Genomic DNA, 57671 nt, shown 5'->3' with positions numbered 1-57671 from the left:
CATTATATTCAACTGCGATTGATTCCTCTGGGTCAACTTCCTTTATTTTAAATATTTTCGTTCCCACGATATATTTATTAGAGAATATTTTTGAAGAGAAAATTGTTGCTTCATTATCGGAAAATTCTTCAATTTCACCAATCTGCTCATCGACAGAATCTAAAGTTTGATTATCGAAAGTATACATATCCCCATTCCATACAACAAAAAGTGAAGACCAGTCACCACTAGAGTTTTGTTTAGAAGTTGAACTACAACCCACTACGGTAACCAAAAGTGAAAATGCGAAAATTACAGAGAGTACATTTTTCATGAAAACGACTCCTTCCGTATAGTAGTCATCTATATATTAACATAAATATTTACAAAATTTAAATAAAATATCGTAATGTTTTCCTAAATGCTCTGTTGTTTCATTCAAACCATATTAATATTAGATAGCAGGAGTTCTTATGAGAAAAGTACTCACACACCGGATTATTATTACGACCGCATTTTTTATTTGCCTCCGATACTAGTATGACCGCATTCACTAACCGGCTTGGTGGCATCTCCCTGGTCGTTAGTACACCAGGATTGGGATTGGAAGGCCAGGAAGATAGCCACCCATCTGTGTTCATTCTCGAAATGAATAAGGACGCCGCCGTCTTGCCATGTGCCATTTTCTCTGGCGTACCCGCCCGCATTGCCTTGGTTCATATGAATATTATGAACGCCCTGCCCAGGGGAGAAGCCGAAGTACTTATCGGGCTTATCCTCTTCGGGTCCCCAAGGCTCGCCGAATACGTACAGGGTTGCATCCTGTTGCTGTGCCTCCTTGAGATAAGAGGTGATTTTGTCATAAAGATTGTTGCGGGGATCGCTGTCTTCGGGTTCATTCCGGTTCGTATTAGGCAGAGCTACCATCTTACTGGGAATCACCAGGTTTCCCCTGATATAATCAAGGGCAAGGCTCCGGTTATGCCCGGTGATCTTCGTGAAGCCGGATTCAAGCGTGAGCCAACGGGCCGTTTCTTCCGCTTTGAAATCTTCGCCCACATAATAAAGCACCTGATTTGCAGTGTCCTCCGGTAAATGTTCCGCTTTTGCGCTTGATCTGATATTGATAGCCACCCTGTACTTTTTATTAATATCACCTTCAACCTCAACCAGTACCTGGACATGATTATTTTTGACACCTAGCTTATATATGGTATTCTCATTGGATAATTTGCATTTTAATACCCCGTACCCTTGATCTAATCCGTTACCCATAGTTCGTCAGTCCCCCTTCTTAGCTATTAATGTTTCCCATAGAAGGCCATAGTAATTCTAAAGTAAAAGGTGTTCAACAGAGGAGGCAAGCTGCATTATGAAATGCCTAACCATTCGCCAGCCGTGGGCCACGTTAATTGCGCTGGGAGAAAAGCAAATCGAAACCCGGACCTGGCGGACCGCCCACCGGGGAGAGTTAGCCATTCATGCCGGGATGCAGGTGAATAAGGCGATCTGCCGGACGGAGCCGTATCAGTCGTTGCTGGCACGTTACGGTTACACTGCGGACAACCTGCCAACCGGCAAGATCATTGCAGTCAGCCGCATTGCGGATTGCTGTGAGGTGACGCCGGAGCTTGCGCAGCAAGGCTGGCCGGGCGGCAATGAATATGTATTCGGCAATTATGCCGAAGGAAGGTATGCCTGGATGCTGGAGGAGGTTGTTCCGCTGGTACATCCCATACCTGCTAAGGGACGTCTGGGTTTCTGGGAATATCCGGTGCTGGAAGAGGAACTGTGAATTTCTTGACGGCAATGTGAAGAAAAATTGCTCCAGATTGGCTGTCAGCTGGTATAATTGGGATATTCGGCGGGAAATCTTCCTATATATAAGGAGATTTGTGCTCTGAGGCGGTCTACCGCTGGAGAGGGGCAGAAATGCCGGGAAGGAGCGTATGCATAATAGATGGGAAGCCTTCTAATTGCATGGCTTTGTATGCTTTGTTTGTTTCTTGCGTTCAGGGATCAGGTAAGCCGGAGAATCCTGTACCCGGTAGCTGTGGTGGTGATATGCGGCACATTGGGGTATTGGACGTTGTTAATGTAGCCGCATCCGGGCGATCATTTAATGCAGAAGTCTGCCGCTTGCGGCAGGCTTCTTTGTTAGTGCTGCTCCATCTTCATACCCAGATATCTGCGCATATGCAGAGTGGCCTGGGCGGCAATTACATCATCCAGCAGCAGCATCCGTTCGTGATAGCCCCTGCAGACAAATTTGGCTTCAACACCCGTCTCCAGCCGCTGCTGCTCATAGACCTTCAGACCACGGGCGCGCATTCCGGCACGGACCTCCCGCAGATCGGCAGAAGCGGCATGAGCGGCCGACTGGATTACCTCCAGATAAGGTGCAGGCGTGCGCAGCTCAGAGGCTATAGCAGAAGCATCGCGCTCGAAGGCGGATAGAATAAGCGGCAGCAAAATATAGGATTTGACCAGCAGGTTATCCTGGCTCTCTGCTCTTTGCATCCTTCTCAACCCCTCAAAGAGAACGTATATTCGCATTGTAACTCATCCTTCAAAAAATAATCAATGGGTTTTATAAATTAACTCAAATAATGTGATATATTTCACAAAAAAATAAGATGAATTATTTTATATTAAAATTGAAATATTAAAGATTGATAAATAAATCAGCTCAAAGGAGAATGGCAATGAGTCATGAAGGAAGCCTCCGCCGTGGTTTGGTATTCGGGATCATTCTAAGTGTTCCGCTCTGGGTATCGATGATTGGCTGGGTTCAGCTGTTCGGGTCTGCCTAGGCGACATTTTATTCAAAATATATGAAGTCTATTAGCAGGTGTCGTCCCTATGGGCGGCACTTTTTTTGGAGCTGGGCTGAGGGCGATAAAATAGGACGAATGCATCAAATTTAAATGATATAAATTGATAGTATTATAGAAAAGAGAGACAAACGGCTATAGCCAATCCTCTGATTTCTCGACTTTTTTCGTCAGTAGATAAAAAAGAGACTCGCCCCTGAACCCTTATGGTACAAGGGATCAATGAGCAACCATCGTAAAAAATAATTTCAAAAAATATACTGGGAGTGGATTGACAATAGGGTGGGGGAGCGGATAAACTGAAATTAGTACAAAAGTAACAAATGTCATAGACTCAACAATGATCTTACATAAGCAAATCTCAATTGCATACCGAAATCATGTACAAACGCAAACCGTATCGAAAGAACGGGACGCAAAGTCAGGAATCTACTGTCTCTAAAGTTGAGGCTAGGGTCGTCCGGCCGCCGTGAAGCTAACCCTTCGTGGCGGTCTTTTTGTTGTTATAGTCGCGTGACAGATTCATAGAATAGTAACTAGGAGGTGTGGACTATTGAAAAAAGGAGTACGTAAAACAGCCGCCATCATTATGGCGGGCCTATTGACCGTATCCAGTGCTTTTACGTGGGGTACGGATGTCAGAGCAGCTTCAGGGGTGCCGTATACGCCAACACCGGTTTTGGGGGTCGCAGGGAATTTTAATGCTTTTATCCTCGGGGATTTTAAACAAGCCAATGATCAGATTGAAGGCCGCCTGGCAGCGGCGGGGGACATTACCCTCTCCGGAGGTTACGGAGTAGCTAGGGCGTACAGGGATGCTTCGCCGACGGATGTACTTGTGGCCGGTAAGAATTTTGTACATTCAGGCAGTGGAGAGATCTATGGAAATGTGGTATTTGGGGATAGCTTTACAGCCAATGAGCCTGGTGTCAACATCAAAGGCGGGAAGAAAAATGCCAGCCCGATTGATTTTGCAGCCGAGCAGCAAGCTCTGATCTCCCGTTCCACAGAGTATGGGGCCTTGGCTGACACGAATGAGATCGGCAATAACAATTATGGACAGCTCAAGATAAGTGCACCGGATCGTTTCAATGTAGTTCATTTGGATGCCTCGACACTGGCGAAGACCAACTATATCGAATTCAACATTGCACAGAACGCTACGCTGATTATTAATATAAGCGGGTCTACAGTCAATGTGCCGAGCTTTGCAATGAATAACGGCAGAGCCAGTCAGGTATTGTTCAACTTTTACGAAGCTTCTGAGGTGAATATCGCTTATACCTCATTCTTCGGGACGATCCTCGCACCTAGAGCGGATGTTCATTATGCCGGAGCAGAGCTGTACGGGACTCTGATTGCAAAATCTTTTAGCGGCGGGGTTGAGATGCACCTGGGATTGTACGAGGGAGAGGGGCCGCCGCCGAGTCCGACGCCGACCGCAACGCCGACACCTAGTCCATCACCGACACCAACGCCGACTGTGAAACCAACACCAACGGTAACGCCAACACCGACTGTGAAACCAACACCAACGGTAACGCCAACACCGACTGTGAAACCAACACCAACGGTAACGCCTACACCTACAGTGAAGCCAACGCCGACGGTAACGCCTACACCTACAGTGAAGCCAACACCGACGGTAACGCCTACACCTACAGTGAAACCAACACCGACGGTAACGCCGACTCCAACTGTGAAGCCAACACCGACCATAAAACCGTCACCTACACCTGTGTGCACTCCAACTCCAAAGCCAACACCGACTGTAAAACCGACACCAACGCCAACGGTGAAGCCGACACCAACGCCGACCGTGAAGCCAACACCAACGCCGACCGTGAAGCCGACACCGACCGTGAAGCCAACACCAACGCCGACCGTGAAGCCGACACCGACCGTGAAGCCAACACCAACGCCGACCGTGAAGCCGACACCAACGCCGACTGTGAAGCCAACACCAACGCCGACTGTGAAGCCGACACCAACGCCGACCTTGAAGCCAACACCAACGCCGACCGTGAAGCCGACACCAACGCCAACGGTGAAGCCAACACCGACACCAACAGCGGTGCCGACACCAACGCCAACAGCAGTACCGACACCAACGCCAACGGCAGTACCGACACCAACGCCAACGGCAGTACCGACACCAACGCCAACGGCAGAACCGACACCAACACCAACGGCAGTACCGACACCAACGCCAACAGCAGTACCGACACCAACGCCAACGGCAGAACCGACACCAACACCGACGGTAGAACCAACACCAACGCCAACGGCAGAACCGACACCAACGCCAACGGCAGTACCGACACCGACGCCAACAGCGGGACCGACACCAACGCCAACGGCAGAGCCGACACCAACACCGACGGCAGAGCCGACACCGACGCCAACGGCAGAACCGACACCAACGCCAACGGCAGTACCGACACCAACGCCAACAGCTGAGCCAACACCAACACCGACGGTAGAACCAACACCAACGCCAACGGCAGAGCCGACACCAACACCGACGGCAGAGCCAACACCAACACCGACGGTAGAACCAACACCGACACCAACACCAACGGCAGAGCCGACACCAACGCCAACGGCGGTACCGACACCAACGCCGACGGTAGAACCAACACCAACACCGACGGTAGAGCCGACACCAACGCCGACGGTAGAGCCGACACCAACGCCGACGGCGGTACCGACACCAACACCGACGGTAGAACCGACACCAACGCCAACGGCAGAGCCAACACCAACGCCAACGGCAGAACCGACACCAACACCGACGGTAGAGCCGACACCAACGCCAACGGCAGAGCCGACACCAACACCGACGGTAGAACCAACACCAACGCCAACGGCAGAGCCGACACCAACACCGACGGCAGAGCCAACACCAACACCAACACCGACGGTAGAGCCAACACCGACACCGACGGTAGAGCCGACGCCAACGCCGACACCAGAGCCGACACCAACACCGACGGTAGAGCCGACACCAACGCCGACGCCGACACCAACGCCGACACCAACGCCGACACCGACACCAGAGCCGACACCAACGCCGACGCCGACACCAGATCCAACACCAGTAACAACGCCAGCGCCAACATCGCCGCCGTTCAGTTTCCCTCCAGTGCCTACGCCGACTCCGATTATCGGATTTATCGTGAGCAATGATGTGGTTGTGAATGATGATCCGCTGCCGCTTGGACCTGTAGCAACTCCAATAGCTACAACAGTGCCGACGCCGACACCGGCTGTTGCGGTTGCGCCAATAGCAGCAACACCGGAGCCAACGCCTTCAGCAGAACCGGCACCCGATGTAGTCCTTATTGATGATGAGGTTCCTCTAGGCGGTGTGCCTGTGGATGGAACCTTGCCGAAGACGGGCGAATCCAGTCCTGCGCCTTATTATTTTGCCGGTTTGGCACTCGCTGGTCTGGGCTTGATTCTTAGAAGAACCACCAGAAACAGCAAACGTAAGTGAGTGACCCGAACTGAGATTTATACAAACAAACGATGATTCTGTGATTTGACAAGGGCTGCTTTCGGAGAATACGTTCTCCTGGAAGTAGCTCTTTTTTTCGTTGGAAATAAGTGCATGGATACAGAATGTATGCGAAAAACAACATACAATGTGCCGGTGAGAGAGTCAGCGGACCAAATGTATGCGAAAAACAACATACAATCTGTGCCGATGAGAGAGTCAGCGGACCAAATGTATGCGAAAAACAATATACAATGTGCCGATGAGAGAGTCAGCGGATCAAATGTATGTGGAAAACAGCATACATGCAATCTGCTGCGGGAAGGCGAGTGTGCTAAATAGAGTCCACCTGCTTCTTTCAAGAGTCTTGCAGAGTACAATGGAGTTGAAGTTTGCGCCTCAGCCGTATTTTTAGTTGGCCGTACTCCCATGCTATACTAGGCTCAAATTAATATGGTTGCTTACTGAAGGAGGAACGTTGATGTGGATGATATACCTGCTTGTGGTGCTGATCGTGGTGGCCGGAGGGGTGGGGTATGCCGGATTCTATTTTTATGGAGTAGCCATTAAACGGGCCCCTAAGGAATTCCTGGCCAAGACCCCAGACCTTAAGATCGATCCGCCGCCGGTGGCCGGAGCCTCGTGGGGAGAAGGAGCGGAGTGGGTGTCCCGGCAGACCTTCCGTGAGGTAGAACTGGTCTCTGAGGATGGGCTCAAGCTGCAAGGCTATTATCTGGCGTCGGAGCGTGCTGCCGGACGGACGGTCATTGTTGCCCACGGGTATTCCGGGAAGGCCAAGGATATGGGAGCGACCGCCAAGAACTATTATGAGAACCTGGGGTACAATGTGCTGCTGCCTGATGCCAGGGGACACGGGAAAAGTGAAGGAGATTATATCGGCTTTGGCTGGCCGGAGCGCCGGGATTATCTGAAATGGATCGGATTCGTCCTGCAGGAGAATGGTCCGGACGCGCAAATCGTACTGCATGGTGTATCTATGGGCGGAGCCACGGTGCTGATGACGGCCGGCGAGGAGCTTCCTCCGCAGGTCAAGGCGATTGTCGCCGATTGCGGTTATACCTCGGTCAAGGCCCAGCTGTCCTATCAGCTGAAGCGGATGTACCATCTGCCGAGCTTCCCGTTTGTGCCGGTGGCCAGTCTGGTGACCCGGATGAAGGCCGGTTATTCCTTCGGGGAGGCGTCTGCGCTGAAGCAGGTACGCAAGGCCAAGGTGCCGATTCTGTTCATCCACGGGGATGCGGATAAGTTCGTGCCTTATGCGATGATGAATGAGCTGTATGAGGCCTGCCGGAATCCGAAGGAGCAACTGGTGGTGCATGGAGCGGGGCATGGTCTGTCCTATGATACGGATAAAAGCACATATATCCGCACGGTAGGCGAATTCGTGGAACGCTATGTACACAGCCCGGCTGCCGCTGAATCTGTCAGATAAAAGCCCCTGGAACGTAGACGCGCCCGATATCCGCTGACAGCGGTTATCGGGCGCTAATTATGTTCCACACATGGAGCCTTTCCCTGAAGAACAGAGAAGCAGCTATCCATGTCTTATCGGTATATTAATCCCCCGCCGTCTGTGAGCAAGACGGGTGTCGTTATTCCTTGTTATTTCCAGCAGCCGTGTGGCGAGAATAATCCTTCCAATACGACAAAAGCCCTACCTCTCTTTTGTCCTTGCGGCTCCGTGGCCGCGCCAGTGTGAATCGGAATGCTATGTTCGAATTTAGTCTCATAAAAGGGATAAGTACTGCAAGAAAACGTAAGATATTGTGTCCAAACCGCCGATAATATAGAGAAGTGATTCATCGGCCTGACATCTTCTTGATGGGGATAAACATACTCGAAAACAAATATTATTTTATTATAGCATGGTCTTTACATAAATGCAACTGTATATTGGGCTGAGGCCGGACGGGGATGAGGGGACAGATGAGACTATACAGAAGCTTTTTGAGAAATCAGATCCGGAACTATATCTTCGGCTCAGCGGTAGCGGTACTCGCGGTCGGGAGTCTGCTTATGTTATCTTCCCTGGAGATCAGCCGGGTTGAATATTACCGCCTCTTGCTGGTGCTTGCTTGTTCTTTCTTAATAATGGCCTCTATTGAGATTACTGTCTTTCTCAGACAGATCAGGCCCGTACGGGCTGCGCTGGTTCAGGAGAATGCCGCATTGTCTATGCTGGAGGAAGCTTATCTGCACACGCACCAGCTGCCCAAACGGGCCATACAGCGGATTATGGGGCCACATCTGCTCGGATTATCGGTGCCGGCCCTGCTGTTAACGTTCTGGATGATTCATACGGGCTGGGTTACGTTCCCTTATATCTATCTGATTCTGGCGATGTGCTGCGCAGTACTTGTGGCTTGTATGCATTCCCTTATTGAATTCTTCCTGACCTGCACCTCCATTATTCCGCTGATCAAGGAATTCAGGAACCGTGCGCTGGAGCAGTATGGTGTGGATTTTTCCCTGGAGGGCCATGTGTTCGTGCCGATACGCCCCAAATTCCTGGTAAGCTGTATGCTGATCGGCACCTTCCCGCTGTTCCTGTTTATTATGGCCACGCATATCCGTATGAACGGTGAAGGGGATTCGATAGTCGTCGTCGGACTTCAGAGCTACTGGGCCTGGGCGGGGATGGTGCTGATGATCGGCACGCTGTTCTCCTCCATTGCGGCCTGGCTGCTGACGAACAGCGTACAGCAGCCGATCCATGAGCTGTATCAGGCGATGAACCAGGTGAAGGACGGCAATCTGATCCAGGTGCAGGATGAGTACTCCGATGAGTTCTCGAAGCTGGTGGCAGGCTTTAACATGATGGTCCGGGGGCTGCAGGCCCGGGAGCAGCAGAGCCGCCAACTGCTGGACAGCTACTTCTCCACCCTTGCCGTGGCGCTGGACGCCCGCGATTCGTATACGGCAGGACACTCGCTCCGTGTAGCGGAGTATTCGGTAATTATCGGGCAGCTGGCCGGACTGAGGGGGCAGGAGCTGGATGATCTGCGCAGGTCGGCGCTGCTGCATGATATTGGTAAGATCGGGGTCAGAGACAGCATCCTCTTCAAGGAAGGAGCCCTAACAGATGAGGAATTCCTTCAGATTCAGAGTCATACTGTGCTAGGGGAGAATATTCTGCGGCAGATTGAACCGGCGGACAAAATGGCACCCTATCTGGGCGGCGTCCGCTCGCATCATGAGCGTTATGACGGCCACGGCTACCCGGATGGTCTTGCCGGTACGGATATCCCCCTGCATGGCCGGATTATTGCGGTAGCAGATGCTTATGATGCGATGACGTCGGACCGGCCTTACCGTAAAGGGATGGACCATGAGCGGGCGCTGAATATTCTGGAGCAGGGCAGGGGGAGTCAGTGGGACCCTCAATTCGCCGGACTGTTCCTGGGGTACTTCGGCCGGAATCCGGAAGCCCGTAAGGGTGCTCAGCCCGTCCAAGCCGGGTAATTCATAAATGATTGCATTATCCTTATATTCCTTGCCGAAGCGGATACTATCCAGTTTATGGAGGATCCGCTTCAGCTTTGCGTGCCTATTTTGTGAACTGACATGGAATTGCGACAATTAACGACTACATTCATTGAAGGATTGAGGGCAGACCGTTATAATTATTAAGTCTGGATTTTAATTAAAAAATAAGGGAGATTTCTATGAAACGCGCAGATGTGCTGCTGATTTCTATCGTTCTGATTGCTGCGCTCGCTTTTCTCGTGCCAAGATGGCTGTCAAACGATGCTGATAAAGGTGGGCCGGGCAAAGAACTCAAGGCCAACATCACGGTAGATGGTAAGTTATTCAAAACGATAACCCTTACCAAAGAAGAGCAGACTATTGAGGTCCGCACCGAACGGGGCTATAACATTCTGAAGGTGTATGATTACGGGGTTGAGATGTTCGACGCGGATTGTCCCGATAAGGTATGTCTTGGCTTCGGATTCATCACGCTGCCCAAGCAGACCATCGTATGTCTTCCGCACCGGGTATTGGTTGAGATTGCAAGTGCGGCCGGGGAGGATGAAGTAGATGGCTATGTCCAGTAGTGAATCGGCTACAGCGCTGAAGCGGACCGTAATTATTGCTATATTCGCTGCCGTTGCTGTGGTGCTGAGTATTGTGGAGGCGCAGATCCCGCTGGCCGGAGTGGGGCTGATGCCCGGGGCGAAGCTGGGCTTCGCCAATATTATGATTTTGACCTGTATTTACTTTTTGCGCGGACGGGATGTCCTGGTTCTGGTGATCCTGAAGACACTGCTGACCGCCTTCCTGCTCGGCACGCTGTCCAGCCTGCTGTTCAGCCTGTTCGGCTCCCTGTTCAGCTTCATCGTGATGTTCGCGCTGGTGAAGCTTGGCCGCAGAAAGTTCAGTGTCATCGGCATCAGCATTGCAGGCGGATTGGCTCACAATACGGGGCAGCTGCTGGCAGCCTCGTTCGTGTTCAATTCAACGAGTATTTTCTATTACCTGCCGGTGCTGCTGATTACCGGTATTATTACGGGCATTGCTGTCGGTTTCGCCGTCCGGTATGTGGTTGACTCGCTATCCAAAATATCCTTGTTTGAAGAGTTCCTGAACGGACCGGGTCACTAGCTGCGGAAGGATGAGTAACATGAATCAAGCGTACAACGATAGAACAGCCGGTGAAAAGCCAGCGGTGATTGCCCTTGAGGGCGTATCCTTCGGCTATGACCCGGAGCATCCGATTCTTCATGATATCAACGTATCGATCCCGCAGGGCCAATGGGTGAGCATTGTCGGGCCTAACGGCTGCGGCAAATCGACCCTGGTCAAGCTGCTGAATGCGCTGCTTCCGAAGAGCGCCGGTCATATCTCAGTCTGCGGGCATACGCTGCAGGAAGAGACGGTCCAGTCCATCCGGCAATGCATCGGAATGGTCTTTCAGAACCCTGATAACCAGTTCATCGGGCAGACGGTGGAAGAGGATATTCTCTTCGGCCTGGAGGGCCAGTGCCTGTCCTACGAAGAGATGAAGGAGCGGCTTGAATTCTATACTGGTAAGCTCGGGATTGGCCATCTGCTGTCGAAGCATCCCGGAGAGCTGTCGGGCGGGCAGAAGCAGCGAGTGGCCATCGCCTCGATTCTCGCCATGAAGCCAGGCATCGTCATCTTCGACGAGGCCTCTTCTATGTTGGACGAAGGCAGCCGCGATGAGCTGATGGGGATTCTGCGGGACATGCAGGCCGCGGGCAGCTACACGATTCTGCTGATTACCCATGATGCAGATGAGATTCTGGCTTCGGACCGGGTGCTGGCGCTGCACGGGGGAAGCATCGCGGCAGATGTATCACCTGCGGAGCTGTTCCGTGATGCGGAGCTGCTGGAGAAGTGTCATTTGCGGGAGCCTTATACTTGGCAGCTAGCCCGTGAACTGGAGAGCCGGGGAATTACGGTGGATGTACCCGCCAGCGAAAAGGAGCTTATAGACACACTATGGCAATACAACTACAGCAAGTAAGCTACACGTATGCCGACCGCAGTATGTGGAAGCAGACGGCGCTGCACGGGATTAATCTGGAGATTGCCGAGGGTTCGCTGACCGGCATTGCCGGAGCCACCGGCTCCGGCAAATCTACATTGCTCCAGCTGTTCAATGGCATTCTTAAGCCGACGGAAGGCACGGTGCAGGTGCTGGATGTAACGATAACTGCTGGGGAGAAATCACCGAGGCTGCTTCCGCTGCGGCGGAGGGTAGGCCTCGTCTTTCAATTCCCGGAGCAGCAGATGTTCGAAGATACGGTGGAGAAGGATCTCTGCTTCGGGCCGCTGAACTTCGGAGTCAGTCTGGAGGAGGCCAAGGCACGGGCCCGCAAGTCGATGACGGACATGGGGCTGGATCTGGCGCTGCTGGAGCGCAATCCCTTCCGGCTCAGCGGAGGACAGATGCGCAAGGCGGCTATCGCTTCCGTGCTGGCAATGGACCCGGACATTGTGGTGCTGGATGAGCCGACAGCCACCCTGGACCCGGTAAGCCGCGCGGAGCTGATCGCGCTCTTGGAGCGGCTGTGCCGCGAGCAGGGCCGGACGATCATCATCGTGACGCACCGGATGGATGAACTGTTGCCGTATGCCGACAACTGGGTGCTACTTAAGGATGGGGAGCTCGCCTTCCAGGGCAGTGGCGGCGAACTGGCCGCTGATCCGGCGATTCTGGAGCGCTGCGGACTGCGGGTTCCGCAGTCTCTGCGTTACTGGCAAGCTGCCGCCGAGCGCTTCGGCCTTAGCGGCGAGAAGCCGCTCCTTACAGCGGAGGGCCTCGCGGGGCGGCTTGCGGCCTTGCTGGAAGAGCGCCGCACGCTGAATGCCTCCGGCACGGAAGAAATGGGGAATGGCCATGAATGAGCGTCTGCTGCTGGGACGCAGCATTGATACGGGCTCCTGGGTCCATAAGCTGGATGCCCGGTCCAAAATCACCGGGATGCTGCTCTATGTAGCCATCATCCTGCTGTCTACTTCGTGGAGATCAATCGGGCTGGTTGCGGTCTTCTCCATCGTGGTGATGGCGACGACCCGCATTCCACTGAAATATTTCATCAAGGCTGTGAAGCCTCTGCGTTATCTGATGTTGTTCATCTTCATCGTACAGGCGCTGTCCGTGAAGGAAGGGGAGGTGCTGTGGTCGCTTGGCTCGTTCTCGCTGCATGCGGGCGGCCTGCGGATGGGAGCATTTTCTGTCATCCGCATGTTATTCCTGCTGACCTTCACAGCCCTACTGACCTTCACGACGACACCCGCCAAGCTGAATCAGGGACTTGAGGGAGTACTGGCCCCGCTTAAGAAGCTCAGGCTGTCACCGGACCGGATTACGCTGATGATCAGCATCGCGCTCCGCTTCATCCCGACGATTCTGGATGAGGCGCAGATTATTCTTAAGGCGCAGGCCTCGCGCGGAGCGGACTTGAAGGAGCTGCCGCTGAAGGAGAAGGCACGGATGCTTGTCTCGCTGCTGGTCCCGGTTATCGCCAGTGCGTTCCGGCGCGCCCAGGACCTGATCTATTCCATGGAAGCCCGGGGCTTCCGTATGGATGCGCCGCGCAGCCGGTATCACCGGCTCAGGTGGGGCGCGGCGGATACGCTTTTTGTTGCTATGTTCGTTGTACTGGGAGTTGCAGTTGTATTATTGTAAGACATTTAGGGGGATACGGTAATGGCACGTTATTTTAATGGTAAAGAAGTAGAGTTACTGGCACCTGCGGGAACCTTCGAGATCTTCAAGGCTGTTATTGAATCGAAGTGTGACGCGGTGTATTTCGGCGGTCCGGTGCTGAACATGAGAATGATGCGCAAGGGCTACAACTTGAGTCATGAAGAGATTATCGAAGCCCTGAATATCGCTCATAGTATGGACAAAAAAGTATATATCACGGTCAACAATCTGTTCAGCGAAGAGGATGTGGAAGAGGCCAGAGCGTACCTTAGCTTCCTGGACACGGCCCGACCGGACGCGCTGATCGTGCAGGATATGGCGGTGCTGGAATTGATCCGCGAGATGGGGCTGAATCTGCCGGTTCACGCATCCGTCATGATGAATGTGCATAATCTGGAGATGATCCACGCGCTGAAGGAGCTGGGCGTCAGCCGGGTCGTTACCTCGAGGGAGATGGATCTGCAGACTGCGAAGCTGCTGGGCGCAAGAAGCGGTATGGAGCTGGAGTATTTCATCCATGGCGATATGTGCTCTGTCCACGGGGCGAACTGTTATTTCAGCTCTCAGGTGTTCGGGATGAGCAGTAACCGGGGCAAATGCATGAAACCTTGCCGCTGGGATTACCGGATCAAACGTGACGGCTATGTCTTCCCTGCGGAATATCCGCTGGCGGTGAAGGATATGTTCATGTATGAGCATCTTCCGGAGCTGATTGAATCGGGCATTACTTCCTTCAAAATCGAAGGCCGTATGCGCGATAAAGACTTCATGGTGATGCTGTCCAACAGCTACGGCGATGCGATTGACCGTTATATCGATGATCCGCTGGGCTTCGACCGGACCCAGGATTCCAAAGAGCTGTATAACAACCGTAAGCGTGATTTCTCCACGGCGTATGCTTTTGGCAGACCGGGACTGTCGAATATCAACCGCCGTTATGAGGGGACAGGCAAGTTCTACAGTACTGGCAAAGTATTCAGTACGCCGACTGCCGAGCGTGAGCTGTCTGCGGAGCGGGTGACGGAACTGCGGGCACGAATGGCTGAAGACAGACGCAGTACCCTTATCAAGCCTGAGCTGGCAGTGCGTGTGAATAATATGGAGCAAGCGCGACTCGTACTGGAGATGGGAGTAGACAGCTTGTACCTGCCGGGCGATGTGTTTGAGCCGGACCGTCCTTTTACGAAGCAGGATATTAAGGATCTTGGAGCGGTAAAAGGCCATACCAAGCTATATCTGGGTCTGCCGCGGATGATGAACGAGCTGCATTTCGACCAATATGATCATCTGCTGAACGGGGAACGGCTGCCGATTGACGGCCTGATCATTACGAACCTGGGGGCGATCCGCCGTTACCGTGGCACCGGTTACCCGATGATGGGCGATGCCAATCTGAATGTATATAACCATCTGTCAGCCGGACTGTATGCCGGACTGGGCTTGACGAAGCTGACCGTTTCGCCGGAGATGACGCTGGAGCATTTCGCCTCCTTCACCTCGCACAGTGACTTGCCGCTGGAGGTTGTGGTTCACGGAACGCCTGCATTGATGTATATGGAGCATGATCTGTTCGAGAATACAGAGGTGATGGAGCCGATTGGGGAGGAAGACAACCAGTATGTCCGTAATGAAGTGCTGGTGCTCAAGACCGATAAGGGCGAGAACCCGGTCTACCGTGACCAATATGGCCGCTGCCATCTGCTGTTCGCCAAGGAGCTATGTTATCTCCCGATGCTGGGTGAAATGAACGGCCTGGGAATTACAAGCTTCCGGATTGAAGGTGCGACATACAGCATAGAGGAGCTGCGCACTATTATTGCTGCTTATCAGGCTGCAATGGATGGGGCGAAGCCGGAGGAGGAACTGCTGGGCGGGCTGAAGCCGGTCTATGCGGGATACACCCTCGGTTCACTGCAATTCAACTAATGCTAATAATTCAATTTTAAAATAACGCCGAGGAGAGTATAATAAGGGCATATGGCGCAATTATAAGTACCTTTTTTCACAAACTAATCATCTTGAATTATCAGCAGTTGAAAGTGAGGGATTTACATGGAACAGAGCGTCATCATTGGAAGAGAAGCGGTAGCTGCCAAAAGAAAGCAGTATTTCTACCCGTGCACCGCACATTTTTACCGGGATGCCCCGCAATTGGTGCGCGGAAGCATGCAGTATGTCTACGATGAGAACGGCAAGGAATACACCGACTTCTTCGCAGGAGTCTCAGTGGTTGCCTGCGGCCACTGTAATCCGGCTATTACTTCCCGCACGATAGCACAGCTTCAGCAATTGCAGCACACTTCGCCGATCTATCTGACCCAGCCGAATGTAGATTTGGCGGAACGCCTGGAAGAAGTGCTGCCGGGCGCGCTGCGCCGGACATTCTTCGTCAACAGTGGCTCGGAGGCGAATGAAGGGGCGCTGCTGCTGGCGCGGATGCATACCGGCCGCAAAGGCTTCATCGCCCTGGAAGCTGGCCTGCATGGCCGGACCAACCTCACCATGAGTGTGACCGGGCTGCAAATGTGGAGGACCGATGCCTACCTGGATGAGGATGTGACGTTTATTAAGCGCCCGTATCATCCGGAATTGACGCTGGAGGAAGCGGCGGCGCAGTCGATCCAGAATCTGAAGGAGGTACTCGCTGCCCAAGGAGACACCATTGCTGCCATGATCGTGGAGCCGATTCAAGGGAACGGCGGGATCGTCATGCCTGCGCTGTCCTATTTCCGTGAGGTGAAGGCGCTGCTTGAGCAGTACGGTGTACTGCTGATTGACGACGAAATCCAGACCGGCTACGGCCGGAGCGGAGCTATGTTTGCGATGGAGCATTTCGGCGTCGTGCCGGACATTATCAGCATGGCTAAGGCGCTGGGGAACGGAGTGCCCATCGCTGCCTTTTCCACAACGGATGAGATTGCGGCATCGCTGAACAAGCCTTCCGCCTCGACGTTCGGAGGGAATCCGGTCTCAGCGGCTACGGCGCTGGCGGTGCTGGACTACATCCGTGATGAGCGGCTGGCAGAACGTGCGGCTGAGCTGGGCGGGCAGCTGAAGCAAGGCTTGCTTGCTCTCCAGGAGCGTTACCCTGCGTTGATTACCGACGTACGGGGCACCGGACTTATGCTGGGGGCCGAGCTAGCCGGTTCGGAGACTGAGGATGCGGCTGCGGTGACAGACTATGTGCTGGAAGAGCTGAAGGACCGCGGATACCTGATCGGCAAAAACGGTATAGGCCGCAACGTCCTCGCCTTCCAGCCGCCGCTTGTGGTCACTTCCGGTAATATCGATGCCCTGCTGGATGCACTCCATGAAGTGCTGCAAGCGATCCACTGAGAAAGAGGCCTAACAATATGGTTATCATTAATGCTTTTAAACATACGGCGCTTAAAATGAAAATGTTCAGCGAGCTGGTGATGTTCTCGCATACGCTGTTCTCACTGCCTTTTGCCATCATCTCGATGGTCTGGGCGGCGGGAGGCTGGCCTTCCGGCCATATGATGTTATGGGGACTAATCGCGCTGATCGGTGCACGCAACGGGGCGAATGCGTTCAATCGTCTGGTAGACCGCACCTTCGACGGCAACAATCCGCGAACCGCCCACCGGCATCTGCCGCAGCGTCTGCTCGCCGAGAAGGAAGTCATTCTGTTCATTATCATCAATTATGCCCTGTTCATTGTGGCCTCCGGGATGCTGAACCTGCTCTGTCTGGTGCTGTCCCCGGTAGCCATTGTACTGATCTCATCCTACTCTTATACGAAGCGGTTCACCTTCCTGAGCCATCTGTATCTGGGCTTCGTGATTGCTTCGGCGCCGATTGGCGCCTGGTTTGCGGTTACCGGGAATATCGCCTTCACGCCATTCGTGATCGGAACCGTGGTGATGCTCTGGATTGCCGGGTTTGATATCATCTACGGGACTCAGGACATTGAGTTCGACCGCAAGAACGGCTTATGGTCCATACCGAGCTTCTTCGGCCTGGAGAACGCGCTGCGGATCTCCAAAGGGCTGCATTTCATTATGGTTATGCTGCTGCTGTTCCTGTACGTCTGGCGTGATCTCGGCTGGATGTATCTGGTGGGCATCGGCATCGCTACGGTGCTGCTTATGACAGAGCACAAGATTATCAAGCCTGCTAACCGCAAGCTGATGAAGGTGGCTTCTTATAATTTGAATCAGGTGATCAGTATGGTGATCTTGCTGTGTACGCTGATTGATTATTTTTACGTTAATTAGGTTGGGGGGGGGCGCGTTTGGTGAGGGCGGGCCGGAGGTTGGGGAGCTGCACTGCGCGGAATGTTTGGACTTCCGGTCGCTGTTAACTTCGGATTCCCTGATTCGAGCCGCTGAACGCGGTAGGAATCCGAAGTTAAAGGCGAACGCTGCCGCTCCTACAGTTCCAAAATTCCTCTCCGTTCCGTCCTAACCTCTCCCAGAGCAACACTAACTTCAAAAAGACAACAGGCCTACCCAGAGGGGGGCGGCAGAAAAAGCGCGAATAAGCTTAGAGCTTCGCGCTTTTCTTCTTTTTGGGCGGAAACCTTAAAACCCTCCAACCCCAAACCCCAAACCCCAAACCCCAAACCGCAAACCCCAAACCGCAAACCGCAAACCGCAAACCGCAAACCGCAAACCCCAAACCCCAAACCCCAAACCCCAAACCGCAAACCCCAAACCGCAAACCGCAAACCGCAAACCGCAAACCGCAAACCGCAAACCGCAAACCGCAAACCGCAAACCGCAAACCGCAAACCCCAAACCCCAAACCCCAAACCCCAAACCCCAAACCCCAAACCCCAAACCCCCTAGCTAAACACCACTCACGTTCGCTGCGCTGCGTTCGCTGGTTTAGCGGATGGGTGAGATGTGGGCGGTTAAGTGTATTTCGTACAACTAAAAGACATCCAAAAAGCTAATTTCGTATGATACATGTATTCTGTACAACTAAAAATAATGAAAAGTAGCTTTTGAGGGTATTCCAGCCTAAATAGGTGTACAGAGTGCAATTAAAGCACCTGTCAGCTCATTAGAGGGGACTTTAGTTGTAAAAAATACAATTAGCGCGGCGAAGTGTGATAAAAAACAAAAAAACGAGCCTTACTCAGGCTCGTTTACTTAATATGTGTTAATACATATAGTGTGAAGGGTGGAGCGTACAGTATGAACTAATAAAGCAGCGTGGAGCTTGCAGCATCATAATACAGCTGAGCTACGTAAGCATTGTACGAAAGCTTACAGATGCTAACCGATTGCAACAGCCTTGGCCAGGTATTCCCTGCTGACGGCCACAATGCGCTAGAGCATCGCTGGCTATAACCCATTCAGTCCGGAGCTCAGCGGTCACGCCCGGCGAAGTATTCCAGCAGTATATTCAGATCGGCATGCGCCGGGAAGCTGGAGAGCTGCTCCACAATCGCAGCAGCCCGGGCCAGATAGTCCTGGCTGACGGCCTCTGAGCGGGTTAGGGCATCACTGGCCCTTACCAGCTCCAGGACTTGTTCGATGTCGGCGGGAGATGAGCCAGGGCCTATTCTGCGGATGACAGGGGCAAGCTCGGCATCCTCTAAGGCAAAGAGCACCGGAAGGGTAACCTGGCCGTGGCGGAGATCGCTGCCGGCCGGCTTGCCTAGTACATCCGCCGATTGCGTGAAGTCCAGGATATCATCCTGGATCTGGAACGACATCCCCAGCGCTTCGCCGAAATCATAGAGGAGCTGGGCTGTCTCTGTGCTGCTCTCCGCCGACAGTGCGCCTACCCGCAGGCAGGTGGCCATTAGCAGCGCGGTTTTGTTACGGGATTTCTCCAGATATTGCTCCAGCGTAAGATCATAATCGAAGGCATGCTCTAATTGCTGATATTCGCCAAGACACAATTGGGAGGTGGCGACAGAGGACAGATCGTGAACGTAACGGTCCTTATCCCCGGTGTACTTGCTGAGCAGTTCAATGATGCGGGCAGACATATAATTACCGATATGAACAGCGGATAGAATGCCTGTCTTGATATGAAGCGCAGGCTCGCCCCGCCGCAGCTCGGCGTTATCAATAATATCGTCATGAATCAGTGAGGCCACATGGATAAATTCAGCCGCAGCGGATAATTGCAGAGTTCGGCGTCCGGCAGGTCTCAGGCCAAACCGGCTGCCGACAATAACCATCAGCGGGCGGAGGCGTTTACCGCCTGAGCCTGTTAATTCGAGAATGCTCTGCGCCAGCTGCGACTTTTTGGGAACATCCTTATCATGGGTGACCAGATTCTTAATTTCACGGTTAATTTCATTCAGATCAATATTCAAGGCTTCATGCAGCTTCATCGTTCATGTTCCCACCTGTCAAATGGCTTTACTGGTACGGCTTCGTTGTCTGCGCTCCTGAATGAGGAATTCATCCAACTCCCGGGCCGGATTGTGTTCGGTGAACTCTCCATTTGAACGTGCGATCTGCATTTTTTTGATGGAAGGGGCCATGTAGGCCACCAGATCCAGCTCCCGGCATTTCACTGCAAACTGCAGATAGAAGCTGTACAGGTAATCTCCATCCAAAATGTTACGGGTCAGGTCAGGATGATGTGGGACACATTCCATATGGCGCTGTGCTGCCACGGTAAGAATGGTATAAATGCCTAGCAAATGGGTTTTGCGGTCATATTCCAGATCATGGCGTTCCAGTACCGAGAGCATTTGCTCACATTCTGCCGGAGAGAGAGACAACTGAATTCCGGCGATCTTAGACATCTCAGCCTGAAGCAACCGGAATGTATCTTGGGCGATTTTTTGGTTCACAAGCTTCTCTCCTTCATGTCGGTTTTGCTGGATGGAACCGAATCCCTGATTATCCCTACAAAACCATTTTGTTGAAAACGAACATATAAATGTACTTTCACCTCGTTAAACAAGGAGAGTAATGTGTCCTAGGGACACATTACTCTTAAGAATATCCTATTCAGCTTGCAGCAGCGCAGGTTGTGCATACGCCGCTGTTATAAATGAATGTAGTTCTTAACCACCGGTTACCCGGTTCATCAGTCGGTATACAGATACCAGCGCCGGACGAGAGGTATCCTCTTCCACTGCTTCTTGAGCCAAGGAAGAACATAGTAATCCAGGCTGAACACGGTGCCGGAACCGCCGATGCAGGCAATCGCTGCCCCAACATACCAGAGCATTTCTGTTGCTGCCATCTTGGTGGTCCAGATCATAACCGCCATACCTATCGTAGCTATAGCAGAGATAGCTGTGAACAGACCGACGATCAGCATTACACCGAAGACGATCTCGGCACAGACCATACCAATTTGGAACCATTTGGCCAGGAAGGTGTAAGAACCATCCGGGTTATAGAACATGAGATCCATGAACCAGTTAGAGATATCATAAATGAAGCCTGGAACCGGAAGAGCCGATACAGCTTCTTTGGCAGTGGATACTGCGGAAGCGGCAGATTGGGCATCTACGGTAGTTTTGACTGCATCCACAGCCTGACTTGCTGCCGATGTGGCGTCTGCATAAGGAGCCGCAGGAATCAGGAAAATCTTATTCGGATCAACCCAGATCTTGCGGATCTTCTCTATACCTTCATATAACCACATTCCCCCAAGGAGCATACGGAGCGGAACGAGCCAGAAGTTCGGCGAGCGCTTGGAGAAGTAACCGCCAACGAAGCTCTTGCGGTTCTCAACATGGAAGAACTCGTGCATCATGTAAGTCCAGACCTTATTGAAGCCTACAACCTGTGACAGATAGAACATATTGATGAAATGTTTGGACAACATAGCCATGAAGCCGGTCAGCATGAAGAACTTGCCCGGAAGACCAACGTTCGCTACACCGTAGCGGCTGCCGATCGAAACCATGGTGCCGTGGAAGCCTGGTTTGTATGCTTTTTTAGGCGTACCCTTGATATCGGCAGTGATATTGCCTGCGATAACCGGAGCCGCTTGTTCAGCATTCTCAACCATTTGCGGAACTGGACGTTCTTCGCCTTCAGGGATGAAGAAGATGTTATCCCCTACAACGTATACGTTCTTATGGTCAACACTTTCAAGGTGTTCATTGGTAACAATACGTTTGCGGCCTTGCTGCTGAACATCAAGGTTGCCGACAATTTCGGAGCCTTCAACACCGGCTGTCCAGACAATTGTCTGTGCATCCACGATGTTCTTCTCGCCGAGGGCAACAGAGCCTGCGCCTACTTCGGTGATTTTGGCGCCTGTAACAATTTCTACCTTCAGCTTGCGCAGACGGGCTTCGGCTTTCTGGATCAGCTTATCCGGCAGGATAGGCAGGATCTTCGGAGCCATATCAGCCACGATTAATCTCACTTCGGAAGGATCGATGAAGAATTCTCTGCAGAGCTCATCGCGCTGCTCGGCCATTTCACCTACAAGCTCAACGCCGGTAAAGCCGGCACCGATAATTACGAAGGTCAGCATAGCGCGGCGTGTAGCCGGGTTCTTTTCCTTCGCAGCTTTGGTGTACATGTCGCGGATCTGACGCTTCAAGGCAACTGCATCATCGTAGGACCAGAAGGAGAAGGTGTTCTCTTCTGCTCCGGGGATTCCGAAGAAGGTTGGCTTGCTTCCTGTGCCGATGACCAGATAATCATAAGCATAAGTGGCTTTGTCGGACTTCAGCTTCTTGTTCTTGAAATCAATGTTGCTGATTTCGTCCAGAACAACATCTACCTTCAGGCCGGCAAAGATTTTCTTCAAGTCAATTTTGATCGAATCCTCAGGTGCGCGATTCGCAGAAACCTCATGCAGCTCAGTCAAAAGAGTGTGGTATGGATTTCGGTCGATCAGTTTGATTTCTACATCTTTGTCGTTCTTAAATTTCTTTGCCAGTTTCTTAGCCGTGAGTACGCCGCCGTAGCCGCCGCCCAAAATGACTATTTTCTTCAAGAGAAACTCACCTCATTCATCTGATTAGCTGCAAAAGGGTAGCGAATAATTATTTCGCGCCTTCGAGTGCTTTTTGTGCAAGTGTGAAATATTCACCAACGTGGATGGATACGCCGGAAATTGCATCTGTTTTACCTTCAGCATCCAGGGTAGGAGCTACGCCTTTGTTCTCAAGGAAGTATTTCTCGGCAAGGGCGATTTCTTCATGCCATTCAGCAGCAGCGCCGCCGGCTTTCATGCCGTATTTGCCGTCTACAGAATATTGTTTCTTATCGTCGCCTGCGGCATTCACACCGCTGAAATTAACAGCTACAACGTTGCCGTTAGCAACAGAGAGAGCTACTGTGGACTTCCAGCCGGATGTAGCATCCATTTCGCCTTCAGCAGTATATCCGCCATCTTTGTATGGGCCTGCTTGTGCAGGGCCGGCAGCAAGTGCAGCCTGAGCCGCGCCAACGAAATCACTAACGTGTACGGATACACCGGAGATTGCATCTGTTTTGCCTTCAGCATTTACAGTGAGAGCAGCAGGATCTTGTTTTTCAATCAGGTAGGCTTCAGCAAGAGCAGCCTGTTCATGCCATTCGGACTTCGCTCCGCCGATTTTTACCAGGCCGTAGTTGCCGTCTTCAGATACTTTTTTCTTCAAATCGCCCGCTTTTTTAACATTGAAAGCATTCCAGTCAGCTTTGGTGATTTTGCCGCCTTCTACAGTCAGTTGTGTAAAGGTCTGCCAGCCAGTCTCTGGATCGGCATCCACTGTACCGTAGTAGGTTCCGTCCTGGTACTTGCCTGTTTCGGCTGCAGGTGCAGCAGTTGCTTCAGCTGCGGCAGTAGCAGTTGCTACAGGTGCTGTTGTTGCAGCAGCGTTCTCTGCTTTGTTGCTGTTGCCACAACCTGCGAGTAAAGTACCCAATACCAGAGCGCTCGACAAGATTACAGAAGCTTTTTTCATTTTGATATGACCTCCAAGAAAATAGTTTAAAATATATATATTAAAATGTAAAACATTTTAATAGCGGTGGAAGTGATAAAAATCACTTTATAAATGATAAATGTCACTTTCATCTCGGTCTTAAGTCCCTTTTTGTAGCAGGCATACGACATATATCGGCAGGCAATAAGAAAAAATTTAATCATATCGTTTCTTGTTCGATGGCATTTTAGCACAAGCTATGGAACTATCATGTGAAAATAATCACTTAAATCATAAATAAATTTACTTCTGAAGTATATCAAATTTTAAGATAGTTGAATAGCTTTTTAAAAAGACTTTTATGTGACAAAAGTTGAGTTATTCTGCATGGTTTCATGCAATTGCAGGTGCAGCCCCTGCACAGCCTGGAGATTCAGCCAAAAGTCATGGGGGTAATAGTTCACAAGCAATTATAAGCTTTCGCCAGACATTAAATAGACAACTAAGGAGATGAGCTTGTAGTGGATAACAATGTGATCAAAGGTAAATGGCTGCAGATTAAAGGTGAAGCCAAGAAGCAATGGGGCAAGCTGACAGATGACGATCTGGATATCATCGACGGTGAAAAAGACAAGCTGGTAGGCAAGCTGCAGGAGCGTTACGGCCATTCCAAGGATGAAGCCGAAGCAGAGTACCATAAATGGGAGTCCTCCCACCGCAGCTAATCAGAAGGATAATTTAAAGCGTAGAACATATAAATTCTTATATTTCAAGGAAAAAGCGCAAATCGTATCTGATTTGCGCTTTTTTGCTGTCCCCCGGACATTCCGCAGCCATCACTCTCATACATATACATATGCAATAGCCCTCACGCTTCATGTTTTTCATTCCTCCAGTATGATACTATAAATATTATTGTGAACTTATTTTCGCTGCAGGAGTGAAGCCATGGAATATGTCAAAATCTTTTTTGTGAATACAGCTTTACTAATCACTCTGTCGTATCTGGCGAATCTAATATACAAGTACACTGTAACCCACGCATCCGAGCCTGTAAAAAGAGTAAGCTGGGTGCTGCTCGCGGTCTTTGCAGGGTGGATCAGTACCTTTTTCGGCTACAGACTGCATGAGCATGTCATTTTTGACCTGCGGTATGTACCGCTGATCATCTCTACACTGGCTTACCCCCAGCCCTTGGTCCTGATTATCATCGGAATCGCAACCGGGCTTACGCGCCTGACCTTTGGAGTGAACGAGGCAGCGCTGGTAGGCGTGCTGAATCTGACTATCCTGGGCTTTGTCTGTGCCGCGCTAAGCGTATGGATGAAGCGTTCGTCTTCGTCGGTGATGTATAAGGGAATTGCTACTATTCTGGTAGTCAATGTAGTGAATGTGCTGAATATCGCCGTATTTGGGGTCATTCCCACACATGATTACATAACGAAGATTCTGCCGGTTACCTTTCCCGCAGGCCTTGTCCTCAGTGCGTTGTTCGCGCTGATTATCCGCGATTTCCATCTGGACCTGATGCGTACAGGACAGATCATTAGAGCGAATAAGCTGTTGTCCGAGCAGACGGAGGAGCTGCATAAGAATAAAATTGTGCTCGAGGAAAGAGCCAAGCAGCTCATGCTAGCCTCACAGTTCAAATCGGAGTTCCTGGCGAACATGTCCCATGAACTAAGAACCCCGCTGAACAGCATTATCAACCTGTCTCAGATGATTGAAGAAGGCGATGAGTCCCTGAGTGCGGAGGAGCTTGCTGAATATGGCGGGATCATTCACCGTTCCGGGGAGGATCTCCTGTCGCTCATCAATGATATTCTCGATCTGTCCAAGGTGGAGGCAGGGAAGCTGGATATTATTATAGAGGATTTAAATACCAGCGAGGTCCCTGATCTGCTCGTCCAGCAGTTCGGCGTCTTAGCCAGACAGAAGCAGCTCACCTTCAGTGTCTCCCTGGACGAAGGGGTGCCTGCGGTAATCTACACGGACCCCCAGCGGGTGCAGCAGATTCTGCGCAATCTGCTCTCGAATGCGTTCAAGTTCACGATGACTGGCGGGGTCACTATGAATATCCGTGTGGTGGAACGTCAGGAGGGGGCTGCTGCACAGAAGTGGATAGCTTTTGAGGTGCAGGATACCGGAATCGGCATTCCCCCGGAGAAGCATGATCTGATCTTCGAGGCCTTTGAACAGGCGGATATCAATGTCAGCCGCAAGTATGGCGGTACGGGGCTGGGTCTGTCTATCAGCAATGATCTGGCCAGGCTCCTGGGCGGCTTCATTACCCTGCATAGCCGCGAAGGCCAGGGCAGTATATTCTCCTTACATTTACCACTGCATTCAGGCGCGTCCGTATAATCCCCGCAGCTCCAACTTTATTTGTGATTTCGGTGTATTGACAGGAACCTGGTGCTGAGTAGAATGAAGCAAAAGCCGCATCAAAGGAGAGTCAACACCCCATGAACATCATGAGAAACCGGCCGCTGCGGAACCGTTCCAAGGATTTGCGCAAGGCCTCCGTACACCGCAAGAATCTGCAGATCGCTACCTTTGAGGGGATACCATCCACCATATTCCAGGTGCTGCTGCAAGGCCAATTTCTTACAGGATTTTTGTTATACCTGGGTGCCAGCTCCAGTCAGATCGGATTTGTCCTCGCGCTTACTACGCTGGTGAACGTCGCACAGATCGGTGTGGCTTTCCTGATTCAGAGGCTGCCGAGCCGCAAGTGGGCGCTCGTGACTTTTATTGGCTTACACCGGCTGTTGTGGGGATCTACGGGCCTGGTTCCGTTTATTTTTCCGCAAGAGCACTGGGTTACTGCCTTCATCGTACTATATACCATTGCCTTCATTGCCAACACTGCCGGCGGTGTGCTCTGGAATTCGGTCATCAGTGACCTGGTGCCTGCAAGGGTCCGGGGCCGGTATTTCGGTATTCGCAATACGTTCCTTAATGCGCTGGGAAGCCTGGTGATGTACGGAGGCGGTATTATTCTTGACCGTTATCCGGGCGGACACGGATTCCTTATCCTGTATATTGTAGTGTGGATTTTCTCGATCTCGAATATTGTGGTGTTCTTCTTCTACCCGGATGTGCCGTTTGAGAAATCGGAAGAGAAGGACTTCCTGCCGATGCTCAGGAAGCCGCTTCAGGACAAGATGTTCATGAAATCCACGCTGTTCCTGTCTGCTTGGCTGCTGCTGCAGAACCTGACCGTGCCGCTGTATTCCTATGTCATGCTGCAGCTGCTGAATATCAATTATGAGAAGCTGTCCCTGCTGAATGTCGCGCAGACGGTCTTCATGATGGCCAGCTTCTATGTATGGGGCAATCTGAACGCCAGGCACAGCAACAAGAAGCTGCTGCTGTGGACGCTGCCGATTATCGCGGTCTCTTCCCTAATCTGGGGACTCTTGTCTGTGCTGCCGATGCTTCCGGTATTATTTGCGGCCCATATTGTGTTCGGCGTGGGTGTGGGAGGCTTCAACCAGCTCGCCTTCAACTTCATTATTGGCGATACGCCGAAGCGCGAACGGCCGATGTATATGGCGATGTATGCGGCGCTTACCGGTCTGGCAGCCTTCTTCGGCCCGCTGCTGGGCGGCCGTATCTATGAATGGATTAAGGAATGGCCCCAGTGGATGCAGATCTACGGCATGCAGTTAGTGGTAGGCGTGCTGATGATTCTGCTGGCACTGCTGCTGGGCCGCCGTATTCTGCGGGATGAATAAGGAGGAATAGAAGGAGGCTATTTCGGTGACAAGAATTGCACTGGTACTGGGAGCTACAGGGCTGGTCGGCAGTGCGCTGACCCGGGACCTGCTGGGCGGGAATTGGGACGAGGTCCGTGTTCTGGTCCGCCGTCCTTTTGCCCTTGAGCATCCGAAGCTGAGACAGATTCAAGTGGATTGGGACCGGCTTGAGCAATACAGCGAGCAATTCGCCGGTGTATATGCAGTATTCTGCTGCCTGGGAACGACGATTAAGCAGGCGGGCTCGCAGGAGCAGTTCGAACGGGTGGACCTGGAGTATCCGCTTGCGGCTGCGGCCCTGGCCAAAGAGCATAATGTGAAGCAGTTCCTGGCCGTGTCCTCTATGGGAGCCAGCGCCAAATCGCGCACCTTCTATAGCCGGACCAAGGGGCGGACGGAGGAGGGCCTGATTGCTGCCGGATTCCACGGCCTGCATCTGTTCCGGCCTTCGCTGCTGCTCGGTGACCGGGCAGAATTCAGGCTGGGTGAACGCACCGCAGCTGTGGTTATGAAGGCGCTGGATTTCGCGATGGTCGGCAAGGCTGCGAAGTTCCGGGCCATTCCGGCTGCAACGGTAGCGCGGGCGATGATGAACATTGCCCTGGCCGATACAGGCGGCGTTCATATCTACACCAATGAGGTCATACATGTGATCGGCAAGCATTAGAGGGGCAGCAGGGTTTGCAAACCGCAGACCCCAGGACTTACAATAAACATACGATTAGAATGTACATAGCGGTCTACAGGCCGCGTACAGCATGCAGGAGGCGTTCACTATGACCAAAAAACAAGTAGCTACAAAGAAAGCTCCAGGAGCGATCGGCCCTTACAGCCAGGCCATTGTTGCCGGCAACTGGGTCTACACTTCAGGCCAGCTGGGAATGGACCCGGAGACGGCGGAACTGCCGGGCAGTGTGCAGGAGCAGGCACGCCAGTCGCTTAACAATGTGAAGGCCATCCTGGAAGAGGCCGGAGCATCAATGGATCAGGTAGTGAAGACAACCGTGTATCTGAAGGATATGAATGATTTCGCGGCGGTTAACGAGGTGTACAGCACCTTCTTCACCGAGCCTTACCCGGCCCGCAGTGCCGTTGAGGTAGCCCGTCTGCCGAAGGATGCGCTGGTCGAGATCGAAGTGGTAGCACGCAAGAAATAAGCCAGACCGGATGCATCCGGTCGAGGTAGGTTACAGGGAAATCCCCCGCACGTCAATCAGGCGTGCGGGGGATTTTGCGTGCATATATAAGCATATCTACATAGATTGAACTTGAATCAAAACTTCTCTGGAGTCACGGCTAATCCCAAAATAGAAAACCATTAGTTCAATTTATTTAGTATCTGCTGCGGGAACGGCGCGGAGTCAGCAGCAGCCAGATACTGTAGAGCAAGAGAAGGCCTGCTGCAATCAGGCCGGTGAAATACACCTCATTCGTGTCCTTATGCTCGATAGCAATGGCGATATAGGCCCAGACGAAGACGAGCGGATAGATGCTGTCCCGGTACGGGAAGCTTACCAGCACAGCCAGCACAGCACCGACGCAGAGCATGATGACGGCCCAGAACGGGCCGCTGAGTCCGAAGCCGCCCCAGTCGTTCTTCACCAGCACAACGCTGACATTGACGATGGTGGCTACCGAGATCCAGCCGAGGTAGAGGCTGAACGGCAGTTTCACGAGCCATTTCTCGCCTGTCGTGGGATCTGCGATGAAGCAGGTTTTGCGGTAAATGACGATCAGGGAGATCAGCAGAAGCACCATCGCCACCAGCGACAGCTCAATGTACAGGTAATGCCAGAGGAGCAGCCAGCCCATATTGAAGAGACAGCTGAGCATGAACCAAATCCCGATCCGCTGGACGGAATCCCTGCCCCCGGTATCGCTGCGGAACTGATAAATAATGAATCCGGCCAGCAGCAGATAGATCAGGGACCAGATGGAAAAAGCATATCCGGCCGGTGTGAGGTACGTATGATACCTGTCCGAGATTTCGGCGGTGCTGTTCCCGCCAAGCGGCAGGACGACCGAAAGGGTATTGACGGCAATAACGCCGAGGAAGAGCAGTAAATTCCCCCACTTATAAGGATTAGTTCTAGTCATATGACCACTCCCTAACTTGTTTGATAACTACGTTTTGGCCTTGGCCTATATAGAATATACCCGCTGTGGCGGCAATTCAGACTAATCCGGCAAAAAAAATGACCAATTGGTCATAAGAATCGCGGATAGTATTCCTTAGGCCCGGGGTAATATGTAGTCAAGAAGTAGATCAGCAAGCAGCGAAGGGAGAGAAGATTCATGGAGAGCAGTGAGGCGATACGCCCCGAGAAGATGGGGCCGATGGTGATGAAGGAGACCTGGAACACGCCGGGCAGCGTGGTGTCCTGGGAACGCTCCGAGAACATCTACATCGTCCGGGGGGAATGCGCCGGGATGGCTTTTATCTTCCTGAGCGATGATATGTTCCGGATGAAGGTCTTCCATAGCAAGGTACCTGACCTGACCACCTCGGAGGCTGTGCTGAAGGAGTGCTGTATTCCGCATCTGTTTCCGGTAGAGGAGACGGAGGAGCAGCTCATTTTTTCTACAGGCGCTATCCGGCTGATTATTGAGAAGGCCTCGTTTCTGCTCCGTGTGGAGAATACATCCGGGAAGGTGATCATGCAGCAGAATCTGGCGAGCTGGAACCCGCGCGGCGCAAGCCATGCGGAATATGATATGCAGCCGGACTCGCATTTCTACGGACTGGGTGAGAAATCGAGCTTCCTGGACAAACGCGGGGAGCGTTATACGAACTGGAACACCGATGTGTTCGCCCCTCATCTGCCGGAGATTGAAGCGCTCTATGAGTCGATACCGCTCATTATCCACATGCACGGTGACCTCTCCTACGGGCTGTTTCTGGATAATACGGGCCGGAGTGATTTTGACATGCGCTCGCACGGCGTTGCTTTTACCATTGGCTGTTCTACGGGAGCTTACGATATCTATTTCATTAATGGGCCCGAGATGAAGGATGTCGTCCGAAGATACACCACGCTCACCGGCCGGATCGCACTTCCGCCCAAGTGGGCGCTCGGTTATCACCAGTCCCGCTACAGTTACATGAATCAGCAGGAGGTGCTGCAGCTGGCCAAGACATTCCGTGAGAAGAACATCCCATGCGATGTGATCTATCTGGATATCCACTATATGGATGAGTACCGCGTATTCACCTTCGACCCTGTCAACTTCCCTGATCCGCAGAAAATGATCTCGGAGCTTGCGGAGCTGGGTGTGCGCATTGTCCCGATTGTAGATCCCGGCGTCAAAAAAGACCCCAAATACGAGGTGTATAAGCAAGGGGTGCTGGAGAAGCATTTCTGCCGCCGCCTGGAGGGCGATATTTTCTTCGGTGAGGTGTGGCCGGGGATCAGTGCCTTTCCTGATTTCAGCGACAGCCGGACCGCCGAGTGGTGGGGAGATCTGCACAAATACTACACAGAGCTTGGCATTCAGGGCATCTGGAACGATATGAACGAGCCTGCGGTCTTCAATGAGACCAAGACGATGGATCTTGATGTGATGCATTTCAACAACGGGCGGCCGGTGACGCATGAGGAATACCATAACCTGTACGGGATGATGATGTCCAAAGCGACCTATGAAGGGCTGGCCGAGCATATGGGGGGTGAGCGTCCCTTTGTGCTGACCCGTGCCGGGTATGCGGGCATCCAGCGCTATGCAGCCGTATGGACCGGCGATAACCGCAGCTTCTGGGAGCACATGGCGATGGCGATGCCGATGGTGCTCAACATGGGGCTGTCCGGGCTGGCCTTCTCGGGGCCGGATATCGGCGGGTTCGCCCATCATACGTCGGCGCAGCTGCTGGTGCGGTGGACGCAGATGGGCGTCTTTTTCCCATACTGCCGCAATCACTCCTCCATCGGGACGCTGCGCCAGGAGCCGTGGTCCTTCGGGGAAGAGGTGGAAGGGATTCTGCGTGAATTCATCGGACTGAGGTACCGCTGGATGCCGCATTTGTATAATCTTTTTCATGAGGCGGAGAAGAGTGGTCTGCCTGTCATCCGTCCGCTGGTGCTCGAATATCCGCGTGATCCGCATGTCAGTAACCTGTGCGACCAGTTCCTGCTGGGTGAAAATGTGCTGATTGCCCCGGTCTACCGCCCGGATACGGATCACCGCTCTGTCTATCTGCCGGAAGGCCGCTGGCTGGATTATTGGGACGGAGAGATTCACGAAGGCGGACGGCATATTCTTGCGGCTGCACCGCTGCACATCATGCCGATGTATGTGAAGGCGGGCAGCTTCGTGGCTGAAGGCCCGCTGAGACAGTATGCGCTGGAGGACACGGAGGAGACGATCATCTTCCACCTCTACGGGGCGGAAGCGGCTGCGGGCTTCTCTTCGTCCTTCAAGCTGTATGAGGATGACGGCCACAGCTTCAGCTACCGCAAGGGGCAGTATACGGAGCTTGCCGTGCAGGCCGAAGGCGGGGGAGGTCTGCTTGCACTGAAGTGGGCGTATGCGGTGCATGATTATAAGCCGCGCCGGGAGACGCTCCGCTTCGCGCTCTGCTATCCGTTCTTCACTGTCGCTGCGGTGGAGGGACTGGCAGAGATTAGCCTGGAGCAGCTGAATGAGGGGGCACTGGGCTGGGCCCGGAACGGCAAGAACGGCGCGATCATCGTTCAGGTAGCGGATGCTGCCGGGGGCGGGGAGCTGCGGATTCTGGCAGGTACGGATTAGAGGGCAGGTAGCTGTAGCCCGTAAGATTTTGGTAGTCCAGCACGAGTTGCTGCACAGGATTTCAAGACCGGCTAGCCTGGAGAGGGCGGGCCGGTTCTTTCTGCTGCAACGCTATCTGGACAGTAATCGCCTGATCTGAACAACAATCTGCTGAAAATCACAGAAAATGTGCAGAAAAGTTTTTAAATATAGGCTTTTTCGTATAAGATGAAGGGATGAAGAAAAAGTTGCAGCAGACAACGTAACAGGAAGGCTGTACGGCTAGAGCTATTGCTGCCGGTGCAGCTTCATAATATATTTCTCGCGCAGCAGGAGGCAGTCTTCCGGATTGGAAGGGCTGCTCTTGCTGTTTGCTCACAAGAATGGAGATTAACCAACAATGATTAAGCATCTGTATGCAATATGGTTAGGGGACGTATTATTCTGCTTCTCGGGCGAAACCTCCGAGCCGAAGGTGGACGCATGGACACGCGTAATCAAACGGCTGGAGCTCCGCAGCGGCTGGCGTCCTTTTGCGGGTGCTGCACTGCGGCTGGCGGAAGTGAAGTATCCTGCGGCCGCCGCCGTGGAGGGCAAACCGGCGCGGCGCGGACTGCCCGGACGCACGCTGGAAGGGCTGGCGCTGTCGCCGAAGGATGCCTTCGAGCTGCTGCTGGCCTGGGATGAGCAGGCGAGCCGTGCCCAGGGCATTGAACCCGGGGGGGAGCTGCGCTACTGGTCGGCAGCCGCCCGCTTCGCGCTGGAGCTGATGGGCAAGGGCGGGATTGTGCCCGGCGCCCAGCCGCCGCGCAAGGTCGGTTCGCGGTGGCGCGGCGGCGAACAGGCCGCTGCCGTATGCTGGTCACCGGCGTTCCGGGAAGAGGCGGATAAGGAGTTCTTCCTGCAGATGGCGGCTTCCATGCCGGTGCTTGCACTTGGCACACACGTAGCTGAGGAAGGCGACTTGTCCTCGCGGGAGGAAGCGGGCGGGTATGTGCTGTATTCCTTCCTGCAGGCGGTCATGACCGCCGAGATCAAGAATGTGGTTGCCGTCCATGAGAGCGTGCTGTCGCCGTATAAGGCCAATTACCGCCGCGGCTATTCTCCGCTGACGGAGCTGTGGTGGAACAGTCTGCTCACGGGCAGCCGGGATATCCCCGTGCAGGGGACTCCGGCTGAGGTAACGGAGCTGCTGGCAGTGGTGAACGAGACGGCGGGCCATGAGGTGCCGCATTTCGAGACTGAGGAGGCCCGCAGCGGACAGCTAAGCCTGGGCCTGCGGCTGGAGCCTCCGGCGGAGGAGAGCGAGCTGTGGCAGCTGACCTTCTGGGCGGAGAGCCGGGAGGAGGGGGAATTCTGGATTCCGGCGGAAGCGGTGTGGAGCAGCCGGGAGCGGGAATTCACCCTATGGGGCAAGCGTTACCGCAATATTCAGCAGCAGCTTCTGGCTGCGCTGGGACGGGCGGCGAAGAGTTCGCCGGACATCCGGCGCTCGCTGGCTGAACCGGCCCCGCGCGGGATTGAGCTGCCGCCGGAGCGGCTGTATTTCTTTCTGAAGGAGAGCGTGCAGCAGCTGCGGGAACGGGGAATTACCGTGCAGATGCCTTCGCGCTGGAGCCGGGAGGGACGGCGGCGGATCGGCATGAGAATGAAGATGCAGCCCCCGGCGGGTGCAGCGGATGGCCCGGTGCAGTCTGCGCTGGGCATGGAAGAGCTGATCTCTTTCCGTATTGAAGCCTCTCTGGGAGATTCAGACATCACAGAGGAGGAACTGAATGCCCTGGTGGAAGCAGGCGTGCCATTTGTGCGCTTCCGGGGAGAATGGATTGAAGTGGACCCGAAGGAAGTCCGTCAGGTCCTGAGATATATTAAGCGTGGTGAGAGCGGAGAGATGACCGCAGCCGACTGGATGCGCCTGGAGGCTGAAGATGGTGAAGAGCGGCTGTGGAAGGGCATGTCGGTTACCGGCATGGAGACCTCTGGCCTGCTGGCCTCCCTCATGCACGGCGATGTGCTGCGCGGGATGCCGCTGCGTCCGGTGCCGGAGGATCTGAACGGAACGCTGCGGCCATATCAGGAGCGGGGTTATCAGTGGCTTACGGCACTCAGCAATCTCGGCTTCGGCGTCTGCCTGGCTGATGACATGGGCCTCGGCAAAACCGTGCAGGTCATCACCTGCCTGCTCGACCGGGCGCTGAATGCCCCGCCGGGCGAGAAGCAGGAGCCTGTGCTGATCCTCTGCCCGACCTCGCTGCTGGGCAACTGGCAGCGGGAATTGCAGCGCTTCGCCCCTTCCCTTAGCTTGCATATTCACCATGGAGGGCGGCGGGTGCGCGGCGAAGGATTCAGGGAACTGGCGGCCAGCCATGAGATTGTGCTAACTACCTACCATCTGGCAGGCCGGGACAGCGAGGATCTGGCCGGGGTACGCTGGTCCACGGTTGTGCTGGATGAAGCGCAATACATCAAGAATCACCGCACCAAGCAGGCGCAGAGCGTCATGAAGCTGAGCGCGCCGCACCGGATCGCAATGACCGGGACTCCGGTGGAGAACCGGCTGGGCGAGCTGTGGTCGATTTTTCATTTTCTCAACCCAGGTTATCTGGGGACGTATCATTCCTTCCGCCAGCGTTATGTGTCGGGAGAGGGCGGCGAACGGCTGCGTGAGCTGCACCGGCTGGTCTCGCCCTTCCTGCTGCGGCGTCTCAAGAGTGACCCGGATATCTCGAAGGATCTGCCGGAGAAGCTTGAGCTGAAGTCCTATTGTCCGCTTACGGAGACCCAGGCCGCGCTGTATCAGGGGGTTGTGGATGAGATGCTAGGCGTCATCGGCGAGCGTTCGGGCGTGGCCCGGCGGGGACTGGTGCTGTCTTCCCTGACCAAGCTGAAGCAGATCTGCGATCATCCCCAGCTGTTCCGCAAGGACGAGGGGCGGAGCCTGCGCAGTGAGCCTTCGGGTAAAATGGACGTCATGTTCGAGTTGCTCGACAGCATCTCCGAGCTTGGCGAATCCGCGCTGATCTTCACCCAGTATGTGGCGATGGGCGAACTGCTGGTCAGCCGGCTGGCCAGACGATACGGGCAGACGCCGCTGTTCCTGCATGGCGGCATCTCGAAGCGTGAGCGCGACGAGATGGTGCATGCTTTTCAAGAGGGGGACGGTCCGGCCTTCTTCGTTCTGTCGCTTAAGGCGGGAGGCGTAGGCCTCAATCTGACACGGGCGAATCATGTGCTGCACTATGACCGCTGGTGGAACCCGGCTGTAGAGAATCAGGCGACGGACCGCGCCTTCCGGATTGGACAACATAAGAATGTACAGGTGCATAAGCTGATCTGCCAGGGAACGCTGGAGGAGCGGATCGACGAGCTGATTGAACGCAAAAAAAGCCTGTCCGAGCAGGTCGTCGGCTCCGGTGAGAACTGGTTAACCGAGATGTCCAACCATGAGCTCAAAGAGCTGATTGAACTCCAGGGACAGGACTGGATGTAAACAGGGCAATACATTGTAAGGCAGAAGGAGGCAACATCTATGAATGAGCTGCTGGAGCTGCGGCTGGAGGTGCTGCCCGGGGTCATTAAGGCCACCGGGAGTGTGGGGCCTGCTGCTGAAGGAGCAGACAGACGCAGCAGCAAAGCCGGAGCAGAGATAGAGAAGCAAGGGGAACAGGGCCAGCGGGCGGAGCCGGTGCGGCAAGGAGAGCGGGCGGAGAAAAAGCAGCTGGTGCAGGGAGAACGGGTGGAGAATAAGCAACTGGTGCAGCAAGGGCAAAAAGAGCGGGTGGAAGCAGTGCCGCAGGTACGGCAAGGACAGCAGGCGCCACTACCGCAGGTGCAGAGGGAGGCTGTTACTCTGCGTATTCCGCAGTGGACACCCGCCAGGAAGAATGAAGTGCTGCATCAGCTCGCTGCGCATCCGGGCGAATTGTATGATCTGCTGCAGGGTAGCCTGAATGGCGGGCTTGCTGCACTGGAGCTGCTGCCTGTAGATGACGAGCTGAGGCTGGCTGCAGAGGAACAGGGCACGGGTCTGTTGCCTGCTGATGAGCTGGTGCAGCGGGTCCGGCAGCAGCTGACCCAGGAGCCGCTGCTTGCGTTCGCCCTACGCGGACTGTCCAAGGAAGAGCTGCTCTCCGGCGTATTCGCCTTGTGGGCGGAGCAGGAGAACGAGCGGAGCACTGAAGAAGACGCGCCTGCGTCTGTGTCGCTCGCGTCCGAGCTGGCCCGGCTGGAGCGCAAGGGTCCGGCCGTATCCTCTGGAGAGTGGCTGGCTGAGGCAGCGGCTGAAGGCTCTCTGCACCAGCCGGGGCCGCTGTTTCACGAGATCTCCTCACGTCCGTTTCCGGCTATGCCTGAGGTAATGGAGCCGGAGGAGGATTGGAGCGCACTCCTGCCACAGACACCCAAGGCGCGTGAAGGGCTTGCGCTGCTGATGCGCCGGGTCTCGGAAGCTGCTGCGAAGCGCGCGGCGGGCTTGAATAAGCTGTAGCTGCGCGGGTTCGTGAGATGGGACTTGAGTAAACTGGAGGAGCACGGATAGGTGTGATGGAAATGAATGAGCTATAGCTGCGCGGGTTCGTGAGATGGGGCTTGAGTAAGCTCCGGGTTGCATGGATAGGTGTGGTGGGATTGAATGAGCTATAGGCTACATTGTTTATGCGGCGACTGAAACTGCTCTTTAAGTAATATAGAGGGTAAACTAGGCCAACTGGTGGAAATGGATCGGATGTCGGGCTCGAATGTAGGAGTTGTTCTACCAAGTAACATTAGTTTTGAGAGCAGTGCGCCGGGTAGGTTGCGAGGTGGCTGCACGGGATTAAAGTGGATAAATCCCTCTGGTTCAGCCAGAAGTCGGCGTGCGGAGTGGGAATGAGGAGCAGAAGTGCCCCTGAATTGGCCCAAACCGGGCGGGAGGTGGGAATGAGGAGCAGAAGTGCCCCTGAATTGGCCCAAACGGGGCGGTAGGCGGGAATGAGGGGCAGAAGTGCCCCTGAATTGGCCCGAACCGTGCGGGAGGCGGGAATGAGGGGCAGAAGTGCCCCTGAATTGGCCCAAACGGGGCGGTAGGCGGGAATGAGGAGCAGAAGTGCCCCTGAATTGGCCCAAACGGGGCGGGAGGCGGGAATGAGGAGCAGAAGAAGGGGCAGAAGTTCCCCTCATTCCCTCCCCGATCTCCACAAAGCAGCCAACAAATACAAAAGAGGAGCACACAAGTGCCCCTCTAGTAGCCGGATAAAGGCCTAGCTGCGGCCAGTTCACCCTAAGTTTATGTGTGTTCTGTGCTGCGCAATTAAGACTCGTTGCCGCCGCTGCCTTCTGACAGCTCCAGGATCTCCCGGCGCAGGCGGAGCATCTTCTGGTCCAGCTCATCGGCAGCACGGGCGGCTTCCTTCAGCTCCTCGGCCACATGGGAGGGCAGCTGTTTGTCGAATTTATAGTAGAGAATATGCTCCATGCTGGCCCAGAAATCCATGGCTAACGTACGCAGCTGCATTTCTGCCTTCACCCAGCGGGTGCCATCAAGCAGTACCAGCGGTATAGCCACGATAAGGTGCAGGCTCTGGTAGCCGTTCGGCTTCGGGTGGGCAATATAATCCTTAATCTCAAGCACACGGATATCCTCGCGGGCGCACAGGTGGTCCACCAGCCGGTAGATATCCTTCACGAAGGCGCAGACAATCCGCATCCCCGCAATATCATGGATGTGCTGTTCCATATTATCCAGGTTAAGCTCATAGCCCTTACGCTGCATTTTTTGCACAATGCTCTTCGGTTCTTTGATCCGGCACTTCACATGCTCAATAGGGCTGAAGCCGTCACGTACCTGCCACTCGGTCCGGATGATATCGATTTTATTCTCAAGCTCATTCAGAGCATGACGGTACAGCGCCGGCAAAGCCTTGGAATTCTCAACCTGCTTGGCAAAATCCTCGTTAATCTGCCACTTCTGCATATCCTTCACATGGACCTGCAACTTGTTCAATGTTACTTGTGTACTATCATATTCTTCCACTGAAACTCTCCCGGTTTTCGTTATTTGTGACTGTAGACCATGAATGGATGACTACGGCAATCTTATACAGCGCTAGCTGCGGTTCTGATTCTATTTTAACCGATGTACAGCCCCGGAAGCAAAATAAAACCGTAACCCTGACCGAAGAGAAACATTCTTCCCTCCGGCGCGTATTAGCTCAGTATAGGCTTTAGGCCGTCCTTATGGTGCAGCTCCGTTCATCCTTATTTGTTGGTGGGAGAGCCTGTGCCGTAGCCTTCATCCTGATAGCCTGTATTCTCCAGCTTCTGCAGGACGTTCAAGCCTTCGATCTGAAGGCGGGTCTCGTCAGTGCCATGGTCGTGCAGATACTGGAACAGGCGGATGGTGGTGTCATCGAACTGCTCTGCGGCATCATCATGATCGGCTGACTTGTAGGGAACCAGAGCACGCCGGAAGGCGTAGTCATCCCCGCTGGCCAGATCGGCCAGAAGATCCTGAAGCACAGTCAACCCGTCACTGGACAGCAGAACCTCGTACTCACTGGAGTCGCCTCTCTCTTCCTGAATCAGACCGTGATTCACAGAGACGAAATATCGGTTAAGGTTATCGTCAGGCACAATTCATCCCTCCATCATTCGATAATGTACGGGTACGCAGGAACGGATCCAGCAGAAGGCAATATGTATGATTGCTTCTTCCGCAGCATACTCATTCCAATAAGAACGCTAACCGCCTCTACTTGGTATTTACCACATGACGACAAATAATGAATCTGCCGTGGACTTTTGGTATGATAGAATCACGTTTCCGCTGCTGCGTGGGGCGGCAATCGGAATGTAAGGATATACGCGGCTGCGAATCAGCCTATTCTCACTCTGGAGAAGGAGGAACTACAATGAATTTACTGCAACGCATTAAAGACGGTGCCAGCCGGGTGAGTGAAAAAGCGCAAAGCTCGGTGGAAGTGAGCAAGCTGAATGGGCAGATTTCGGATATTGAGCATGAGATGCAGGTTGAATTTCTGAAAATGGGGAAGCTGTTCTACGAGGGATATCGTTCAAGGGATATGTCGGTGGCTGAAGGCCAGATGATCGAGCTTGCGCGGGGCTGTAACAAGCTGCAGGAGCAGATCGAGGACGTACGCTCAAGAATTGCCGAATTGAGAAATGAACGCTTGTGTGCCTGCGGTCAGATCGTAGGGCTGGATGCCAATTTCTGTCCGCATTGCGGACGTAAGCTGGAAGCACGCAAGCCGGAAGATAAGGAGATTTCACTGCGTAAAGAGACGTCTTCGGCGGCTGCCGCTACCGCAGCACCGCCTGTGGTTACCGTACATACGGTGCTGGAGCATGAAGATGAGGAAGACCAGTACTACGGTGAGGAAGAGCTGACCGAAGCGGAACGGGAGCTGGCCAGAAGACCCGAAGCGCGAGTACAGTATGCGGAGGTGCTGCCTGAACTGGAAGAAGAGGCAGAGCTGGAGGATGCGGACCGGATAGCTTCAGGTTCTGACCGGAGCCGCCGGGAGGCAGATGAACTGGAACGGGAACGGGAGCGGCAACTGGAGCTGGACCGCCGGATCAGGGACTGGAAGGCAAGTGAGCCAGCCGAAGAGCGGGTAGCCGGAGACGCGGATACACGGGAGATTGTGAATTGCCAGATCTGCCGCGCCGATCTGCCGAAGGGCTCCATGTGGTGCCCGCGCTGCGGCTCGGAGCAAATATAGACAGTGTAGTACTGACAGCTTAGGGGGACAACATAGATGGAACAGTTGCTGCTGCATCTGCGCAATTTGGGTTTCACAGAGATGGAATCCAAAATTATGGTTGAGCTGGCCACCAAGGGCCAGGCTTCGGGCTACGAAGTGGCAAAGCAGCTAGGAGTATCAAGATCGAACGTATATGCGGCGCTTCAGCGCCTGACTCAGCAAGGCTACGTGCGCTGCGGAGAAGGGGAGCCGGCACGCTACAGTGTACTGGACCCGGAAGAGCTGGCCACGATGATATCCGGCCGGGTGCAGGCCTCGCTTGCCTATATGGAGAGTGAAATGCCGCGCGGAGGTCCGGTCAGCCCCTCCTTCTACAACGTGGAGGGTGACCGGAATGTCATAGGAGAGCTGGTCCGCCAGCTGAATCTTGCCGCCCAGGAGATTGTAGTGGATGTGTGGCGGGAGGAAGCCTCGCTGCTGCGCAGTGAGCTTGAGCAGGCGGAGAAGCGCGGAGTGAAGCTGCTGTGGGCTTTTGACGGCGGTGATGCTGTGCCGGCACCTTATCCGGTATGGCCGCCCCTGCCGGGGAAGCCGGAACGCAACGGAGGCCGGAAGTTCTCCTTCGTCGTGGACCGGAGCTGGTGCATGCTCGGCATGCGTTATGAGGACGGGAGCGCCCAAGCCGTGATTACCGAGCATCCAGTGCTTGTGGAGCTGCTGCTCAAATCTTTTACACAGGAATTGGTATTGTTCGAGCTGGAGGAAGATATGGGCCCCGAACTGCAGCGGCGCTACGGGGAGCGCTATAGCCGGATCTACAGCAAATATGTGCTGCATGATCAGGAGGAATCGGGGGAAGAGCCGGAGGAATAGGGCTGCAATAGTAAGTGCCCAAGTTCACTAAGCAAGGGAGGTGACAAGCATGGAGTGTATTGTACATTTTGAAGTGCAGCATGCAGAGGGCGTCAAGCCGCTACGCGGACTGCTGTTCCTGGAAGAGGGCAAGACCCCGGGAGAGCGGGAGCTGGTGGAGATGTTCAAGGACATGAAGTTCAACGTCCGGCTGGATAACCGGGAGAAATGGATTTTCAAGCCCGTGGCTCCGGGAGAAAGTTATTCCGAGATCCGCATTACCAGCTTTGACAACGGGAAGAAAAGCAGCACGACGGAGGGTGAGCTGAAGTCGATTGTCGGCAACCTGCTGCCCCAGAAGCCAACCGGGATATAACCGGAGCAGCGGGGTTCCAGCGGTTTTTGTCCAAAGATAAGAATTTATATGCTTCGCGCTATAATTATCCTTATCTTTCTCTCTGAAACGGTACCGTCCTTTAAAAGGACGGCAAAGCCGGTTCAGCTTGGCCAGCAGAATTACAGCTGCTAGCGGAAAATATCTTTGTGATCAAGGTCTGTTCCTGCACGAAGCAGGAAACGGACCCGGCGGAAACGTGAAATATGTAACAAAGAGCAGGCCCAGGGGAATACCCGGGGCCTGCTCTTTGTGTTGGGAAATATCATTCCAACTTCTTCATTAGCCGGACCAATCTGCTCTTATCGGACCTGAGAGACCTTATCCCCTGGAAAACACCACTTTTGGTGTCTTAACGGACCGAGGAGACCTTAAGGTAGCTCAGAACGATACTTAAGAGCAGTGTTTCAGAGAATAAGGTCCTTGTGGTCCGTTACTTGCCTGATTTATGACTTTCATCCAGAATAAGAGCGCCTCAGTCCGTTACGCGGAGCCACATATATACCCCGCCGCGCCTGTCCCGCCGCGCCCGTCCCGCCGCGCCTGTCCCGCCGCGCCCGTCCCGCCGCGCCCGTCCCGCCGCGCCCGTCCTAGCCGCCCGCGCGGCAGGACCCCGCGGCGCCGGCAGCCACCGCCGGGGCTGCCGCCAGCGGCGAGAGCACGCGCAGCGCGCCCGGCTCGCAAGCCACGGCCAGCGGCGCTGTGCCGAGCGCTTCGCCGTCGCCGATGGCGTGGCGCGGCTGCGCGAAGTGCACGGCTACGCTGCGTCCGCGCAGCATCGTGACATAGGGCAGCTTCGTGTGGCTGCCCTTCACCACCGTCGGGAATAGCCGCAGCAATTGCCCGCGGCTGACCCCGTGCACGACGCAGACGTCAAGCAGGCCGTCGCCTGATTCCGCCTGCGGGCAGATCAGCAACCCGCCGCCGTAGCTGGGCAGGTTGCAGACCGAGACCAGCCACGCCTGGTCGAAGGCCTGCTCCTTGCCGTCGCAGGTCACACTGACGCGGCAGGGCTTGAAGGTCATCAGCGTATGCAGCACGCCGATGATATAGGCTAGGCGCCCGGCGCCAATGGCGTTGCACAGCCGCTTGTAGCGGCTGCCGTTCACATTGACGGCCACCTGCGCGTCGAAGCCGCTGGCCACTGCGGTCAGGGTGAGGCCACCTGTCGCACTGATCAGATCGGCTTCGATGCAGTGTTCCTGCAGCGCGGTGTCCAGCGCAGCCTCAGGCGCGAGCGGGATGCTGAACCCGCGAGCGGTGTCATTGCCCGAACCCGCCGGGATAACTCCCAGCGGGACCCCTCTACGCCGCAGTGCGCCCAGCACACTGTGGATCGTGCCGTCGCCGCCGACAACGATGGCGGCGCGCCAGTCCTCGCGGCGGGCAAGCGCCTGCGACACCTGATTCTCTGCGCTGGCAGCGCTCTGGGTGAACAGCGCTTCATACGGAACAGCCCGCGCCGCAAGCAAGGCCTGTACGGTGTGCCAGATCCGCCGTCCCGCCCCGCCGCCGGAGCGGGGATTTATGATGAACAAATACATGGATGCTTCCCCCAGCCTGTAGATTCCTGCATGTCTTATCCCATTGTAAGGAGCGGGCAGGCAAAAGGGAAACTATTTTCTGCTGCGCGGAGCTACATCTACAGCTACAGCTGCCGCAGCTGGCTTTCGGCGATCTCTCCCACCCAGGGGAGCTTGAACCATCTGCTGCCCAGGGCATGGTAGATCATCAGGAGCCAGACTGCGAAGCTGCATAGGGAGATCAGGGCGCCTGCCAGATTACCGAGAAGCGGAATGAAGCCGCTGAGCACATGGGCGATCATAAGGACTCCGAAGGCAATCAGGGATTGAAGTGAGTGGAACAGGACAAAGCGGCTGCGCTTCTCCAGAGCGAGGAAAATAATCGCACCGATAAACGGGAAAAAATAACACAAGGCGGCGGCAAGGTTATCGGGCAGTCCGGTCGAAGATCTGAAAGGGGACAAAGGGCTCACTCTCCTTGGATTGTAGAAGAAAAAGGCAAAGATTATTCGTGCTTCTTCCCTACAAGCCTATGAGGTGTCCGGGCAAAGTATGAGCTGTGCGGAATGCTGTCCAATAATTTTTGGGGATAGGGGGCATACTATGATCAGGTTCCCAAACGGAAGGTCAAGCATATACTATAAAAAAATTCCATTTGCATTTTTACATGGAAAGGTGGAAGTTAATCTGGAATATGATACAATATAACGATAAGGCCCGAAAGGAGTGATTCAGCAAGTGGCTCTTCGGGTAATTAAAGTGTCAAGGTGTCTTTGCAGTGGGACATCCTTACTCTCAGCCCAAATCACGACGAACCTGCTTCACCGGCAAGGCGGATTTCCAAGTTCATGGAATGGTAGTCTGGACGGGTAATGCAAGCCGCGTATGTGTAATGGTTTCTTACTTGCATTTCAAGGTTACGGCGAACTTTTCATCATGCATTCTCTACAACGGAGCATTCATTTTCAATGTTTTGGGAGGGAACTGATCATGGCAAGTAAAGGTCATAACGAAGTCAAGGAAAGTCTGCGGGAAATGACACGTATTTTCCGGCCCAAAGATCCCAAGAAATTTGTGAAAGAGTACGTCCGGAAGTATCGGATCACGGGAGGATACGAGGAAGAGCTGACCATGGTTGTGGAGCATGAGCTGGTTAGAATGAATTCTTCCGTCTCCTGAAGAAGCGGGCAGAGAGAGTGATTCTGTTGCGTGCTGTTTGATGCCGACAACTATACATTTAATCTACATTCAAGCGATAACATCCATGAGGATTCTCATAAACCGTGCCCGGGCAGCCTTCTGCTTCTGGAATCGGTTTTTTTTGTATGCATTTTGCAGATCATCTTCGTATGTCAAATGAATGTTTAGACACAAATACATATGAATACGCTTCAAAAGTAGTTTAACAGTTTTCCGGGAAAATTGAAAGCGCTTATAAAATCAGTATTGACAAGCTTTCCGCGACTTTAAAATGATTATGTGAATTTGTTGTGAACGATTGACAAAAACGTAGACCGAACTTATATTAATAGTGATTGTTATAATTGACAGGAAAATACTCTAATCTACGAATTCGGGAAAAGCGGGGTAGATCAATGATGAAAACGTGGCAGGCTGGTAAGCGGCTTCTTCCCATGACAGCAGCACTTGGACTCCTTCTGGCCGGATGCGGGCGGGAGGACTTGTCGGTACTCAGACCGCAGGGACCCGTAGCGGAAAGCTCTTACGGACTGATGAAGCTGTCGATCACGATCATGATTGTGGTGCTGCTGATCGTCTTCTCCATTGCGGCTTATGTATGGATTCGCTTCCGCCGGAAGAAGGATCAGGATGAGATTCCGAAGCAGGTGGAGGGCAGCTTCAAGCTGGAGGTGCTATGGACGGTCATCCCGCTTATTCTCGTCATTGTGCTGGCGATTCCTACGGTGAAGGTGGTCTTCGCTGCCGGCAATGATCATTCGGATGACAAGGACGCCATCAAGGTCAAGGTGACCGGCCACCAGTACTGGTGGGAGTTCGAATATACGGATTACGGAATAACGACTGCGCAGGATCTGATTATTCCTACAGGTAAGCACATTGCCTTTGAGCTCAGCACCAAGGATGTGCTGCATTCCTTCTGGGTACCCTCGCTTGCCGGAAAAATGGACACCAATCCCGACGGCACGGTGAACCGCTTCAGCTTCAGTGCGCCGAATGAAGGCGTTTACCGGGGGAAATGCGCGGAGCTGTGCGGACCCTCCCACGGGTTCATGGAGTTTAAGGTGAAGTCGGTCAGCGGTGAGGCCTTTGACAAGTGGGTGGCTTCAATGAAGGCGCCGGAGTCGGTGATGCCGGAAGATCCAGTACTGGCTGAGAAATTCAAGTCCCAGTGCCTGACTTGCCATGCGATTGGCAGCATGCCTGCATCACCGGTGGCTCCAAGCCTGACCGGAATCGGCTCCCGTGAATCGGTTGCCGGAATTCTGCTTAATGATGACACTCGAGAAGACGGGGCGCCGGTCCTTGAGAATCTGAAGACTTGGCTGCATGATCCGCAGAGCGTGAAGCCCGGCAACAAGATGCCGAACCCGAAGGATATGGGCTTAAGTGATGAAGAGATCGACGGCATTGCCGAATATCTGGCCGGTTATACGCTGGAATAGGGGCCTATGACTGAAGCGGAAGCAGCATATTTGATAAGGGGGTACATACCTTGGCTCACGCAGCGCAATCCTTGCAGCCCTCCCAGCCCTTGCAGCCCGGCCACAGCGCCAAGCGGCATACCGGGCTGATGGACTGGATTACCACCGTCGACCACAAAAAAATAGCCATCCTGTATCTATGGGCCGGCGGCCTTTTCTTCGGCATTGGCGGCCTGGAGGCGATCCTGATCCGTATTCAGCTGATTAAGCCGATGAATACCTTCCTGGATGCCCAGACCTTCAACGAGCTGATTACCATGCACGGCACGACCATGATCTTTCTAGGAGTCATGCCGGTTATTTTCGCGCTGATGAATGCGGTGATTCCGCTGCAGATCGGCGCGCGGGATGTCGCCTTTCCTTTTCTCAACTCGCTGGGCTTCTGGACCTTCCTGTTCGGCGGTCTCTTGCTTAACTTGAGCTGGGTGATGGGCGGCGCGCCCGATGCGGGCTGGACTGCTTACACTCCGCTATCGAGTACGGGCTACAGCCCCTCACACGGAGTGGACTTTTATACGATAGGGCTGCAGATTGCCGGACTCGGCACACTGATTGGCGGGATTAACTTCCTGGCTACCATCATCACGATGCGTGCACCGGGGATGTCCTTCATGCGGATGCCGATGTTCGCCTGGGCTACCTTCATTACCTCAGCCATTATTCTGTTTGCATTCCCTGCGGTTACCGTAGGACTTGTCCTGCTTACCTTCGACCGGATTCTGGACGCCAATTTCTTCAATGTTGCCGGAGGGGGCAATCCCGTGCTGTGGCAGCATATCTTCTGGATCTTCGGGCATCCCGAAGTATATATTCTGATTCTCCCGGCCTTCGGCATCATCTCCGAGGTCATTCCGACCTTCTCGCGCAAGCGGCTGTTCGGGTACAGCTCCATGGTCTTCGCGACAATTCTGATCGCCTTCCTGGGTTTCATGGTCTGGGCGCATCATATGTTCACTACCGGCCTCGGTCCGGTCGCGAACGCCTTGTTCTCCGTCTCTACCATGCTGATTGCCGTGCCGACCGGGATCAAGATCTTCAACTGGCTGTTCACCATGTGGGGCGGACAGGTGCGCTTCACGACCCCGAATCTGTTCGCGGCCGGGTTCATTCCTACCTTCACGATGGGCGGAGTAACCGGGGTGATGCTGGCCTCCGCGCCGGCAGACTTCCAGTTCCATGATACGTATTTCGTGGTGGCGCATTTCCACTACGTCATTGTCGGCGGTCTGGTGCTCGGGCTGTTCGCCGGGCTGCACTACTGGTGGCCGAAGATGTTCGGGCGGATGCTTAGCGAATCCTTGGGCAAGTGGACCTTCTGGACCTTCATTATCGGGTTCCACTTAACGTTCTTCGTGCAGCATTTCCTGGGACTGATGGGGATGCAGCGGCGCGTATTTACCTATTTGCCGAACCAGCAGTTCGATACGCTCAACCTGGTCAGTACGGTGGGGGCGTTCCTGATGGGAGTGGGCATGATTATCTTCCTTGTCAATGTGTTCTTGACCTCCAGACGGCCGGCGGATGCGCCGGAAGACCCGTGGGAAGACGGGCGGACCCTGGAATGGACGATCCCTTCGCCGCCGCCGGAATATAACTTCAAGCAGACGCCGCTGGTGCGGGGCCTGGATGCTTTCTGGAAAGAGAAAATGGCCGGGCATAAGGCCATGACCCCGGCGGAGCCGATTGGTCCGATTCATATGCCGTCGGCCACGATTCTGCCGTTCCTGATGTCCGTCGGTATCTTCATTGCGGGCCTTGGCTTTATGTTCAGCCGCGATGAATTCAGCAGCAGCATTATGAGCTTCCTGTTCAATAATTATATTGTTACAGCGCTGGGGCTTCTTATTACCTTCGGATCGATGCTGATGCGGTCGCTGTTCGACGATCACGGCTGGCATATCGAACCCGAAGAGCTGGAAGGAAGGTGAGCAGAGATGACAACGGCACATGCTGAAGCAGCGGATGGTACACTCCCGCATGAACCCGAGAAAGCGACCCTGGAAGGACGCAATAAAGTGCTGGCCTTCTGGCTGTTCCTCGGAGGGGAAGCGGTGCTCTTCGGCACCCTGTTCGCTACCTTCCTGGCGCTGCGTAATCAGACGAATGAGGGACCCTCGGCGGCTGAGCTATTCCATCTGCCGCTGGTCGCGGCAGCGACCTTCCTCCTCCTGGTCAGCAGTCTGACCAGTGTGTTCGCCATTCAGGCCATGCACCGGGGAAATGTGGCCCAGCTACGGAACTGGCTGGTGGTGACTGTCCTGCTCGGCCTTGCCTTCCTGATCCTGGAGATCTACGAGTTCAGTGTATATATCCGGCATGAGGAATTCGGGATGACGACGAGTGCGTTCAGCTCGGCCTTTTATACGCTGGTCGGGTTCCATGGTGCCCATGTCGCCTTCGGGATTCTGTGGATCTCCGTGCTGATCGGGCAATTGGCGCATAAAGGCTTGACGGTCGTTACTGCACCGAAGATCTATGTCTCGGCGATGTATTGGCATTTCATTGATGTGGTGTGGGTCTTTATCTTCACAGTCGTATACCTGCTCGGAAAGGTGGGGTGAAGCCATGACGACGAAGCAGCCTTCTTCAGATTCTGCGGTGAAGCACCGGCACCGTCCGGAAGGACCGCAGCGGCATATTGTGGTGTTTGTGTTCTCCGTGGTGCTGACGCTGATCGCTTTTGCCGCGGTGGCAGCCGGAGGGGTGAATGCTACCTTTGCGATCATCCTGCTGCTGGTAATGGCTGTGCTGCAGGTGTTCCTGCAGATGGGCTTCTGGATGCATCTGAAGGACAAAGGGCATATGCTCCCGATTATCTTCATGCTGGGCGGCTTTTTTATCGCAGGCACCTGTATTGTAATGGCGCTCTATTGGGTATGGTGGGATTGATTCTATCTCCGGGGAGGTCTTGAGGATGATACCGGGATTGCAATATTTCAGCTTTACGGAACTATGGAGTCCGTTGTTTCTGGCCCTGATGCTCCTCCTGACTGCCGGATATTTTGTGCTGATCGGTCCGCTGGCCTCCCGTTTTGAGGGCAGCACTGCAGTCCCCTTCTGGCGGAGGGGGCTGTTCTTATGCGGAATGCTGGCCCTCTATCTTGCGCAGGGAGGACCGGTCAGTCTGCTGGGACATATCTTATTTTCCTTCCATATGGTGAGTATGGCCTTATCCTATCTGGTGGCGGTCCCGCTGATTATGCTTGGTATCCCCGACTGGTGCTGGCGCGCTCTGCTGCGGGTGAATCCGCTGAAGGGACTGGCTTTTCTCGCGAAGCCGGTGGTGGCGGCCCTGCTCTTCAATGGCCTGTTCTCGCTCTACCACATCCCCGCCATCCATGATTATGTCATGCTGCATTTCACCGTTCACCGTCTGTATTATGGCATCCTGTTCCTGACCTCGGCGTTGATGTGGTGGAATCTGATTAACCCCTTGCCGGAATACCGGGCGCTTAGCGGTCTGGGGCAGGTGGGCTTCATCTTCCTGAACATGGTGCTGCTGACACCAGCCTGCGGGCTGATTATTTTTGCGGGCTCCCCCCTCTATGCTACGTATAGCGACCCGGGCACCTGGGCGAAGGCGATGGGCTACTGTGTACCGCAGAGTCCGGCTGCATTATTGCAGGCTTTTGGCGGTCCCGGCTTCTTCGGATCTCTGTCCCCCAAGGTAGATCAGCAGGTCGGCGGCATCGTGATGAAGTTCATTCAGGAATTTATTTTCGCCTCGATGCTTGCTTATGTGTTCTATCATTGGTATAAAAAAGAGAACGGACAAGAGGACACAGAAGTGTCCGCGTCACCCTCTGCCCTGGCGGAGGAGGTCTGAACTATAACGAGCTGGTAAGTACCGAGGGGGATATTCATGGATATTTTCACATTGTTTCCTACGATCAGTACATCGTTCATCGTCATAAGCGCGGTGCTGGTGGCCATCGGCTGGAGACAAATCATTCAAGGCAAACGCGAGGCGCACAAGAAGACGATGATTGCGGCTGCGGTGGCAGCGATTCTGTTCTTCCTGGTGTACTCGTCAAGAACGGTGTTCGTAGGCAATACCTCCTGGGGAGGACCGGATGAGCTGACGACGATCTACCATGTCTTCCTGATCTTCCACATTGTACTGGCTACCGTCGCTGCCGTATTTGGCATCACCACCCTGACGCTCGGCTTCAAAGCCAAGTATGCCAAGCACCGCAAGTGGGGCAGAGTGACCTCCGTCATCTGGTTCATCACCGCTATTACGGGAGTCGCTGTCTACGTCCTGCTGTATATCTTCTATCCGGGCGGACATACGAAGCCGGTCTGGGAAATCATCCTAGGCGCTTAAGCCGAGGGAAGAGAAGCCCTGGATCATAGGGGAAAAGCCTGTCCATCTGCCGCTGCTGCGGGGGAGGGGCGGGCTTTTTTGGGGGTTAGGGGCTTGGAGTGGGCCGAATGTAATCGAAAAACCGATTACATTGAGCTGGCGGCGAGCGCGCGTGCGGAATGTAATCGAAAAACCGATCACATTGGGCTGGCGGCGAGCGTGCAGGCGCAATGTAATCGAAAAACCGATCACATTGGGCTGGCGGAGGGTGTGCGTGCGAAATGTAATCGAAAAACCGATCACATTGGGCGTGCGGAGGGTGTGCGTGCGAAATGTAATCGAAAAATCGAACACATTAGGCGGGTGCAAAGGTAAGCGGGCCGACTGGTTACGTAACTATGTGCTAATTATGGCGGGCAAGTATTCAGTCCTGATTTTCTTTCAATGGAGTACAGCAGACTGGACCATTGTACTGCGTCCCGAGATTGTTCTGGGTTTAGATCAGTTTTTTGCCCAGTGTCTCTTCGAATTATTTGAAAAAGCTCAGGATTATAACGCTGAATCGTTAGTAGTCTGGCTATCGATCTAGAACGACCTAATTATACATACTAAGGAGAAAACATGGACCCACACATCAAACGAATGTTCCTGGACGAATATGCTGCTGAAGGTGCTAGGCGCTTTGGGATTAGCCCCAAGGATCTGAACTTCATTGGAGGCTTTCAAAACTTCATATATTCTTATACTCTCGGTGTATCCCAATACATTCTCCGCTTCACTCCGGGCACACTTCGTACCTCCGAAGGACTTGCAGCTGAAATCGAATGGATTCGTTACCTCGCGGAGAAGGGAGTGTCAGTTTCAGCTCCGGTTCTATCGGTGAATGGAAGGGATTATGAGCGTATTCATGGAAATACGATGGATTTTTACGCAGCAGCGTTCAATTTTGCACCCGGCACAAAAGTCGGATATCCGGAATGCCTGGGGAACCCGATGCTATATGAACAATGTGGCCGTATTACAGGCCGTCTTCATGAACTGAGTAAGCGGTACAAACCGGTATTCAGAAGACATACCTGGGAAACTAATGAATACCTTGTGCGGGCGAAAGATTATTTGCCGGCAGAGCTTGGGCCCATTCTGCATGCCCTAGACGGACTAAAAGCTGATTTGAGCAGTTTGCCTGTTACCTCAGATAATTTCGGTTTAATTCACGGGGATATCAACGTAGGTAATTTCTTGGTAGATGAGTCAGGGCGGATAACGCTTTTTGATTTCGATGAGTGTCAATACAGCTGGTATTCTGAGGATATTGCTATCCAGCTCTATTATTTACTGTATGTATTTGGGGAGGATTCAAGGTCTGAACGTAAGGCGCAATACGAGCTTTTTATCCGGCATTTCGAGCTGGGCTACGCGGAGGATGGCCGGCAGCTCCCCGATGCCTGGAAGAGTCAACTGGATTTGTTTCTTAAACTGCGTGAAATTATCGTAGTCGTCGGCATGCACCGGAGTTGGGATTTAACCCAGGCTGACGATTGGACGCGTGGGTTCTTGCAAGAGAGTACAGTGCGTATTATCAAGGGGATTTCATTAATTGATGGGTTCGGCGAAGAGGGACAATGATGATAGTTGGAAAAAGCACACTTAGTTCCAGCGATACAGCCAGTTGCAGGTAAGCAATTGGAAAAAGTCCACCTAATTCCCCGAAAATCATCGAATTGGACGGAATCGTAGAAATTAAGTGTTGTTTGTCCAACTGCTGTCCGGGAATGGGGCGATGCCGTCAAATTAGATGGACAAAATCCAATTAACGTTTACCGGCTGCGTTCAGAACTGTACACTAAAACCTTTGAATCGGTGGATCCCTGTTCTGAAATGTTCCTGGGTATGATACTTTTCTTATGGGTACCTAAAAAATAGAATGAAATTTAGTTAGGATGGGTGAAAATGGACAACCACTATGAATACCTTCTGCTTGCCTTCGAAGAAGCTGAAAAAGCAAAAGAAGAAGGGACTTACCCAATTGGGGCAGTCATTATTGATTCTAACGGAACCGTTGTTAGCCGGGGTAGAAATAGCGTTTTTTCCAGCTATGATACAACTTCACATGCAGAAGTAGACGCTATAAGAAAGGCTGGACATAAGATATTAGATGTTGAAAATAAGAAATTTGTTGTAGATAACGGGATTACGTTATATACGACGTGCGAGCCCTGTCCAATGTGTACGGGGACTATAGTTCTCTCCAAGATAAAAAAAGTGGTGTGGGCTGCAAATGATGCTGAAATCGGAGCATTTAAAAAATTCAAAGAAAGGACAAGTCCGTTGCCGATTTATAATGATTTATTTAATGACATTGAAATTGTGGCTGCTCCCTACTCTGATTTAGAAATTAGACAAAGACTAATGCTGGCTGAATGGAATAATAATCGGGGTTACACCGATAATCATTGGAATAAAGAATTCATACGTGATGCGGAGTGATAATTTACGAAGAGCATATTCTCAGGCGGTTAAGCTCTAACGACCAAGGCATGATCGACACGGCTCATCAAACCGTGGCGGAAAGCTGGATGTTGTTACGTGAACAGCTAAATCTGAAGAATATCGTTAATCGATTCAGCTAACGGTAACCGTCAGCTCAATAAACAGCGACAGTCTAGGACTTGAATTTCTGTCCACAACTGCCGCTGTTTCACTTTCAAGGTTTGTCTAAATATTGATGTTTGGAGCAAGGATGAAGCTACAACCGGAACGAAGACACCGTGCTCTGCAGCTCCTCAGCCAGGCTGGCCAGGGACTGGGCGGAAGAGGCGGTCTCTTCGCTGCTGGCGGCGGACTGCTGGGTGGTGGCGGAGATGCTCTCCACGGCAGCGAGAACGTTGGTGGACTGGGCGGCTTGTTCTTCGCTGGCGGCGGCGATTTCGGATATCTTCTGTCCGGCGTTGTTGACCATCGTCACGATCTGATGAAAAGAAACGCCGGTCTTCTGCGACAGCTCCGCACTCTCCTGCACAGCGCTCACGCTGTAGCGTGTATTCACCTGCATCCCCTTGATGATGCTGGTGATCTGCTTGGTGGCCTCGCCGCTGCGCTCGGCCAGCTTGCGCACCTCATCGGCCACCACCGCGAACCCGCGGCCCTGTTCCCCCGCTCTGGCGGCTTCAATGGCGGCATTGAGAGCGAGCAGATTGGTCTGATCTGCAATATCCTCGATGACATCGATAATCTCGCCGACCTTCTGCGAGTCCTCCTCAAGCTTAGCCATCTGCCCGCTGACAGCCTGCATACTCTCCATCGACTCCTGAATGATGCTGTTCCCGTTCTCGGCAATCGTAACGGTCTCATCGGAGATGACCGAGGCCTGCTCGGTATTCTGGGCTACAGAGTGGATCGCGCTGGACAGCTCTTTGAATAACTCGCTGATGGTCCCGGCATCATCCGCTGTGGTCGTGCTGCCGCTTGCCACCTCTTGCGTACTGGCGGAGATCTCCTCGGCGGCGGCGGACAGGCTCTGGGAATGCAGCAGGATGGAGCCCACTGTGTTACGGAGGTTGCTGACCATCTCGTTCACCTTGGCAGCCAGGATGCCGATTTCATCTCTGGTATCGATATCGGATTGGCTGCGCAGGTCGCCGTCAGCCACCTTCGAGAGAACCTTGACAACCTTCGCCAGCGGATTAGAAATAATCCGGGAGATGATATACCCTAGCAGGATGCACAGAATGACTGCACCGATAATGATACTGAGGGTGATATTACGCGAAGAGCTATAGAGTGCGGCTCCGCTCTGTCTGGCCTGATCCGCTTCCTTGGTGTTGGTGAGAATCAGCTCGTTCAGAATATTCTTCAAGGTATCGCCTTGGTTGTTAAGCGTGCTGCCGCGCAGCATCTCCAGCAGCTTCTCGTCCTGTCCCGTCAGGGAGAGGCTGACAAGAGAATCGTACGTTAACAGATAGTCATTCCATGCCGCTTCAAAAGGGGCAATGGCTTGAACCGATTCCGCGCTCAGCTTGGTTTTGCGGAAGGCCGCGATGTTATCGAGTACGTTCTGCTTCTCTTTTTTATAATCGTCCACACGCTGCTGGCGTTCCTCAGGGGTCTTCTTAATGTACAGATCCCTGACGATAACGCGCATGACCGAGAAGCTGTTCTGTGAGCTTTGCAGGGAGGAGACGGGAACCAGATTGTTCACATACATATCGTCCAGACTGTTATTAATCGAGCCGAGGTTGCTGAGACCGTAGAGGCCCACGAAGGAAAGAATGACAGCGACGGTCAGGAAGGACGAGATTAATTTCACGCTTGTTTTTAGATTATAGAACCATTTCATACCTGTTTCCCCCAGTAAAGATGATTTTGTTAAGCGAAGACTCCCGTATTGAAAAATAAGCTGGCTGTATCTATGATCAGAGCGATATTGCCATTTCCCAGGATGGTAGCTCCTGATATGTTCTCAGTCTTGCCCATGTAGGCTCCGAGCGATTTGATTACGATATCCTGATTGCCGATAAGTGTATCCACGGCCAGTGCCAGCCGTTTCTCTCCCCGACCCACGATAATCAGCGGAATGGATGCTGATCTGCCGCCCGCACATGCGGGGAGCCGCAGGATATCCTGCAGCCAGACCACCGGTACGAGCTGCCCCCGTGCGGTAATGACAGGCTGGCCCCGGACAGAGGTGATCTCCTCTGGAGTGACGCGGACAATCTCGGCCACACTGCTCATGGGAATCACGAAGGTGGCTCCCCCGGCATGAACGAGCAGACCCCGGATGATGGCGAGCGTCAGGGGCAGACGAATCCGGAAGCGGGTGCCTTGCCCCCGTGTGGTCTCGATATCGATCATGCCGTTAATCCGTTCAATATCATTGCGGACGATATCCATTCCGACCCCGCGGCCGGAAATATCGCTGATGTGCGGGGCGGTGGAGAAGCCGGGCCGGAAAATAAGCCGTAGCGCTTCATCCTCAGTCATCCCGCCGGCCTCTTCAGCCGTAATGATGCCCTTCCGCAGGGCAGACTCTGCAATCAGGCTGGAATCAATCCCGGCCCCGTCGTCCTCGATGACCAGGATGACCTGATTATCCTCATGGGAGGCCGCGACGCGGACGGTTCCGGTCTCGCTTTTGCCGGCGCTGCGGCGGATTTCAGGGGTCTCTATACCGTGATCAACGGCATTGCGCAGCAGATGGATCAGCGGGTCGCCAAGCTCTTCAATGAGCGTCCGGTCCAGCTCCGTCTCCTTGCCTTCAAGAACCAGCTCAACCTGCTTGTTCAGGGAGCCGGACAAGTCCCGGACCATGCGGGGCAGACGGTTGAACAGCTGCTCTATCGGCAGCATCCGCACCTTAATCATGCTCTCCTGCAGTTCCCCCGTAATCATAGCCAGATGGTCGGCAAGCTGGCCCAGCTCCTCTGTCAGATCATTGGTTCCGTATTGCTGGTGGAATCTGCGGTTCAGCAGATGGAACCGGGTCTGATCGATGACCAGCTCACCCGCCAGGTTCATCAGCTTCTCCAGACGCTCCACCTGGACGCGGATCGTTTGCGGCTTGGTTTTGTCAGCGGCAGACGGCGGGGATTCTGGTACTTCCGGGAGCTCCCGGCTCCCCGTCTCCGGATGGGGCGGTCTCACGAATTCACCGGGACGCGGGGAATCGTTAAGCACTTCTTCTATGTATATACGATCAACATCCATAATGGATAAGACCTCCTGCCGGAGCTCCTCGATATCGATCTTAGGCGACAGCAACCAGGAGGCCTCGTCGATCCGGCTGTCGTGGTCCTCTATCTCTTCCAGCTCCGGCTTCATGCGCAGGACCGCAGCGACACTCCGCAGCTTGGCATCGATCAGGTGAAGACGGGGCAGCTTCATCTCACAGCCGGAAGAGAGCCACACATGCACCCAGAACAGCTGGAGGGGAAGCTCTGCCAGACTTGTCTGCACAGCAGGGGCCTTATCCTCCGGCTTCTGCAGCTCCTCCGCTGCGAATGTACTCAGCCGCTGCACCAGACCGGACACATCTGTGGTCTCCTGATCCGTAGCAGCGATCTCGCTCTGCAGCGCGCGCATTCCATCCAGCGCTCCGAAGAACAGGCGGATCAGCTCCGGCGTGACCGTCCGCTCCCCTCCCCGCATCTGATGAAGCAGATGCTCCAGATGATGTGTGACTTCCTTCAGCCCGTTGTAGCCCATAGAGGCCGAGGAGCCCTTAAGGGTATGGGCCGCCCGGAAAAACTGCTGGATTCCGTCTTCTGTCTCCCCGGTCTGCTCCAGCCTGAGCACCTCATCCTCGATCAGCTGCAGCTGGTCCTCCAGTTCCTCCAGAAATATCCCTCGGTATTCCGATAAATCAACCATGGTTCGCCTTCTCTCCGTTTAGCCTTTGTTTAGTCTCGCAGCAGGATCTCATCCAGCCGCAGAATGCCGACCAGCTCGGAAGAAGAGAAGCCTACTCCGTTGAAGAAGGAGCCGCTGACTCCAGAGATGCTGCCCTGTGCAGGCTGAATATCGCTGAAGGTCGTCACTTTATTCACGTTGTCGACAATAACGCCCAGGGATTCCTCCTGGTGATGGACCACCAGAATGCGTGTGTGTTTGGTCGGCTCCACTTCTTCCATCTGAAGCAGCACTCTAAGGCTGAGCACCGGCACAATTTTACCCCTGAGGTTGATAATGCCCTTAACGTAGTGACGGCTGCTGGGGATTTCCGTTATTTCCTGCATTCTTATAATTTCATGAACATCTGAGATCGGGATCGCATAATGCTCGTGATCTACCCCGAATTCAACATATTGTTTCTGCAAAACGGTCTCCATAGTTACCCTCCGGCTTCTCATATTACTTAGCTGGCCCGCAGCCGCTATTTTGCCTCCGTCCCCCTCCTGAGTTCTTCGCGTTACCTTCTGCTGATCTTGTGTATTCCGGTCTTTAGCCATTCCTGTGTGATAATGGGACAAAATACCACAAAAATGTCGTACAATATCACTTATGCGACATGTCTATTCCTGAGGAGTGATGAAAAAAGAATGAGCCAGACCGAATTTAGCCGTACGGCGCTCAGCTTGGTGTACCCGGAAGAGGGCTACCTAAGCGATGATCAGATTGTTCAGATGTTTATGGCTACCTGCTGTACGAATGTTAATACAGGTCGGAATTATAAGCGGGCGATTGCCGATTTCCGCAGATTTATTGCAGGCACCTCCTTAAGGGCAGTGACCTGGAGGGAGATGGAGGCGTATAAGATTTTCCTGACGCAGGGGGGCTACAGTTATCAGAGGCAGCTGGCACCGGCAAGCATAGCGGCATTCCTTGCGCCGTTGAAGTCTTTTTATAAATGGGGGAGTGACCAGCATATCGGGATTTTTGCAGTGAATCCGACCTCTTCGGTACGCATCCCCAAAATAACTGTTACCAGCCGCAAAAACTTCCTGACCAAACGGGAGGTGGGGGAATTACTGAATGTACTGGAGAAGCAAGGACTGCGCAATTATCTGATCGGGCTGACGCTGGTAGTGCTCGGTCTGCGGGTGTCAGAGCTGACGGCGATGAAGTGGGGGGACTTCCATAATGATCTGCTGGAGACCTCGGTCTGGCTGACCGTGGAGAACGGCAAGGGGGGCAAGCCTAGGGAAATTAAGGTTCCGCCGACCCTGTGGCAGCTGTATTCCAAGTTGTCTGATACCCTGCCAGGGAAGGAAGAGGTCACCCCGGAGCAGCGGATGTTTCCGTTATCTTCACGGCAGGTGGAACGGATTATCAAGAATGCCGGAGAAGCCAGCTCAATTGAGAAAAAGCTGACCCCGCACTGGCTGCGCCACACGAATGCCACGCTGGCCTTGCTCCAAGGAGCGTCGCTTCAGCAGGTTCAGGAATCGCTGGGGCATTCCCACATCAACACCACTCAGCGTTATCTCCACACCGTTCAGCAGATTCAAAAGGCTGCCCCGGATTTTGTCGAGGACAGCCTGCGCACGTTCATTCAATAGATTAGATTCGACAAAAATTGCAGAAGCACGAATGGAGCATAATTGTGGAAACAGAGGGGCTGATCCAGCGAAGTTTCTATACAGAAGTTAGGAAATGACCTATAATAAACGCATGGCTGCTTGATTATGCGCAAGTATGCATGGTTTATCGTATTTTACTCAAAAAAAGTCGCATAAGTGATATTGTACGACAAAAAACGTCAAAGTATACATACAGACTTAGCTTCATGTGGTTTGTTGCATCGAAATCCGGCACTTGTGCCGCAAATCCCGCGTATGCTCCAATAATAAAGTCCAGACTCCGCCTATGGAGGCCACTGAAAAAGTCCATAAAGAACTGAAAGAGACATTCGACACAAAGAATGTCTCTTTTTCTCGTTACAATAAAAGAATTAAATCAAAGGC

At 53.6% G+C, this 57671-nt stretch carries 49 protein-coding genes and 1 riboswitch (1 of these 50 running past the window's edge); of the genes, 34 read left to right on the top strand and 15 right to left on the bottom strand.

Annotated elements, in window-relative coordinates; all coding sequences use genetic code 11:
* Positions 1-313, bottom strand: the 5' portion of a protein-coding gene (locus J2Z70_RS23800; protein WP_209877310.1) for a hypothetical protein. Its footprint begins 44 nt before the window's first position; the window shows 313 of its 357 coding nt (coding positions 1-313); the start codon lies at positions 311-313; the stop codon falls past the left edge of the window.
* Between the two features lie 185 nt (positions 314-498).
* Entirely contained in the window at positions 499-1254 is a 756-nt protein-coding gene (locus J2Z70_RS23795) for a YukJ family protein (RefSeq protein WP_209877309.1), read from the bottom strand.
* Positions 1255-1351: 97 nt separating this feature from the next.
* On the opposite strand from J2Z70_RS23795, the gene J2Z70_RS23790 reads away from it, so the two are divergent.
* Positions 1352-1774, top strand: coding sequence for an ASCH domain-containing protein (locus J2Z70_RS23790; RefSeq protein ID WP_209877308.1), 423 nt, complete (start codon positions 1352-1354; stop codon positions 1772-1774).
* A 362-nt stretch (positions 1775-2136) separates the two neighbouring features.
* Here the strand turns inward: J2Z70_RS23790 and J2Z70_RS23785 are convergent, their stop codons facing one another.
* Positions 2137-2499, bottom strand: coding sequence for a YhjD family protein (locus J2Z70_RS23785; protein ID WP_209877307.1), 363 nt, complete (start codon positions 2497-2499; stop codon positions 2137-2139).
* A gap of 693 nt (positions 2500-3192) precedes the next feature.
* Positions 3193-3285, top strand: a riboswitch (cyclic di-GMP riboswitch).
* 81 nt (positions 3286-3366) lie between these two features.
* Between J2Z70_RS23785 and J2Z70_RS33755 the strand changes: the two genes are divergently transcribed.
* The 11 genes from J2Z70_RS33755 to J2Z70_RS23730 all read left to right on the top strand — a co-directional run bounded on the left by J2Z70_RS33755 (position 3367) and on the right by J2Z70_RS23730 (position 17748).
* A complete protein-coding gene (locus J2Z70_RS33755) occupies positions 3367-6312 on the top strand; it encodes a choice-of-anchor A family protein (RefSeq protein ID WP_209877306.1) in 2946 nt (981 codons plus the stop codon).
* A 487-nt stretch (positions 6313-6799) separates the two neighbouring features.
* Positions 6800-7765, top strand: a complete 966-nt coding sequence (locus tag J2Z70_RS23775) for an alpha/beta hydrolase (protein WP_209877418.1) — start codon at positions 6800-6802, stop codon at positions 7763-7765.
* Between the two features lie 515 nt (positions 7766-8280).
* Positions 8281-9795: an HD domain-containing phosphohydrolase gene (locus J2Z70_RS23770; protein WP_342593050.1), complete on the top strand. Its 1515-nt coding sequence runs from the start codon at positions 8281-8283 to the stop codon at positions 9793-9795.
* A 203-nt stretch (positions 9796-9998) separates the two neighbouring features.
* A complete protein-coding gene (locus J2Z70_RS23765; protein WP_209877304.1) occupies positions 9999-10388 on the top strand; it encodes a NusG domain II-containing protein in 390 nt (129 codons plus the stop codon).
* Positions 10372-10935 carry a Gx transporter family protein gene (locus tag J2Z70_RS23760; RefSeq protein ID WP_036700635.1) on the top strand — a complete coding sequence of 188 codons (564 nt, stop codon included), beginning with the start codon at positions 10372-10374 and terminating at the stop codon, positions 10933-10935. The genes J2Z70_RS23765 and J2Z70_RS23760 overlap by 17 nt, the downstream gene beginning before the upstream one ends.
* Before the next feature lie 19 nt (positions 10936-10954).
* The gene (locus J2Z70_RS23755) at positions 10955-11821 is read left to right on the top strand and encodes an ATP-binding cassette domain-containing protein (protein ID WP_209877302.1); all 867 of its coding nucleotides are present in this window, start codon (positions 10955-10957) and stop codon (positions 11819-11821) included.
* A complete protein-coding gene (locus J2Z70_RS23750) occupies positions 11797-12705 on the top strand; it encodes an energy-coupling factor transporter ATPase (protein ID WP_209877300.1) in 909 nt (302 codons plus the stop codon). The genes J2Z70_RS23755 and J2Z70_RS23750 overlap by 25 nt, the downstream gene beginning before the upstream one ends.
* Positions 12698-13489: an energy-coupling factor transporter transmembrane component T family protein gene (locus J2Z70_RS23745; RefSeq protein WP_209877298.1), complete on the top strand. Its 792-nt coding sequence runs from the start codon at positions 12698-12700 to the stop codon at positions 13487-13489. The genes J2Z70_RS23750 and J2Z70_RS23745 overlap by 8 nt, the downstream gene beginning before the upstream one ends.
* 21 nt (positions 13490-13510) lie before the next feature.
* Positions 13511-15436, top strand: a complete 1926-nt coding sequence (locus tag J2Z70_RS23740) for a peptidase U32 family protein (protein ID WP_209877285.1) — start codon at positions 13511-13513, stop codon at positions 15434-15436.
* A gap of 126 nt (positions 15437-15562) precedes the next feature.
* A complete protein-coding gene (locus J2Z70_RS23735; protein WP_209877282.1) occupies positions 15563-16846 on the top strand; it encodes an aspartate aminotransferase family protein in 1284 nt (427 codons plus the stop codon).
* 17 nt (positions 16847-16863) lie between these two features.
* Positions 16864-17748, top strand: coding sequence for a UbiA-like polyprenyltransferase (locus J2Z70_RS23730; RefSeq protein WP_051477771.1), 885 nt, complete (start codon positions 16864-16866; stop codon positions 17746-17748).
* 1097 nt (positions 17749-18845) lie between these two features.
* Here the strand turns inward: J2Z70_RS23730 and J2Z70_RS23725 are convergent.
* The 4 genes from J2Z70_RS23725 to J2Z70_RS23710 all read right to left on the bottom strand — a co-directional run bounded on the left by J2Z70_RS23725 (position 18846) and on the right by J2Z70_RS23710 (position 23366).
* Complete coding sequence (locus tag J2Z70_RS23725; protein ID WP_209877280.1) at positions 18846-19826, bottom strand: polyprenyl synthetase family protein; 981 nt, start codon at positions 19824-19826, stop codon at positions 18846-18848.
* A gap of 18 nt (positions 19827-19844) precedes the next feature.
* On the bottom strand, positions 19845-20294 hold the full coding sequence (locus J2Z70_RS23720; protein ID WP_036722118.1) for a hypothetical protein: 450 nt from the start codon (positions 20292-20294) through the stop codon (positions 19845-19847).
* A gap of 239 nt (positions 20295-20533) precedes the next feature.
* Positions 20534-22411 carry an FAD-dependent oxidoreductase gene (locus tag J2Z70_RS23715; protein ID WP_036722120.1) on the bottom strand — a complete coding sequence of 626 codons (1878 nt, stop codon included), beginning with the start codon at positions 22409-22411 and terminating at the stop codon, positions 20534-20536.
* 49 nt (positions 22412-22460) lie between these two features.
* A complete protein-coding gene (locus J2Z70_RS23710; RefSeq protein ID WP_209877278.1) occupies positions 22461-23366 on the bottom strand; it encodes an FMN-binding protein in 906 nt (301 codons plus the stop codon).
* 482 nt (positions 23367-23848) lie between these two features.
* On the opposite strand from J2Z70_RS23710, the gene J2Z70_RS23705 reads away from it, so the two are divergent.
* The 5 genes from J2Z70_RS23705 (at position 23849) to J2Z70_RS23685 (ending at position 28245) form a co-directional block, all read left to right on the top strand.
* A complete protein-coding gene (locus tag J2Z70_RS23705) occupies positions 23849-24052 on the top strand; it encodes a CsbD family protein (protein WP_036695255.1) in 204 nt (67 codons plus the stop codon).
* A gap of 223 nt (positions 24053-24275) precedes the next feature.
* Entirely contained in the window at positions 24276-25691 is a 1416-nt protein-coding gene (locus J2Z70_RS23700) for an ATP-binding protein (protein ID WP_209877276.1), read from the top strand.
* 101 nt (positions 25692-25792) lie between these two features.
* Positions 25793-27067 carry an MFS transporter gene (locus J2Z70_RS23695; RefSeq protein WP_209877274.1) on the top strand — a complete coding sequence of 425 codons (1275 nt, stop codon included), beginning with the start codon at positions 25793-25795 and terminating at the stop codon, positions 27065-27067.
* A gap of 25 nt (positions 27068-27092) precedes the next feature.
* On the top strand, positions 27093-27755 hold the full coding sequence (locus tag J2Z70_RS23690; protein WP_209877272.1) for an oxidoreductase: 663 nt from the start codon (positions 27093-27095) through the stop codon (positions 27753-27755).
* A gap of 109 nt (positions 27756-27864) precedes the next feature.
* Entirely contained in the window at positions 27865-28245 is a 381-nt protein-coding gene (locus J2Z70_RS23685) for a RidA family protein (RefSeq protein WP_209877270.1), read from the top strand.
* A 175-nt stretch (positions 28246-28420) separates the two neighbouring features.
* Here the strand turns inward: J2Z70_RS23685 and J2Z70_RS23680 are convergent, their stop codons facing one another.
* Positions 28421-29185, bottom strand: coding sequence for a TspO/MBR family protein (locus J2Z70_RS23680; RefSeq protein WP_209877268.1), 765 nt, complete (start codon positions 29183-29185; stop codon positions 28421-28423).
* A 198-nt stretch (positions 29186-29383) separates the two neighbouring features.
* Between J2Z70_RS23680 and J2Z70_RS23675 the strand changes: the two genes are divergently transcribed.
* The 3 genes from J2Z70_RS23675 (at position 29384) to J2Z70_RS23665 (ending at position 36299) form a co-directional block, all read left to right on the top strand.
* Positions 29384-31834, top strand: coding sequence for a glycoside hydrolase family 31 protein (locus J2Z70_RS23675; RefSeq protein WP_209877266.1), 2451 nt, complete (start codon positions 29384-29386; stop codon positions 31832-31834).
* 379 nt (positions 31835-32213) lie between these two features.
* On the top strand, positions 32214-35303 hold the full coding sequence (locus J2Z70_RS23670; protein ID WP_209877264.1) for a DEAD/DEAH box helicase: 3090 nt from the start codon (positions 32214-32216) through the stop codon (positions 35301-35303).
* A gap of 39 nt (positions 35304-35342) precedes the next feature.
* Positions 35343-36299: a hypothetical protein gene (locus tag J2Z70_RS23665; RefSeq protein ID WP_209877262.1), complete on the top strand. Its 957-nt coding sequence runs from the start codon at positions 35343-35345 to the stop codon at positions 36297-36299.
* Positions 36300-37100: 801 nt separating this feature from the next.
* Here J2Z70_RS23665 and J2Z70_RS23660 read toward each other — a convergent pair.
* Both J2Z70_RS23660 and J2Z70_RS23655 read right to left on the bottom strand, forming a co-directional pair.
* A complete protein-coding gene (locus tag J2Z70_RS23660; RefSeq protein WP_209877416.1) occupies positions 37101-37763 on the bottom strand; it encodes a GTP pyrophosphokinase in 663 nt (220 codons plus the stop codon).
* 284 nt (positions 37764-38047) lie between these two features.
* Positions 38048-38422 carry a hypothetical protein gene (locus J2Z70_RS23655; protein WP_036722142.1) on the bottom strand — a complete coding sequence of 125 codons (375 nt, stop codon included), beginning with the start codon at positions 38420-38422 and terminating at the stop codon, positions 38048-38050.
* A 278-nt stretch (positions 38423-38700) separates the two neighbouring features.
* Here J2Z70_RS23655 and J2Z70_RS23650 point away from each other — a divergent pair, with 278 nt between their 5' ends.
* Genes J2Z70_RS23650 through J2Z70_RS23640 form a run of 3 tightly spaced genes read left to right on the top strand, consistent with a single transcriptional unit; the run spans position 38701 to position 40741 of the window.
* Entirely contained in the window at positions 38701-39531 is an 831-nt protein-coding gene (locus tag J2Z70_RS23650) for a zinc ribbon domain-containing protein (RefSeq protein ID WP_209877260.1), read from the top strand.
* Positions 39532-39567: 36 nt separating this feature from the next.
* A complete protein-coding gene (locus tag J2Z70_RS23645; RefSeq protein WP_209877258.1) occupies positions 39568-40386 on the top strand; it encodes a TrmB family transcriptional regulator in 819 nt (272 codons plus the stop codon).
* 49 nt (positions 40387-40435) lie between these two features.
* The gene (locus tag J2Z70_RS23640) at positions 40436-40741 is read left to right on the top strand and encodes a hypothetical protein (RefSeq protein WP_036722149.1); all 306 of its coding nucleotides are present in this window, start codon (positions 40436-40438) and stop codon (positions 40739-40741) included.
* Positions 40742-41349: 608 nt separating this feature from the next.
* Here the strand turns inward: J2Z70_RS23640 and J2Z70_RS23635 are convergent.
* Together J2Z70_RS23635 and J2Z70_RS23630 are read right to left on the bottom strand one after the other, a co-directional pair.
* Positions 41350-42303 carry a diacylglycerol/lipid kinase family protein gene (locus J2Z70_RS23635; RefSeq protein ID WP_209877256.1) on the bottom strand — a complete coding sequence of 318 codons (954 nt, stop codon included), beginning with the start codon at positions 42301-42303 and terminating at the stop codon, positions 41350-41352.
* Between the two features lie 104 nt (positions 42304-42407).
* A complete protein-coding gene (locus tag J2Z70_RS23630; protein WP_076086522.1) occupies positions 42408-42746 on the bottom strand; it encodes a DUF4870 domain-containing protein in 339 nt (112 codons plus the stop codon).
* 526 nt (positions 42747-43272) lie between these two features.
* Here J2Z70_RS23630 and J2Z70_RS23625 point away from each other — a divergent pair.
* From J2Z70_RS23625 to J2Z70_RS23580, 10 genes are all read left to right on the top strand, one after another.
* A complete protein-coding gene (locus tag J2Z70_RS23625; RefSeq protein WP_019913840.1) occupies positions 43273-43461 on the top strand; it encodes a hypothetical protein in 189 nt (62 codons plus the stop codon).
* A 416-nt stretch (positions 43462-43877) separates the two neighbouring features.
* The gene (gene coxB / locus J2Z70_RS23620) at positions 43878-44927 is read left to right on the top strand and encodes a cytochrome c oxidase subunit II (RefSeq protein ID WP_209877254.1); all 1050 of its coding nucleotides are present in this window, start codon (positions 43878-43880) and stop codon (positions 44925-44927) included.
* A gap of 128 nt (positions 44928-45055) precedes the next feature.
* Entirely contained in the window at positions 45056-46894 is a 1839-nt protein-coding gene (gene ctaD, locus J2Z70_RS23615) for a cytochrome c oxidase subunit I (RefSeq protein ID WP_076086550.1), read from the top strand.
* 6 nt (positions 46895-46900) lie between these two features.
* Positions 46901-47527, top strand: coding sequence for a cytochrome (ubi)quinol oxidase subunit III (locus J2Z70_RS23610; RefSeq protein ID WP_036722156.1), 627 nt, complete (start codon positions 46901-46903; stop codon positions 47525-47527).
* A 4-nt stretch (positions 47528-47531) separates the two neighbouring features.
* Complete coding sequence (locus J2Z70_RS23605) at positions 47532-47855, top strand: cytochrome C oxidase subunit IV family protein (RefSeq protein ID WP_036722158.1); 324 nt, start codon at positions 47532-47534, stop codon at positions 47853-47855.
* A gap of 25 nt (positions 47856-47880) precedes the next feature.
* A complete protein-coding gene (ctaG, locus tag J2Z70_RS23600; RefSeq protein ID WP_245368478.1) occupies positions 47881-48792 on the top strand; it encodes a cytochrome c oxidase assembly factor CtaG in 912 nt (303 codons plus the stop codon).
* Between the two features lie 36 nt (positions 48793-48828).
* Positions 48829-49293 (top strand): DUF420 domain-containing protein, encoded by a 465-nt coding sequence (locus tag J2Z70_RS23595; RefSeq protein ID WP_036722160.1) that lies wholly within the window; start codon positions 48829-48831, stop codon positions 49291-49293.
* Positions 49294-49597: 304 nt separating this feature from the next.
* Positions 49598-49861 carry a hypothetical protein gene (locus tag J2Z70_RS23590; protein WP_209877252.1) on the top strand — a complete coding sequence of 88 codons (264 nt, stop codon included), beginning with the start codon at positions 49598-49600 and terminating at the stop codon, positions 49859-49861.
* A gap of 32 nt (positions 49862-49893) precedes the next feature.
* Positions 49894-50898 (top strand): phosphotransferase enzyme family protein, encoded by a 1005-nt coding sequence (locus J2Z70_RS23585; RefSeq protein ID WP_209877250.1) that lies wholly within the window; start codon positions 49894-49896, stop codon positions 50896-50898.
* A 324-nt stretch (positions 50899-51222) separates the two neighbouring features.
* Positions 51223-51759 (top strand): nucleoside deaminase, encoded by a 537-nt coding sequence (locus J2Z70_RS23580; RefSeq protein ID WP_209877248.1) that lies wholly within the window; start codon positions 51223-51225, stop codon positions 51757-51759.
* A gap of 259 nt (positions 51760-52018) precedes the next feature.
* On the opposite strand, the gene J2Z70_RS23575 is transcribed toward J2Z70_RS23580, so the two are convergent.
* The 3 genes from J2Z70_RS23575 to J2Z70_RS23565 are packed head-to-tail and all read right to left on the bottom strand — an operon-like array spanning position 52019 to position 56096.
* Entirely contained in the window at positions 52019-53608 is a 1590-nt protein-coding gene (locus J2Z70_RS23575) for a methyl-accepting chemotaxis protein (protein WP_209877246.1), read from the bottom strand.
* A 29-nt stretch (positions 53609-53637) separates the two neighbouring features.
* Entirely contained in the window at positions 53638-55638 is a 2001-nt protein-coding gene (locus J2Z70_RS23570; protein ID WP_209877244.1) for a chemotaxis protein CheA, read from the bottom strand.
* Between the two features lie 29 nt (positions 55639-55667).
* On the bottom strand, positions 55668-56096 hold the full coding sequence (locus J2Z70_RS23565) for a chemotaxis protein CheW (protein ID WP_036722168.1): 429 nt from the start codon (positions 56094-56096) through the stop codon (positions 55668-55670).
* Positions 56097-56306: 210 nt separating this feature from the next.
* Here J2Z70_RS23565 and J2Z70_RS23560 point away from each other — a divergent pair, with 210 nt between their 5' ends.
* The gene (locus tag J2Z70_RS23560) at positions 56307-57266 is read left to right on the top strand and encodes a tyrosine-type recombinase/integrase (protein WP_209877242.1); all 960 of its coding nucleotides are present in this window, start codon (positions 56307-56309) and stop codon (positions 57264-57266) included.
* Positions 57267-57671: the final 405 nt, after the last annotated feature.

It is taken from the genome of Paenibacillus silagei, assembly GCF_017874735.1.
GTDB lineage: Bacteria > Bacillota > Bacilli > Paenibacillales > Paenibacillaceae > Paenibacillus_AQ > Paenibacillus_AQ silagei.
This window is presented reverse-complemented; position numbering and strand designations above follow the sequence as displayed.

Excerpts from the sequence above, each read along its gene's own strand:
- J2Z70_RS23795 (WP_209877309.1), bottom strand. The coding sequence starts at position 1,254 with ATGGGTAACGGATTAGATCAAGGGTACGGGGTATTAAAATGCAAATTA.
- J2Z70_RS23790 (WP_209877308.1), top strand. The coding sequence starts at position 1,352 with ATGAAATGCCTAACCATTCGCCAGCCGTGGGCCACGTTAATTGCGCTG.
- J2Z70_RS23785 (WP_209877307.1), bottom strand. The coding sequence starts at position 2,499 with ATGCAAAGAGCAGAGAGCCAGGATAACCTGCTGGTCAAATCCTATATT.
- J2Z70_RS23775 (WP_209877418.1), top strand. The coding sequence starts at position 6,800 with ATGATATACCTGCTTGTGGTGCTGATCGTGGTGGCCGGAGGGGTGGGG.
- J2Z70_RS23765 (WP_209877304.1), top strand. The coding sequence starts at position 9,999 with ATGAAACGCGCAGATGTGCTGCTGATTTCTATCGTTCTGATTGCTGCG.
- J2Z70_RS23760 (WP_036700635.1), top strand. The coding sequence starts at position 10,372 with ATGGCTATGTCCAGTAGTGAATCGGCTACAGCGCTGAAGCGGACCGTA.
- J2Z70_RS23755 (WP_209877302.1), top strand. The coding sequence starts at position 10,955 with ATGAATCAAGCGTACAACGATAGAACAGCCGGTGAAAAGCCAGCGGTG.
- J2Z70_RS23750 (WP_209877300.1), top strand. The coding sequence starts at position 11,797 with ATGGCAATACAACTACAGCAAGTAAGCTACACGTATGCCGACCGCAGT.
- J2Z70_RS23745 (WP_209877298.1), top strand. The coding sequence starts at position 12,698 with ATGAATGAGCGTCTGCTGCTGGGACGCAGCATTGATACGGGCTCCTGG.
- J2Z70_RS23740 (WP_209877285.1), top strand. The coding sequence starts at position 13,511 with ATGGCACGTTATTTTAATGGTAAAGAAGTAGAGTTACTGGCACCTGCG.
- J2Z70_RS23735 (WP_209877282.1), top strand. The coding sequence starts at position 15,563 with ATGGAACAGAGCGTCATCATTGGAAGAGAAGCGGTAGCTGCCAAAAGA.
- J2Z70_RS23730 (WP_051477771.1), top strand. The coding sequence starts at position 16,864 with ATGGTTATCATTAATGCTTTTAAACATACGGCGCTTAAAATGAAAATG.
- J2Z70_RS23725 (WP_209877280.1), bottom strand. The coding sequence starts at position 19,826 with ATGAAGCTGCATGAAGCCTTGAATATTGATCTGAATGAAATTAACCGT.
- J2Z70_RS23710 (WP_209877278.1), bottom strand. The coding sequence starts at position 23,366 with ATGAAAAAAGCTTCTGTAATCTTGTCGAGCGCTCTGGTATTGGGTACT.
- J2Z70_RS23700 (WP_209877276.1), top strand. The coding sequence starts at position 24,276 with ATGGAATATGTCAAAATCTTTTTTGTGAATACAGCTTTACTAATCACT.
- J2Z70_RS23695 (WP_209877274.1), top strand. The coding sequence starts at position 25,793 with ATGAACATCATGAGAAACCGGCCGCTGCGGAACCGTTCCAAGGATTTG.
- J2Z70_RS23685 (WP_209877270.1), top strand. The coding sequence starts at position 27,865 with ATGACCAAAAAACAAGTAGCTACAAAGAAAGCTCCAGGAGCGATCGGC.
- J2Z70_RS23680 (WP_209877268.1), bottom strand. The coding sequence starts at position 29,185 with ATGACTAGAACTAATCCTTATAAGTGGGGGAATTTACTGCTCTTCCTC.
- J2Z70_RS23675 (WP_209877266.1), top strand. The coding sequence starts at position 29,384 with ATGGAGAGCAGTGAGGCGATACGCCCCGAGAAGATGGGGCCGATGGTG.
- J2Z70_RS23670 (WP_209877264.1), top strand. The coding sequence starts at position 32,214 with ATGATTAAGCATCTGTATGCAATATGGTTAGGGGACGTATTATTCTGC.
- J2Z70_RS23665 (WP_209877262.1), top strand. The coding sequence starts at position 35,343 with ATGAATGAGCTGCTGGAGCTGCGGCTGGAGGTGCTGCCCGGGGTCATT.
- J2Z70_RS23660 (WP_209877416.1), bottom strand. The coding sequence starts at position 37,763 with ATGCAGAAGTGGCAGATTAACGAGGATTTTGCCAAGCAGGTTGAGAAT.
- J2Z70_RS23650 (WP_209877260.1), top strand. The coding sequence starts at position 38,701 with ATGAATTTACTGCAACGCATTAAAGACGGTGCCAGCCGGGTGAGTGAA.
- J2Z70_RS23645 (WP_209877258.1), top strand. The coding sequence starts at position 39,568 with ATGGAACAGTTGCTGCTGCATCTGCGCAATTTGGGTTTCACAGAGATG.
- J2Z70_RS23640 (WP_036722149.1), top strand. The coding sequence starts at position 40,436 with ATGGAGTGTATTGTACATTTTGAAGTGCAGCATGCAGAGGGCGTCAAG.
- J2Z70_RS23635 (WP_209877256.1), bottom strand. The coding sequence starts at position 42,303 with ATGTATTTGTTCATCATAAATCCCCGCTCCGGCGGCGGGGCGGGACGG.
- J2Z70_RS23625 (WP_019913840.1), top strand. The coding sequence starts at position 43,273 with ATGGCAAGTAAAGGTCATAACGAAGTCAAGGAAAGTCTGCGGGAAATG.
- coxB (WP_209877254.1), top strand. The coding sequence starts at position 43,878 with ATGATGAAAACGTGGCAGGCTGGTAAGCGGCTTCTTCCCATGACAGCA.
- ctaD (WP_076086550.1), top strand. The coding sequence starts at position 45,056 with ATGGACTGGATTACCACCGTCGACCACAAAAAAATAGCCATCCTGTAT.
- J2Z70_RS23610 (WP_036722156.1), top strand. The coding sequence starts at position 46,901 with ATGACAACGGCACATGCTGAAGCAGCGGATGGTACACTCCCGCATGAA.
- J2Z70_RS23605 (WP_036722158.1), top strand. The coding sequence starts at position 47,532 with ATGACGACGAAGCAGCCTTCTTCAGATTCTGCGGTGAAGCACCGGCAC.
- ctaG (WP_245368478.1), top strand. The coding sequence starts at position 47,881 with ATGATACCGGGATTGCAATATTTCAGCTTTACGGAACTATGGAGTCCG.
- J2Z70_RS23595 (WP_036722160.1), top strand. The coding sequence starts at position 48,829 with ATGGATATTTTCACATTGTTTCCTACGATCAGTACATCGTTCATCGTC.
- J2Z70_RS23585 (WP_209877250.1), top strand. The coding sequence starts at position 49,894 with ATGGACCCACACATCAAACGAATGTTCCTGGACGAATATGCTGCTGAA.
- J2Z70_RS23580 (WP_209877248.1), top strand. The coding sequence starts at position 51,223 with ATGGACAACCACTATGAATACCTTCTGCTTGCCTTCGAAGAAGCTGAA.
- J2Z70_RS23575 (WP_209877246.1), bottom strand. The coding sequence starts at position 53,608 with ATGAAATGGTTCTATAATCTAAAAACAAGCGTGAAATTAATCTCGTCC.
- J2Z70_RS23570 (WP_209877244.1), bottom strand. The coding sequence starts at position 55,638 with ATGGTTGATTTATCGGAATACCGAGGGATATTTCTGGAGGAACTGGAG.
- J2Z70_RS23565 (WP_036722168.1), bottom strand. The coding sequence starts at position 56,096 with ATGGAGACCGTTTTGCAGAAACAATATGTTGAATTCGGGGTAGATCAC.
- J2Z70_RS23560 (WP_209877242.1), top strand. The coding sequence starts at position 56,307 with ATGAGCCAGACCGAATTTAGCCGTACGGCGCTCAGCTTGGTGTACCCG.